55 protein-coding genes and 1 pseudogene (1 of these 56 running past the window's edge) are annotated in these 56149 nt (G+C 75.9%); 30 read left to right on the top strand and 26 right to left on the bottom strand.

Annotation, left to right across the window (positions count from 1 at the left end):
* The 4 genes from AB8M62_RS00540 to AB8M62_RS00525 all read left to right on the top strand — a co-directional run.
* On the top strand, window positions 1–802 hold the 3' portion of the coding sequence (locus AB8M62_RS00540; RefSeq protein ID WP_369053190.1) for an NAD-dependent protein deacetylase. 44 nt of this gene lie to the left of the window's left edge; 802 of the gene's 846 nt are visible here — the last part of the coding sequence; its start codon lies beyond the left edge, outside the window; the stop codon is at window positions 800–802.
* Between the two features lie 28 nt (window positions 803–830).
* Window positions 831–2357 carry an FGGY-family carbohydrate kinase gene (locus tag AB8M62_RS00535; protein WP_444881712.1) on the top strand — a complete coding sequence of 509 codons (1527 nt, stop codon included), beginning with the start codon at window positions 831–833 and terminating at the stop codon, window positions 2355–2357.
* On the top strand, window positions 2354–3424 hold the full coding sequence (locus AB8M62_RS00530; RefSeq protein WP_369053194.1) for a Gfo/Idh/MocA family protein: 1071 nt from the start codon (window positions 2354–2356) through the stop codon (window positions 3422–3424). The genes AB8M62_RS00535 and AB8M62_RS00530 overlap by 4 nt, the downstream gene beginning before the upstream one ends.
* Before the next feature lie 184 nt (window positions 3425–3608).
* Complete coding sequence (locus AB8M62_RS00525) at window positions 3609–3833, top strand: hypothetical protein (protein WP_369053196.1); 225 nt, start codon at window positions 3609–3611, stop codon at window positions 3831–3833.
* A gap of 22 nt (window positions 3834–3855) precedes the next feature.
* Here AB8M62_RS00525 and AB8M62_RS00520 read toward each other — a convergent pair whose 3' ends face one another.
* Window positions 3856–4164, bottom strand: coding sequence for a putative quinol monooxygenase (locus AB8M62_RS00520; RefSeq protein ID WP_369053198.1), 309 nt, complete (start codon window positions 4162–4164; stop codon window positions 3856–3858).
* A 157-nt stretch (window positions 4165–4321) separates the two neighbouring features.
* On the bottom strand, window positions 4322–5416 hold the full coding sequence (locus tag AB8M62_RS00515) for a LacI family DNA-binding transcriptional regulator (protein WP_369053200.1): 1095 nt from the start codon (window positions 5414–5416) through the stop codon (window positions 4322–4324).
* A 126-nt stretch (window positions 5417–5542) separates the two neighbouring features.
* On the opposite strand from AB8M62_RS00515, the gene AB8M62_RS00510 reads away from it, so the two are divergent.
* Window positions 5543–8221: a family 78 glycoside hydrolase catalytic domain gene (locus AB8M62_RS00510; protein ID WP_369068292.1), complete on the top strand. Its 2679-nt coding sequence runs from the start codon at window positions 5543–5545 to the stop codon at window positions 8219–8221.
* A gap of 37 nt (window positions 8222–8258) precedes the next feature.
* On the opposite strand, the gene AB8M62_RS00505 is transcribed toward AB8M62_RS00510, so the two are convergent.
* A complete protein-coding gene (locus AB8M62_RS00505; RefSeq protein ID WP_369068291.1) occupies window positions 8259–9023 on the bottom strand; it encodes an SDR family NAD(P)-dependent oxidoreductase in 765 nt (254 codons plus the stop codon).
* Window positions 9020–10042 (bottom strand): sugar-binding transcriptional regulator, encoded by a 1023-nt coding sequence (locus AB8M62_RS00500; protein WP_369068290.1) that lies wholly within the window; start codon window positions 10040–10042, stop codon window positions 9020–9022. The genes AB8M62_RS00505 and AB8M62_RS00500 overlap by 4 nt, the downstream gene beginning before the upstream one ends.
* Before the next feature lie 296 nt (window positions 10043–10338).
* On the opposite strand from AB8M62_RS00500, the gene AB8M62_RS00495 reads away from it, so the two are divergent.
* From AB8M62_RS00495 to AB8M62_RS00465, 7 genes are all read left to right on the top strand, one after another.
* On the top strand, window positions 10339–11421 hold the full coding sequence (locus tag AB8M62_RS00495; RefSeq protein ID WP_369068289.1) for an alcohol dehydrogenase catalytic domain-containing protein: 1083 nt from the start codon (window positions 10339–10341) through the stop codon (window positions 11419–11421).
* Window positions 11422–11577: 156 nt separating this feature from the next.
* Window positions 11578–12987 carry an ABC transporter substrate-binding protein gene (locus AB8M62_RS00490; RefSeq protein ID WP_369068288.1) on the top strand — a complete coding sequence of 470 codons (1410 nt, stop codon included), beginning with the start codon at window positions 11578–11580 and terminating at the stop codon, window positions 12985–12987.
* Between the two features lie 25 nt (window positions 12988–13012).
* Window positions 13013–13957 carry a carbohydrate ABC transporter permease gene (locus AB8M62_RS00485; protein ID WP_369068287.1) on the top strand — a complete coding sequence of 315 codons (945 nt, stop codon included), beginning with the start codon at window positions 13013–13015 and terminating at the stop codon, window positions 13955–13957.
* Window positions 13957–14826: a carbohydrate ABC transporter permease gene (locus AB8M62_RS00480; RefSeq protein ID WP_369068286.1), complete on the top strand. Its 870-nt coding sequence runs from the start codon at window positions 13957–13959 to the stop codon at window positions 14824–14826. Before AB8M62_RS00485 ends, AB8M62_RS00480 begins: the two co-directional genes overlap by 1 nt.
* A complete protein-coding gene (locus tag AB8M62_RS00475; protein WP_369068285.1) occupies window positions 14826–15980 on the top strand; it encodes an ABC transporter ATP-binding protein in 1155 nt (384 codons plus the stop codon). Before AB8M62_RS00480 ends, AB8M62_RS00475 begins: the two co-directional genes overlap by 1 nt.
* 1 nt (window position 15981) lies before the next feature.
* Window positions 15982–17088: an ABC transporter ATP-binding protein gene (locus tag AB8M62_RS00470; RefSeq protein ID WP_369053218.1), complete on the top strand. Its 1107-nt coding sequence runs from the start codon at window positions 15982–15984 to the stop codon at window positions 17086–17088.
* Between the two features lie 107 nt (window positions 17089–17195).
* Entirely contained in the window at window positions 17196–17753 is a 558-nt protein-coding gene (locus AB8M62_RS00465; protein ID WP_369068284.1) for a hypothetical protein, read from the top strand.
* A 21-nt stretch (window positions 17754–17774) separates the two neighbouring features.
* On the opposite strand, the gene AB8M62_RS00460 is transcribed toward AB8M62_RS00465, so the two are convergent.
* The gene (locus tag AB8M62_RS00460) at window positions 17775–18740 is read right to left on the bottom strand and encodes a helix-turn-helix transcriptional regulator (protein WP_369068283.1); all 966 of its coding nucleotides are present in this window, start codon (window positions 18738–18740) and stop codon (window positions 17775–17777) included.
* A 165-nt stretch (window positions 18741–18905) separates the two neighbouring features.
* On the opposite strand from AB8M62_RS00460, the gene AB8M62_RS00455 reads away from it, so the two are divergent.
* Together AB8M62_RS00455 and AB8M62_RS00450 are read left to right on the top strand one after the other, a co-directional pair.
* Window positions 18906–19259, top strand: coding sequence for a RidA family protein (locus AB8M62_RS00455; protein WP_369053270.1), 354 nt, complete (start codon window positions 18906–18908; stop codon window positions 19257–19259).
* 121 nt (window positions 19260–19380) lie between these two features.
* On the top strand, window positions 19381–20391 hold the full coding sequence (locus tag AB8M62_RS00450) for an aldo/keto reductase family protein (protein ID WP_369053224.1): 1011 nt from the start codon (window positions 19381–19383) through the stop codon (window positions 20389–20391).
* A gap of 22 nt (window positions 20392–20413) precedes the next feature.
* Here the strand turns inward: AB8M62_RS00450 and AB8M62_RS00445 are convergent, their stop codons facing one another.
* Window positions 20414–21094, bottom strand: coding sequence for an MOSC domain-containing protein (locus AB8M62_RS00445; protein WP_369068281.1), 681 nt, complete (start codon window positions 21092–21094; stop codon window positions 20414–20416).
* Between the two features lie 68 nt (window positions 21095–21162).
* Here AB8M62_RS00445 and AB8M62_RS00440 point away from each other — a divergent pair, with 68 nt between their 5' ends.
* Window positions 21163–21765 carry an NYN domain-containing protein gene (locus AB8M62_RS00440; RefSeq protein ID WP_369068280.1) on the top strand — a complete coding sequence of 201 codons (603 nt, stop codon included), beginning with the start codon at window positions 21163–21165 and terminating at the stop codon, window positions 21763–21765.
* 331 nt (window positions 21766–22096) lie between these two features.
* On the opposite strand, the gene AB8M62_RS00435 is transcribed toward AB8M62_RS00440, so the two are convergent.
* Together AB8M62_RS00435 and AB8M62_RS00430 are read right to left on the bottom strand one after the other, a co-directional pair.
* Window positions 22097–22453 carry a DUF3817 domain-containing protein gene (locus tag AB8M62_RS00435; protein ID WP_369068279.1) on the bottom strand — a complete coding sequence of 119 codons (357 nt, stop codon included), beginning with the start codon at window positions 22451–22453 and terminating at the stop codon, window positions 22097–22099.
* Window positions 22454–22547: 94 nt separating this feature from the next.
* Window positions 22548–24854 carry a putative bifunctional diguanylate cyclase/phosphodiesterase gene (locus AB8M62_RS00430; protein WP_369068278.1) on the bottom strand — a complete coding sequence of 769 codons (2307 nt, stop codon included), beginning with the start codon at window positions 24852–24854 and terminating at the stop codon, window positions 22548–22550.
* Between the two features lie 194 nt (window positions 24855–25048).
* Between AB8M62_RS00430 and AB8M62_RS00425 the strand changes: the two genes are divergently transcribed.
* On the top strand, window positions 25049–25963 hold the full coding sequence (locus tag AB8M62_RS00425; protein ID WP_369068277.1) for a TIGR03620 family F420-dependent LLM class oxidoreductase: 915 nt from the start codon (window positions 25049–25051) through the stop codon (window positions 25961–25963).
* Between the two features lie 86 nt (window positions 25964–26049).
* Here AB8M62_RS00425 and argG read toward each other — a convergent pair whose 3' ends face one another.
* Complete coding sequence (gene argG / locus AB8M62_RS00420; protein WP_369068403.1) at window positions 26050–27501, bottom strand: argininosuccinate synthase; 1452 nt, start codon at window positions 27499–27501, stop codon at window positions 26050–26052.
* Between the two features lie 106 nt (window positions 27502–27607).
* Here argG and AB8M62_RS00415 point away from each other — a divergent pair, with 106 nt between their 5' ends.
* Both AB8M62_RS00415 and AB8M62_RS00410 read left to right on the top strand, forming a co-directional pair.
* Window positions 27608–28021, top strand: coding sequence for a hypothetical protein (locus AB8M62_RS00415; RefSeq protein ID WP_369053233.1), 414 nt, complete (start codon window positions 27608–27610; stop codon window positions 28019–28021).
* A 9-nt stretch (window positions 28022–28030) separates the two neighbouring features.
* The gene (locus tag AB8M62_RS00410; protein WP_369068276.1) at window positions 28031–28252 is read left to right on the top strand and encodes a helix-turn-helix transcriptional regulator; all 222 of its coding nucleotides are present in this window, start codon (window positions 28031–28033) and stop codon (window positions 28250–28252) included.
* Between the two features lie 22 nt (window positions 28253–28274).
* Here AB8M62_RS00410 and AB8M62_RS00405 read toward each other — a convergent pair whose 3' ends face one another.
* The 3 genes from AB8M62_RS00405 to AB8M62_RS00395 all read right to left on the bottom strand — a co-directional run bounded on the left by AB8M62_RS00405 (window position 28275) and on the right by AB8M62_RS00395 (window position 31765).
* Window positions 28275–29234 (bottom strand): cation diffusion facilitator family transporter, encoded by a 960-nt coding sequence (locus tag AB8M62_RS00405; protein ID WP_369068275.1) that lies wholly within the window; start codon window positions 29232–29234, stop codon window positions 28275–28277.
* A complete protein-coding gene (locus tag AB8M62_RS00400; protein WP_369068274.1) occupies window positions 29231–29542 on the bottom strand; it encodes an ArsR/SmtB family transcription factor in 312 nt (103 codons plus the stop codon). The genes AB8M62_RS00405 and AB8M62_RS00400 overlap by 4 nt, the downstream gene beginning before the upstream one ends.
* Before the next feature lie 72 nt (window positions 29543–29614).
* Window positions 29615–31765 (bottom strand): RecQ family ATP-dependent DNA helicase, encoded by a 2151-nt coding sequence (locus tag AB8M62_RS00395; RefSeq protein WP_369068273.1) that lies wholly within the window; start codon window positions 31763–31765, stop codon window positions 29615–29617.
* Between the two features lie 116 nt (window positions 31766–31881).
* Here AB8M62_RS00395 and AB8M62_RS00390 point away from each other — a divergent pair, with 116 nt between their 5' ends.
* From AB8M62_RS00390 to AB8M62_RS00350, 9 genes are all read left to right on the top strand, one after another.
* The gene (locus tag AB8M62_RS00390; RefSeq protein WP_369068272.1) at window positions 31882–33324 is read left to right on the top strand and encodes a hypothetical protein; all 1443 of its coding nucleotides are present in this window, start codon (window positions 31882–31884) and stop codon (window positions 33322–33324) included.
* Window positions 33325–33391: 67 nt separating this feature from the next.
* Complete coding sequence (locus AB8M62_RS00385; protein WP_369068271.1) at window positions 33392–34417, top strand: ketopantoate reductase family protein; 1026 nt, start codon at window positions 33392–33394, stop codon at window positions 34415–34417.
* A gap of 13 nt (window positions 34418–34430) precedes the next feature.
* On the top strand, window positions 34431–35072 hold the full coding sequence (locus AB8M62_RS00380; protein WP_369053243.1) for a VOC family protein: 642 nt from the start codon (window positions 34431–34433) through the stop codon (window positions 35070–35072).
* Window positions 35073–35086: 14 nt separating this feature from the next.
* Window positions 35087–36565 (top strand): cardiolipin synthase, encoded by a 1479-nt coding sequence (gene cls, locus AB8M62_RS00375; RefSeq protein WP_369053244.1) that lies wholly within the window; start codon window positions 35087–35089, stop codon window positions 36563–36565.
* 137 nt (window positions 36566–36702) lie between these two features.
* Window positions 36703–37716, top strand: a complete 1014-nt coding sequence (locus AB8M62_RS00370; protein ID WP_369053245.1) for a LacI family DNA-binding transcriptional regulator — start codon at window positions 36703–36705, stop codon at window positions 37714–37716.
* 234 nt (window positions 37717–37950) lie between these two features.
* Window positions 37951–39231 (top strand): ABC transporter substrate-binding protein, encoded by a 1281-nt coding sequence (locus AB8M62_RS00365; protein ID WP_369053246.1) that lies wholly within the window; start codon window positions 37951–37953, stop codon window positions 39229–39231.
* A complete protein-coding gene (locus AB8M62_RS00360; protein ID WP_369053247.1) occupies window positions 39231–40178 on the top strand; it encodes a carbohydrate ABC transporter permease in 948 nt (315 codons plus the stop codon). The genes AB8M62_RS00365 and AB8M62_RS00360 overlap by 1 nt, the downstream gene beginning before the upstream one ends.
* Window positions 40178–41059, top strand: coding sequence for a carbohydrate ABC transporter permease (locus tag AB8M62_RS00355; RefSeq protein ID WP_369053248.1), 882 nt, complete (start codon window positions 40178–40180; stop codon window positions 41057–41059). Before AB8M62_RS00360 ends, AB8M62_RS00355 begins: the two co-directional genes overlap by 1 nt.
* Before the next feature lie 34 nt (window positions 41060–41093).
* Window positions 41094–43022 carry a glycoside hydrolase family 127 protein gene (locus AB8M62_RS00350; RefSeq protein ID WP_369053249.1) on the top strand — a complete coding sequence of 643 codons (1929 nt, stop codon included), beginning with the start codon at window positions 41094–41096 and terminating at the stop codon, window positions 43020–43022.
* 86 nt (window positions 43023–43108) lie between these two features.
* On the opposite strand, the pseudogene AB8M62_RS00345 reads toward AB8M62_RS00350, so the two are convergent.
* From AB8M62_RS00345 to AB8M62_RS00320, 6 genes and pseudogenes are all read right to left on the bottom strand, one after another.
* Window positions 43109–43796, bottom strand: a pseudogene (locus AB8M62_RS00345) (response regulator).
* Window positions 43793–45214: a sensor histidine kinase gene (locus AB8M62_RS00340; protein WP_369068270.1), complete on the bottom strand. Its 1422-nt coding sequence runs from the start codon at window positions 45212–45214 to the stop codon at window positions 43793–43795. Before AB8M62_RS00340 ends, AB8M62_RS00345 begins: the two are co-directional and overlap by 4 nt.
* A 46-nt stretch (window positions 45215–45260) precedes the next feature.
* Window positions 45261–46088, bottom strand: a complete 828-nt coding sequence (locus AB8M62_RS00335) for a hypothetical protein (protein WP_369068269.1) — start codon at window positions 46086–46088, stop codon at window positions 45261–45263.
* A complete protein-coding gene (locus AB8M62_RS00330; RefSeq protein ID WP_369068268.1) occupies window positions 46075–46938 on the bottom strand; it encodes an ABC transporter permease subunit in 864 nt (287 codons plus the stop codon). The genes AB8M62_RS00335 and AB8M62_RS00330 overlap by 14 nt, the downstream gene beginning before the upstream one ends.
* Window positions 46935–47846 (bottom strand): ATP-binding cassette domain-containing protein, encoded by a 912-nt coding sequence (locus AB8M62_RS00325; protein ID WP_369068267.1) that lies wholly within the window; start codon window positions 47844–47846, stop codon window positions 46935–46937. The genes AB8M62_RS00330 and AB8M62_RS00325 overlap by 4 nt, the downstream gene beginning before the upstream one ends.
* A 161-nt stretch (window positions 47847–48007) precedes the next feature.
* The gene (locus tag AB8M62_RS00320; RefSeq protein WP_369068266.1) at window positions 48008–48955 is read right to left on the bottom strand and encodes an EamA family transporter; all 948 of its coding nucleotides are present in this window, start codon (window positions 48953–48955) and stop codon (window positions 48008–48010) included.
* 68 nt (window positions 48956–49023) lie between these two features.
* Between AB8M62_RS00320 and AB8M62_RS00315 the strand changes: the two genes are divergently transcribed.
* Window positions 49024–49893 (top strand): LysR family transcriptional regulator, encoded by an 870-nt coding sequence (locus tag AB8M62_RS00315; RefSeq protein WP_369068265.1) that lies wholly within the window; start codon window positions 49024–49026, stop codon window positions 49891–49893.
* 15 nt (window positions 49894–49908) lie between these two features.
* Here the strand turns inward: AB8M62_RS00315 and AB8M62_RS00310 are convergent, their stop codons facing one another.
* From AB8M62_RS00310 to AB8M62_RS00300, 3 genes are all read right to left on the bottom strand, one after another.
* Window positions 49909–50955, bottom strand: coding sequence for an acyltransferase family protein (locus AB8M62_RS00310; protein WP_369068264.1), 1047 nt, complete (start codon window positions 50953–50955; stop codon window positions 49909–49911).
* Between the two features lie 121 nt (window positions 50956–51076).
* On the bottom strand, window positions 51077–51433 hold the full coding sequence (locus tag AB8M62_RS00305; protein ID WP_369068263.1) for a hypothetical protein: 357 nt from the start codon (window positions 51431–51433) through the stop codon (window positions 51077–51079).
* A 21-nt stretch (window positions 51434–51454) separates the two neighbouring features.
* Window positions 51455–52108 carry a DJ-1/PfpI family protein gene (locus AB8M62_RS00300; RefSeq protein ID WP_369055167.1) on the bottom strand — a complete coding sequence of 218 codons (654 nt, stop codon included), beginning with the start codon at window positions 52106–52108 and terminating at the stop codon, window positions 51455–51457.
* Window positions 52109–52201: 93 nt separating this feature from the next.
* Between AB8M62_RS00300 and AB8M62_RS00295 the strand changes: the two genes are divergently transcribed.
* On the top strand, window positions 52202–53149 hold the full coding sequence (locus AB8M62_RS00295; protein WP_369068262.1) for a GlxA family transcriptional regulator: 948 nt from the start codon (window positions 52202–52204) through the stop codon (window positions 53147–53149).
* Window positions 53150–53198: 49 nt separating this feature from the next.
* Here the strand turns inward: AB8M62_RS00295 and AB8M62_RS00290 are convergent, their stop codons facing one another.
* Complete coding sequence (locus AB8M62_RS00290; RefSeq protein WP_369068261.1) at window positions 53199–53795, bottom strand: thioredoxin domain-containing protein; 597 nt, start codon at window positions 53793–53795, stop codon at window positions 53199–53201.
* Window positions 53796–53867: 72 nt separating this feature from the next.
* Window positions 53868–54413 (bottom strand): carboxymuconolactone decarboxylase family protein, encoded by a 546-nt coding sequence (locus AB8M62_RS00285; protein ID WP_369068260.1) that lies wholly within the window; start codon window positions 54411–54413, stop codon window positions 53868–53870.
* 151 nt (window positions 54414–54564) lie between these two features.
* Between AB8M62_RS00285 and AB8M62_RS00280 the strand changes: the two genes are divergently transcribed.
* A complete protein-coding gene (locus AB8M62_RS00280; RefSeq protein WP_369068259.1) occupies window positions 54565–55239 on the top strand; it encodes a MarR family winged helix-turn-helix transcriptional regulator in 675 nt (224 codons plus the stop codon).
* 38 nt (window positions 55240–55277) lie between these two features.
* Here the strand turns inward: AB8M62_RS00280 and AB8M62_RS00275 are convergent, their stop codons facing one another.
* From AB8M62_RS00275 to AB8M62_RS00265, 3 genes are all read right to left on the bottom strand, one after another.
* A complete protein-coding gene (locus tag AB8M62_RS00275) occupies window positions 55278–55478 on the bottom strand; it encodes a hypothetical protein (protein WP_369068258.1) in 201 nt (66 codons plus the stop codon).
* Window positions 55479–55543: 65 nt separating this feature from the next.
* Window positions 55544–55738: a hypothetical protein gene (locus AB8M62_RS00270; protein ID WP_369055172.1), complete on the bottom strand. Its 195-nt coding sequence runs from the start codon at window positions 55736–55738 to the stop codon at window positions 55544–55546.
* A gap of 54 nt (window positions 55739–55792) precedes the next feature.
* Entirely contained in the window at window positions 55793–55957 is a 165-nt protein-coding gene (locus tag AB8M62_RS00265; RefSeq protein WP_369055174.1) for a hypothetical protein, read from the bottom strand.
* Window positions 55958–56149: the final 192 nt, after the last annotated feature.

Here is a 56149-nt window from a genome sequence, read left to right as displayed (position 1 = left end):
CGGGGGCGTGGCCGTCCTCGCCGGCGCGGGCCTGTCCACCGACTCCGGCATCCCCGACTACCGCGGCCCCAACGGCTCGCTGCAGCGGCACACCCCGATGACGTACCAGGAGTTCACCGGCTCCGCCGAGGCCCGCCGCCGGTACTGGGGCCGCAGCCACGTCGGCTGGGAGCACTTCCGCCGCGCCGAGCCCAACAGCGGCCACCGGGCCGTCGCCGCGCTCGGCGCCGCCGGGCTCGTCACCGGCACGATCACCCAGAACGTCGACGGGCTCGACCTGGCCGCCGGCTGCCGCGGCGTCGTGGAGCTGCACGGCAACCTCGACCGGGTCGTGTGCCTGTCGTGCGGCGAGGTGACCTCCCGCGCCGAGCTCGCCGTGCGGCTGACGGCCGCCAACCCCGGGTTCGGCGTCCGCGTCCAGGAGCTGCGCGCCCTGAACCCCGACGGCGACGCCGACCTCAGCGCCGAGCAGCTGGAGGGCTTCCGCACCGTCCCCTGCCGCCGCTGCGGCGCCGACGCCCTCAAGGCCGACGTCGTCTTCTTCGGCGAGACCGTCCCGAAGGACCGCGTCGAGGCGTCGTTCGCGCTCGTCGACGCCGCCGACGCCCTCCTCGTCGTCGGCTCCTCCCTGACCGTCATGTCCGGGTACCGGTTCGTCCTGCACGCCGCCAGGCGCGGCACCCCCGTCGCCGTCGTCAACGCCGGGCCCACCCGCGGCGACGCCAAGGCCGACGTCCGCGTCGACGCCCCCCTCGGCGAGGTCCTGCCGCGCCTGGCCGCGGCGCTAGCACCCGCCGGCTGATCCGGGCGCCCGGGCCAGCGGTGGCAGGATGCGCCGCACGAGCAGCGAGGAGGCGCGCGTGGACCTGGTCCTGGGTGTGGACGTCGGCACCGGCAGCAGCAAGGGGGTCCTCGCCACCCTCGACGGCCGCGTCGTGCACCGCGCGTCCGTGCCCCACCGCACCGAGTTCCCCCGCCCCGGCTGGGTCGAGCACGACGCCGACGGCGTCTGGTGGCACGACCTCGTCGTCCTCGCCCGCGAGCTGACCGGGCGGATCGTCGAGACGGGCGACCGCGTCGTGGCCGTGTGCGCCTCCGGCATCGGGCCCACCGTCCTGCTGGCCGACGCCGACGGCCGCCCCCTGCGCCCGGCCGTCCTGTACGGCGTCGACACCCGCGCGGTGGCCGAGGCCGCCGAGCTGGAGGAGCGCTACGGGCGCGAGGACCTGCTGGAGCGCTGCGGGTCCGTCATGTCCTCCCAGGCCGCCGGCGCCAAGCTGGAGTGGCTGCGCCGGCACGAGCCGGAGGTGTTCTCCCGCGCCCGGTACTTCTTCATGTCGAACTCCTACCTGGCGTTCCGGCTGACCGGCGAGTACGTCCTCGACCACCACTCCGCCAGCCAGACCACGCCCCTGTACGACCGGCACACGCGGACGTGGATCGAGGACCGCTGCGCGGAGGTCGCCCCCGGCCTGCCGGTGCCCCGGCTGGTGGACCCGTCCGGGCGGGTCGGCGCCGTCACCCGAGACGCCGCCCGCGAGACGGGGATCCCCGAGGGCACGCCCGTGGCCGCCGGCACCGTCGACGCGTGGGCGGAGGCCGAGAGCGTCGACGTCGGCGAACCCGGCGACCTCATGGTCATGTACGGCTCCACGACGTTCTTCGTCGCCGTCACCGACGGCCCGCGCACCCACCCGGCGCTGTGGGGCACGGCCGGGGTGCGGCCGGGGCAGTCGACGTTCGGGGCGGGCATGGCCAGCTCCGGCAGCGCCGCGGAGTGGTGGCGCACCACGATCGGCTCGCCCGACGTCGCCGAGCTCGTCGAGCGCGCCGCGCAGGTGCCCGCCGGGTCCCACGGGCTGCTCGCCCTGCCGTACTTCGCCGGCGAGCGCACCCCCTTCGCCGACCCCGACGCCCGCGGCGCCCTCCTCGGCCTGACGCTGCGCACCACGCCCGCCGAGGTGCACCGGGCGCTGCTGGAGGCCACCGCGTACGGCGTGCGGCACAACGTGGAGGCGCTCGCGGCCGCCGGCGCGGACGTGCGCCGCGTCGTCGCCGTCGGCGGCGGGACCGGCTCGGCGCTGTGGCCGCAGATCGTCAGCGACGTCACGGGGCTGGAGCAGGAGGTGCCGGCCGTGCGCATCGGCGCCTCGTTCGGGGACGCCAAGCTCGCGGCCGTGGCGATCGGCGCGGTCGACGTCGACGCGCGCTGGAACGCCGTGGAGTCGGTGACGCGGCCGCACCCGGACGAGGCGGAGGTGTACGCGCAGCTGTACCCGGCCTACCGGGAGCTGCACGAGCGCACCGCGGACCTGCAGCACCGGCTCACCGCGCTGGAGCGGGGGACGCGCCGGTGAGGCCCGTGCGCCTCGCGCTGGCCGGTGCCGGGTACCGCGCCGGCATGCACCTGCGGGTGGCCGCCCGGCTGCCGGAGCTCTTCGAGGTGAGCGGGGTGCTGGCCCGCGGACCGGCCGCGGTGCAGCGCGTCGCGCCGTTCGGGGTCCGCGTGCACGACGGCCTGGAGGACCTGCTGGCCGACCGCCCGGACGTGGTGGTGACCGCGCTGCCCGCGGGCGAGAACGAGCGCCTGGTCGCCGAGGCCGTCGCCGCGGGCGCCCACGTGCTGTCCGAGACGCCACCGGCCGCCGACCTGGACGGCCTGCGGCGGCTGTGGGACGCGGTCGGCGCGTCCGGGCGCGTGCACGTGGCCGAGCAGTACCCGTCGGTGCCCTTCAACGCCGCCCGCCGCGCGCTCGTCGAGCGCGGCCTGCTCGGCGAGGTGACCAGCGTGCAGGTCTCCTCCACCCAGCACCACCACGCGGCGGCCCTCGTGCGCGACCTGCTGGGCCGCCCGACGGGGCCGGTCGAGGTGCGGGCCGTGGAGCTGACCGCGCCGCTGGCCGACCCGGTCGGCCGGGCCGGCTGGTCCGGGGACGCCACCCCGCGGCCGCTGGCCACGACGATCGCCGTGCTCGACCTCGGCGACGGCCGCCACGGCCTGTACGACTTCACCGAGACCCAGACCCGCAACCCGCTGCGCGCCCGGCGCACCGTCGTGCGCGGGACGCTGGGTGAGGTCGTCGACGAGCGCGTGGTGCGGCTGGTCGACCCGCGCACCGTCGTGGAGTCGGCGCTGGTGCGCCGCCAGACCGGCTGGCACCAGGACGTCGAGGGCTTCGCGCTGCAGCACGTGTCCCTGGACGGCGAGGTGCTGTGGCGCAACCCGTTCGCGCCCGCCCGGCTCAACGACGAGGAGGTCGCCGTGGCGACGGTGCTGCGCAGCGCGGGCGAGCACGCCCGGGGTGGAGGACCGGGCCCGTACCCGCTGGCGCAGGGGGCGCAGGACCACCTGCTCGGCCTGGCGATCCGCGAGGCCGCGGCGACCGGGCGGCCCGTGCGCACCGCGCGCGAGGCCTGGAGCTGACAGCCGGCCTGCGCGACCGGCGCGACACGCCGGTGTCCACGGCGCGCGGGACGGCGTGTCGCCGTGCACGTGCAGGCCGGCTGTCAGCGGCGGCGGGGACCGGCGCGGCGGCGGTCCGGCCGCCGGAGGGTCCCGCCGGGTGACGGTGGTTCCCGCCGGGGCCCGCGTGGCGGACACTCGAGGCATGTCACCCCGTGCGAGCGTCCCCCGCCGTCACCTGCCGACCAGCCCGTTCCAGCCGGCGCCGCCCGCCCCGCGCAGCGAGGAGTTCGCCCCCGGTGACCGCGTGACCCACGACCGCCACGGCATGGGGACCGTCGTCTCCGTCGAGGTGGACGACTGGTGCACCGTGCGCTTCTCCTCCGGGGAGCTGCGCCGGGTCCCCGGGCTCTCGCTCGGCAAGCTCTGAGCCCGGGCCGCGCCGGGCCCGGTCAGCCCCGGCCGGCGACCGGGGTGCAGAACTCCGCGCGCACGCCGGTGACCAGCTCGCGGACGCGCTCGAGGAACGCCGCAGTGGCGGGGCGCGCCTCGTGGGCGCGGTGGGCGTCGCGGTCGCGGTAGACCTCGTGGAAGACCCGCGCCAGCGGCTCCTCGTCCACGGTCATCGGGGTGTACACGAGGGTGCCCTCCTCCTCGGCGAGGATCCCGGGCACGGTGGCGGCGACGAGCTGGTCGAACTCGGCCGCGGCGGCCTCGTCGCGCAGGTCGAACCGGACGACGATGACGAAGGTGCTGTCCACGGCTCCACCGTCCCACGCCCCCGCCGCGCCCGCCCCGCCACCTCGTCCCACCCCGCCGTGATCATGGACGGGTGAACGCTCACCCTTCCGTGATCACCGCGAGGGGACCGCTGTGATCGTGCTGGGAGTCCCCGCGAGGTCGCAGCAGGGGGTGGGGTCAGGGCAGGTGGGGGGTGGGCGGGGGCAGGTCGGGGACGGGGCCGTCGGCCGCGGGGGCGCGGTCGCCGGCGGAGCTGGCGCGCACGACGAGCTGCGGGGCGACGACCACGGTGCGGTGCACGTGGCCGGCCTCGTGGGCGGCCTCCTCCAGCAGCAGCCGGACGGCCTCCCGTCCCACCTCCTGCCCGGTCAGGTGCACGGACGTCAGCGGCACCGCACCGCCCCAGCCGCGGGTGTCGTAGTCGCAGCCCATCACGGCGACGTCGCCCGGCACGTCCAGGCCGGCGGCCAGCAGCTCCTGCACGACCGTCATGGCCAGCAGGTCGGTCACGGCGATGACCGCCCGGGGGCGCCGCCGCGCGGGCATCGAGGCGATCTCCCGGCCGGCGGTCCGCCCGCCGGCGGGCCGCACGTCACCGGTGGCCACCTCCAGCAGGCTCGCGCGTCCTCCCGCCTCGGCGACGGCGCGGCGCGCCCCGGCGAGCCGGTCGCGCACCGGTTGCAGGCGGACGTGGTTGGCGCCGACGAAGGCCAGGCGCCGGAACCCCAGCCCGAGCAGGTGCTGCGCGGCCAGGTACCCGACGCGGTCGTTGTCGACGAGGACCGTGCACAGGTCGTCGCGGCCGGTGTCGTAGTTGACGAGGACGACGGGCGTGCCGTGCCGGCGGGCGCGGTCGACGGTGGCGCCGGGGTCGGCCATGGGGGAGAGCAGGACCCCCGCGACGCGGGTGCGGTCCAGGAACTCCAGGTGGGTGGCCTGCAGGTCGTCGTCGTTGTCGCTGTCGGCGGTCAGCAGGGTCGTCCCGCGCGCGTACGCCTCGCGCTGGGCGCCGCGCGCGATCTCGACGAACAGCGTGTTGCCGAGGTCGGCGACGACGAGGCCGAGGGTGCTGCTGCGGCCGGCGACGAGGGTGCGGGCGTTGGCGTTGGGGGTGAACCCCAGCTCCTCGATGACGGCCTCGACCTTCTCGCGGGTCGCCGGCCGCACCCGCTCGGGGTGGTTGAGGACGTGGGAGACCGTGCCGACGGACACCCCGGCCCGGGCGGCCACGTCGGTCACGCTGGGCGTGCGCCGCCCGTCGCTGCTCGGCACCCGGCGAGGGTACCGACGGGTGCCGCCGGAGGCGTTGACACGCCCCGGGGTCACCCCTAGCGTCGTCGTTGAAGGGTTTCAGAGCCGTCGTTCCGACGGCCCGCGCTCGACGAGGAGACGACCCCGGTGACGACCGCCACCACCGCCCCCACCACCGCCCCCACCACCGACGCCCGCACCGACGTGGTCGTCACCGACCTGCGCGCCGAGCAGCTCGACCCGCCCCTGGGCCTGGGCACCGGGACGCCCCGGCTGTCGTGGGTCGCGCGCCCCGCCGGGCAGGTGCCCGCCGGCTGGCGGCAGGTCGCCCACGAGGTGCGCGTCGTGCCCGACCCGCCCGCCGGCCCGGGGCCCGCGCGGGAGAGCGGGCGCACCCCGTCGGCCGACGGCGTGCTCGTCGAGTGGCCGGTCGCGCCGCTGACCTCGCGCGAGCGGGTGCTCGTGCAGGTGCGCGTGTGGAGCGCCGACGACGAGCGGCCCACCGCCTGGAGCCCGCCGCTGGCCGTGGAGTCCGGGCTGCTGGAGCCGGCCGACTGGACGGCCGTGCCCGTCGGCCCGGACACCGAGGCCGACCCCGCGCAGGACCACCGCCCCGTCCTGCTGCGCCGGGGTTTCGCCGTCGACGGCGAGGTGGTCCGCGCGCGCCTGCACGTGACCGCGCACGGGCTGCTGGAGGCGGAGCTGAACGGCGTCCGCGTCGGCGACGAGGAGCTGGCGCCGGGCTGGACCAGCTACCACCACCGGCTGCGGTACCGCACCCACGACGTGACCGCCCTGGTGCGCGCGGGCGAGAACGTCCTGGGCGCGTGGCTGGCCGACGGCTGGTACCGCGGCAGGTTCGGCATCCGCGGCGCCAGCCGGAACCTGTACGGCGAGCGCACCGCGCTGCTGGCGCAGCTGGAGGTGGACCTGGCCGACGGCCGCCGCCTCGTCGTGGGCACCCACCCGGGGACGGGGGAGGACGGGCGCGCGTGGCGGGCCGCGGACAGCCCCGTGCTGGCGGCGAACCTGTACGACGGCGAGACGTACGACGCGCGCGAGGAACTGCCCGGCTGGAGCGCGCCCGGGTTCGACGACGCGGCGTGGGTCGGCGTGCGCCCCCACGAGCGCGACCCGGCGACCCTCGTGGCGGCGGACGGCCCGCCGGTGCGCTGCACGCGCGAGCTGCGGCCGGTGGCGGTGCTGACCAGCCCGAGCGGGCGCACCGTCCTGGACTTCGGGCAGAACCTCGCCGGGCGGGTGCGGATCCGCGTGCGCGGGACCGCGGGGCAGCGGGTGCGGCTGCGGCACGCGGAGGTGCTGCAGGACGGGGAGCTGTTCACCCGGGCGCTGCGCACGGCCGCCGCGACCGACGAGTACGTGCTGGCCGGTCGGGGGCAGGAGGTGTGGGAACCCCGGTTCACCGTCCACGGGTTCCGCTACGTGGAGGTGACGGGGTGGCCGGGCGCGCTCGGCGACGGCGACGTCGTGGCCCGCGTCCTGCACTCGGACACGCGGCGCACCGGGTGGTTCACGTGCTCGGACGCGCGGGTGGAGCGGCTGCACGAGAACGTCGTGTGGAGCACGCGCTCGAACTTCCTGGACGTGCCGACGGACTGCCCGCAGCGCGACGAGCGGCTGGGCTGGACCGGCGACATCCAGGTGTTCGCGCCGACGGCGGCGTTCCTGCACGACGTCGGGGGTTTCCTGTCCTCCTGGCTGGCGGACGTGGCCGCGGAGCAGTTCGAGGACGGCACCGTCCCCTGGTACGTGCCAGACGTCCCCGGCGGGGACGTGTGGACGCCGGCGCGGCCGGGAGCGGTGTGGGGCGACGTCGCGGTCCTGACGCCGTGGGTGCTCTACGAGCGCTACGGCGACACCGGTGTGCTGGCGCGCCAGTACGACAGCGCGAAGAAGTGGGTGGACCTGGTGGCCCGCCTCGCCGGTCCGGACCGGTTGTGGGACAGCGGCTTCCAGCTCGGCGACTGGCTGGACCCGGCCGCCCCGCCGCACGACCCGGCGGACGCGCGCACCGACCGGTACCTGGTGGCGACGGCGTACTTCGCGCGCTCGGCGCAGGTGCTGTCGCAGATGGCGGGCGTCCTGGGCCGCGAGGACGACGCGACGTCCTACGACGCGCTGGCGCGCGAGGTGCGCAGCGCGTTCGCGAAGGCGTACGTCCTGCCGGGCGGGCGGCTGACGAGCGACGCGCAGACGGCGTACGCGCTGGCGGTCGTGTTCGACCTGATGCCCGACGAGGCGTCGCGGCGGGCCGCGGGCGACCGGCTCGCGGAACTGGTCGCCGAGGCGGGCCACCGCATCGCCACGGGTTTCGCCGGCGTCAACCTCGTCACCGACGCGCTGTCGCTGACCGGCCACGACGACGCCGCCCTGGCGATGCTCACCGAGACCGGCTGCCCGTCCTGGCTGTACCAGGTGCTCATGGGGGCGACGACGACGTGGGAGCGCTGGGACGGCCTGCTGCCCGACGGCACCCCGAACCCGGGGCAGATGCTGTCGTTCAACCACTACGCGCTCGGTTCGGTGGCCGACTGGGTGCACCGCGCCGTCGGCGGCCTGGCGCCCGCCGCGCCCGGCTACCGGGAGCTCCTGGTGCGCCCGCGCCCCGGCGCCGGCATCACGTCGGCGTCGGTGCGGCACGAGACCCCGCACGGCACGGCGGCGGTGTCGTGGCGGGTGCGCGACGGCGTCCTCGCCGTGGACGTGCACGTCCCGCTGGGGGTCAGCGCGGTGCTGGACCTGCCGGGTGCCGGGCCCAGCCGCGTGGGCGCCGGCTCGCACCACCTGGAGGTGCCGGTCCCCTGAGGGCTGGCGGATGGACGCCGTGCCGGGGCCCACCCGCTCACGCCACCGAGAACCCGCCGTCGACCTTGAGGTCCTGCCCGTTGACCATCGCTGAGGCGTCGGAGGCCAGGAACACCACGGCGTTGCTGACGTCGCGTGGTTCGGCGAAGTGCCCCAGGGGGATGCGCGCGATCATCGGCGCGGCCTTGGCCTCCTCGCCCCAGACCCGCTGCCCCATCTCGGTCATGACGACCGTCGGGCTGACCGAGTTCGCCCGCACACCGGAGGGCCCGAGCTCCAGTGCGAGGACCTTCGTGAGCATGTTCAGCGCAGCCTTGCTCGTGGAGTAGGCGTAGTGCTCGGCCAGCGCGAGGGAGCCCGCCAGCGAGGAGACGGTGACGACGCTGCCGCCCCCCGCGGCGGCCATCGCCCGCCCGACCCGCGAGCCCAGCAGCGCGGGCGCGCGCACGTTCACCGCCATCGTCAGGTCCCAGGTGTCCGCGTCGACGTCGACGGCCATCTGCGGGAAGGAGATCCCCGCGTTGCTGACGAGGACGTCCAGGCCGCCGAACACCTCCAGGGACTCTGCCGCCAGGCGCTCCACGTCCGCGGCGAGCGCCAGGTCGGCGGTCACGACGGCGGTGCGCACCCCGCGCTCGCCCGCCAGTTCGTGCGCCAGCGGTTCCAGCGCGGCGGCCGAGCGCGCGGACAGGACGAGGTCGGCGCCGGCGGCGGCCAGGGCGCGCACCACGTCGGTGCCGATGCCCTGCGAGGCGCCGGTGACGAGGGCGCGCTTGCCGGTGAGGTCGAACGGGCTGCTCACGGGGTTCCTCCGGGACGGTCGGGTCGGACGCCGAGCTCGGCGGCGAGCTCGGCGGCGGTGGCGGGGTCGGTGACCAGGTGGGTGAAGTGCCGTCCGCGCGCGCCGGCGACGATGCTGGGCACCTTCACCGAGCCGTGGGCGACGGCGATGCGGACGGGCACGGCGTGCAGGACGTCGAGGGGCACCGCCATGAGGCGCTCGGCGCCGTCCCAGGCGACCTCGCGGCCCTCGGCGTCGTAGAAGCGGCTGACGACGTCGCCGACGGCGCGGCGCACCCCCTCCTCGCCGACGGGCACGAACCCGGGGATCGACGCGCGCCGCGCGGGCGGCGCGCCCACGCCCATGACGGCGCAGCGCGCCCGCGCCCACAGGTCGAGCACCCGCTGGGTCGAGGGGTCGGCCAGCAGGCCGGCGCGCAGCTCCGCGCTCGGCAGGGCGGGGGCGAACAGGAAGCGGGGGACCCCGCCGACGGTGGCCGCCACCCGCCGGGTGATCTCGTTGGTGGCGTACCACGCCTCCGGCTCGTCCTGCCCACCGACCATGGGCACCACGAGCACCCCGGGCATGGGGGGCAGGTCGCGCTGGGCGACCTCGTGGAGGGTGCGGCCGGAGCTGACGAGGAGCACGTCGTCGCGGCCGAGGCCGACACCGGCCAGCACCTGCGCCAGCGCGGGGGAGACGGCCTCGGCGACGTGGTCGGGCGCGGCCGCGGCGGACAGGACCACGCGCTCCAGGCCGAGGGCGTCCTCCAGGCGGGCGGCCAGGCCGGTGGGGTCGTGCTCGTCGAGGGGGGCGACCTCGATGCGGACGATGCCGCGCTCGCGGGCCTCGCGCAGCAGGCGGCTGACGGTGGCCCGGCTGGTGCCCAGGCGCGCGGCGATCTCCGCCTGGGTGGCGTCCTGCAGGTAGTAGAGCGTCGCCGCCGTGTGCATGAGGGCCGCCGGGAACCGGGCCCCGGTGGCCCCGGTGGCCCCGGCGGACCCGGGGCGCGCCGGGTCGCCGGTGGGGGTCGTCGCCACGTCGGCCTCCTCCTCGTGCGCGGTGGGCGCCTGCCGCGGCGACCGCCGTCCGTGCTCGTCCGACTCCGGTGTCCGGATCCCTGCACAGATGTGCTGGACAAGTGTGCCGCACCGGTCGTAGCGTGCGGAAGGCCGCGGCGCGGTGGACCCGACGGAGGGGCCGCGCTGCACGAGGACCGCACCAGGACCGGACCGCGGCCGTGCCGACCCGGCCGGACCGCGACGCCCACCGCACCGGTGGACACCGCCCCGCACTCCCCGACCCGCACCCCGCCGACTGCGAAGGAGCAGCGCAGATGAGCGACCTGCCGGACACCATGAGGGCCGTCGTCGTCCACGGCCCCCGCGACTACCGCCTCGAGCGCCTGCCCGTGCCGACCGCCGGGCCCGGTCAGGCCCTGCTGAAGGTCGAGGCCGTGGGCATCTGCGCCTCGGACCTGAAGTGCTACCACGGCGCGGCGAAGTTCTGGGGCGACGAGAACCGCCCCGCCTGGACCGAGACGCAGGTCGTGCCCGGCCACGAGTTCACCGGCCGGATCGTCGAGATCGACGAGGAGGCCTCGCGCCGCTGGGGCGTCGCCGCCGGTGACCGGGTCGTGGCCGAGCAGATCGTGCCGTGCTGGCACTGCCGGTACTGCGGTCGCGGCGACTACCACATGTGCCAGCCGCACGACATGTTCGGCTTCAAGCGCCGCACCCCCGGCGCGATGGCCGAGTACCTCGTCCTGCCGGCCGAGGCCCTCGTGCACAAGGCGCCCTCGGACCTGCCCCCGTGGCAGGTGGCCTACGCCGAGCCCCTGTCGTGCGCCCTGCACGCCGTCGAGCGCGCCGGCATCCGCTTCGACGACACCGTGGTCGTCGCCGGCTGCGGTCCCATCGGCCTCGGCATGATCGCCGGCGCGGCCGCGAAGTTCCCGCAGCGCATCATCGCCCTGGACGCGCTGCCGCAGAAGCTCGCGCTCGCCGAGAAGTGCGGCGCCGACGTCACGCTGAACATCACCGAGGTCGACGTCGTGCAGACCGTCAAGGACCTCACCGACGGCTACGGCGCGGACGTCTACATCGAGGGCACCGGCCACCCCTCGGCGGTGCCGCAGGGCCTGAACCTGCTGCGCAAGCTGGGCACCTTCGTGGAGTACAGCGTCTTCAAGGACCCCGTCACCGTCGACTGGTCGATCATCAGCGACGACAAGGAGCTGAACGTCCTCGGCGCCCACCTGGGCCAGAACACCTGGCCGGCGGCGCTGAAGCTCATCGCGTCCGGGCGCCTGCCGATGGACGAGATCTGCTCGCACCAGCTGCCGCTGGAGGACTTCCAGAAGGGTCTGGACCTCGTCGCGGACTCGGCGAACTCCGTCAAGGTGTCGCTCGTCCCCTGACGCCCCGCACCGGCCCTCCCGGCGCACCGCGCGCCGACCGCCGCCGGGGACCCGCCCGGGTCCCCGGCGCGACTCCCCGCGCCGTGCGGCGCCCTCACGCGCCCTGCTCCGCCCCCAGGCGCCCCCACCGCCCCCAACCACCCCGACCGAGCAGAAATGACCCCCACCCAGCGGCCCTCACCCCAGGACCTGCTGCGCACCCTCGGTGCGGGCGGGGCGGCCCTCGCCACCGGGACGGCGCTCACCTCCTGCGGGATCGGCAGCGCCGCCCCGCCGGGCAACGGCGCCGCCGAGGTCACCGGTCCCTTCGACTGGCGCGCCGCCGAGGGCGAGACCCTCACGATCCTGCAGACCCCGCACCCCTACCAGCAGAGCTTCCAGCCGCTGCTGCGCGAGTTCACCGAGCTGACCGGTGTCGAGGTTCGCGCCGACATCGTCGCCGAGTCCGGCTACTACACCAAGCTGAACACCGAGCTGGCCGGGCAGACCGGCGCGCACGACGTGTTCATGGTCGGTGCCTACTTCCTGTGGCAGTACGGCCCGCCGGGCTGGATGGAGGACCTCGGCCCCTGGATCGAGAACGAGTCCGCCACCAACCCGGAGTACGACTTCGAGGACTTCTTCGAGGGTCTGCGCACCTCCACCCGCTGGGACTTCCAGAAGGGCTCCCCGCTGGGCACCGGTGCGCAGCTGGCGATCCCGTGGGGCTTCGAGACGAACGTCGTCTGCTACAACAAGGCCTACTTCGACCGGCGCGGCATCACGCTGCCCGACACGTTCGACGACTTCGTCCAGCTCGCCGTCGACCTCACCGACCGCTCGGAGAACCGCTACGGCGTCGCCTTCCGCGGCTCCAAGTCCTGGGCGACCATCCACCCCGGGTTCATGAGCCAGTTCACCCGCGAGGGCGCCCGCGACTACGAGCTGCAGGGCACCGAGCTGGTCGCCACGATGGACTCCGACGTCGCCGTCGACTTCACGACCAAGTGGGTCGAGCTGGCCCGCCGCGCCGGGCCGACGTCGTGGACCACCTACGAGTACCCCGACGCCACCGGCGACCTCGGCGACGGCTACGCGATGATGTGCTACGACGCCGACTCGGCGACGTACCCGAAGAACCAGCCCGGTGCCAGCCGCGAGGCCGGCAACCTGGGCTGGTACCCGGGCCCGGCCGGTCCCGACGGCAGCTACGGCACGAACCTGTGGACGTGGGCGCTGGCCATGAACGCGGCCTCGCGCAAGAAGCAGGCCGCCTGGTTGTTCATCCAGTGGGCCACCGGCAAGGACGCCATGTCCAAGGCCGTCCAGCAGGGCTCCTTCGCCGACCCGCCGCGCCAGTCCGTCTTCGACGGCGCCTTCAAGCAGACGCTCGGCGGCTTCCCCGGGTACCTGGAGACCTTCGAGCGCGTCATCGACGAGACGAAGATCCAGTTCACCCCGCAGACGAAGTTCTTCGAGACCACCGAGAACTGGGCGGTGGCCCTGCAGGACGTCTACGCCGGTGAGGACGCCCGGCAGCGCCTGTCCGACCTGGCCTCGGCCAGCACCGCGAGCGTGAACACGTGAGCCCGCAGGAGCGGGGAGGAGAGCGATGAGCACCACGAGCGCGTCCCGGGACACCTCGCGCGGCACGCCGCCGCGCCGGGACCTCCCGGTCGTCCCGGCGCGGCGCCGCCGGCTGCGGCCCTACCTGCTGTCCGTGCCGGCGGTCGCCCTGGTCGTCGGCATCCTGTACCCCTTCGTCATCGGGGTCGTCTACACCGTCCTCAACTACGCGGCCACCAACCCGAACCCGACCTTCGTCGGGTTCGACAACTTCGCCGCCGTCCTCGGCGACTCCCTGTTCTGGCGCAGCGTGCGCACCACCCTGCTGTTCGCGGTGGCGGCGACGGCCGTCGAGACCGTCCTCGGGGTGGCGATCGCCCTGCTGCTCAACCGCTCCAGCCTCGTCGGACGGATCTTCGAGAAGGTCCTCATCCTGCCGCTGATGATCGCCCCCGTGATCGCGGGCACCATCTGGGGCGTCATGTTCAACCCCCAGTTCGGCATCCTCAACCACGTCCTGGGGCTGGGCTCGACCTTCGACTGGCTCAGCGCCGAGCGCGCCCTGTGGTCCTCCGTCCTCGTGGACGCCTGGATCTTCACGCCGTTCGTCGCGATCCTCGTGCTGGCCGGTATCCGGTCGCTGCCGAAGGAGCCGTTCGAGGCCTCCGACGTCGACGGCGCGAGCTGGTGGTACATGTTCCGCCGCCTCATGCTGCCGATGATGTGGCCGTACGTCCTGGTCGCCGTCATCTTCCGCTTCATGGACTGCCTGAAGGTGTTCGACGTCATCAACGTCCTCACCGCCGGCGGCCCCGGCGTGGCGACCACCACGCTGCAGGTCGCCGCCTTCCAGAGCTCGATCACCAACCTCAACTACTCCCGCGGCAGCGTCTACATGTTCCTGCTGTGGGTCATCGTGTTCATCACCGCGCGCTACCTCGTGAGCGTGCTCGGCAAGGCGCAGCGTCGCGCTGCGGGAGCGGAGGGCTGATGGCCGCCAGGGAGCTCATGCCGGGACAGCGGCGCTTCACCGTCGGCAGCGTCACCGCCGACCTGCTGCTGCTCCTGTGGTTCGTGTTCGCGCTGTTCCCCATCGCGTGGATGTTCCTGCTGTCGCTGAAGACGACCGCGGAGCAGACCACGACGTACTTCGCGTTCACCCCCACGCTGGAGAACTTCGCCACCGTCCTCACCCAGCGGGGGGAGGACCTGACGGGTGTCGACTTCCTCGCCGCGCTCGGCACGAGCGTCGTCAACTGCGCCGGCGCGGTGCTCGTCTCGCTCCTCATCGGCATCCCGGCCGCCTACGCGGCGGGGCGGTGGAAGTTCCGCGGGTCCGAGGACCTCATGTTCACGCTGCTGTCGTTCCGGTTCGCCCCGGAGCTGATGGTCATCGTGCCGCTGTTCGTCATCTACACCCAGGTCGGCCTGTTCGACACCAAGCTGGGCATGGTGTGGGTGCTGCAGCTGGTCACCATGCCGCTGGTCGTGTGGATCCTGCGCTCGTACTTCCAGGACCTGCCCGCCGACCTGGAGCAGGCCGCGCTCGTCGACGGCTACACCCGCGTGCGGGCCTTCCTGTCCGTGGCGCTGCCGCTGGTGCGGCCCGGCATCGCGGCCGCCGCGCTGCTGTCGTTCATCTTCGCGTGGAACAACTACATCTTCCCGCTCATCCTGTCCGACGCGAACGCCACGACCATGACGGTCGCCGTCACCCGCTACCTCGGCGGCGGCGGGCAGGCCTACTACAACCTGACGGCCGCCGCCGCGCTGCTGGGCGCGCTGCCGCCGCTCGTCCTCGCCCTGACCATCCAGCGCTACCTGGTCCGGGGCCTGTCGTTCGGGGCGGTGAAGGCCTGATGGCCACGGTGGAGCTGAAGGACCTGACCACGCGGTACGGCGACGTCACCGCCCTGGACTCGGTGTCGCTGTCGGTGGGGGAGGGGGAGTTCTTCGTCGTCCTCGGCCCCTCCGGCGCCGGCAAGACGACGATGCTCAAGAGCGTCGCCGGGCTCGTGGACACCGCCGCGGGGGACGTGCTCATCGGCGGCACCCCGATGACGGGCGTCGAGCCGTACCACCGCGACGTCGCCATGGCGTTCGAGAGCTACGCGCTGTACCCGCAGAGGACGGTGTTCGACAACCTCGCCTCCCCGCTGCGCTCGGGGCGCACCGGCACCTACAGCGCCGACGAGCAGCGGCAGCGGATCGAGGCCGTCACCACGACGCTGGGCATCGCCCACCTGCTGCGGCGCTTCCCCCGCGAGCTGTCCAACGGCCAGCGCCAGCGCGTCGCCCTGGGCCGCGTCCTCGTGCGTCCCGCCGACGTGTACCTGCTCGACGAGCCCCTGTCGCACCTGGACGCCAAGCTGCGCGCCGCGATGCGCGCGGAGCTCAAGCAGCTGGGGGAGGTGTCGAACACCACGTCCCTGTACGTCACGCACGACTACCAGGAGGCCCTGGCCCTCGGCGACCGCGTCGCGGTGCTGCGCGCCGGCCGCCTCGTGCAGGTCGGCACCCCCCAGGAGGTGTGGCACACGCCCGTGGACACCTTCGTCGCCCGGGCGCTGGGCCAGCCGGAGGTCAACCTCCTGGACGCCGAGGTGGCCGACGGCCGGCTCGTCGCGGCCGGCGGCGCGCTCAGCCTGCCCGCTCCCGCCCACCTCGACCTGCCCGGCGGGCGCGCCCGCCTGGGCGTGCGACCGCGCGACCTGCGGGCCGGGCCGCCGTCCGGCGCGGACGACCTCGCGGTGCGCGGACGCGTGACGCTCGCCGAGCGGCTGGGCCGCGTCACCGAGATCGCCGTGGACGTGGCCGGCACCGAGCTCATCGCCGTCACCGACTCCGACGTGCGCGCCCGCGAGGGCGACGTCGTCGACCTGCACCTGCCGCTGGGCGACGTGCACGTGTTCGCCGCCCCCGCGCACGGCGAGCCCGCCGACGCGGACACCCCGCGGCTGGGCTCGGCCCACCCGCGCGCCGCCGCCACCACCGACGCCCGGACCGGAGCCTGAGATGACCGCCACCACCGAGCGGACCGGCGCCCAGAGCCTGGTCCTGGAGGACCTGCACAAGAACTACACCGCCCGCGGCCGGGAGTCCTTCCACGCCGTCAAGGGCATCGACCTGGACATCCGCCCCGGGGAGCTGGTGGCCCTGCTCGGCCCCTCCGGCTGCGGCAAGACCACCACGCTGCGGATGATCGCCGGTCTGGAGACCGTGACCTCCGGCGACATCCGCGTCGGCGACCGCTCGGTGGCCGACCTGCCGCCCGGCCGGCGGGACATCGGGGTGGGATTCGAGAGCTACGCCCTCTACCCGCCGCTGACGGTCCGCGAGAACCTCGCGTACGGGCTGAAGGCGCGCGGCGCGAAGGACGCCGACGCCCGCGTGGAGGCCATCGCCGAGCGCCTGGAGATGACCGACCTGCTGCCGCTGCGGCCGGCGAACCTGTCCAGCGGGCAGAAGCAGCGCGTCGCCCTGGGCCGGGCCCTCGTCCGCAACCCGCCCGTCCTGCTGCTGGACGAGCCGCTGTCGCACCTGGACGCCGCCCAGCGCCAGCGGGTGCGCCGCGAGCTGAAGGTGCTCCAGCGCGAGGCCGGCTGCACGACCATCGTCATCACCCACGACCAGCTGGAGGCGCTCAGCCTGGCCGACCGGCTGGCCGTCATGGACGCCGGCGTCATCCAGCAGTTCGGCACCGCCGACGAGATCTTCGACGACCCGGCGAACCTGTTCGTCGCCGACTTCGTGGGCGAGCCGAAGATCAACGTGCTGGAGGGCGTCGTCGAGTCGCCCGGCCTGGTGCGCCTCGGGCGCGAGGGGCGCCTGGCCACCGCCGCCACGTCCCCGGCGGCCGGGAGCGCCGTCACCGTCGGGCTGCGCCCGCAGGACACCCGCGAGGCCCGCGGGGACGAGCCCGCCGTGCCCGCCGAGGTCGTCGTCTTCGAGGACCTCCTGGAGTTCGGCTCGGGCACCGTGCGCGTGGAGGGCCTGGACACCGACCTCGTCGTGCAGACCCCCGCCGGTGTGCGCTGGCGGCGCGGGGACGTCGTGCGCCTGGCCGCCGCCCCCCGGCGCGTGCACCTGTTCGACCCGGACGGCGGCGCGCGCCTGCGCTGAGGTCCCGCTCCGCCCGTCCGGCCGCCCCCGCCCCGGCGTGCTTGGGTGGACGGGTGGAGCGGGGGGTCGGCTGGTGGTCGCGCGTACCGGCGCGCAGGTCGCGGCAGGTGGTGGCGGACGCCGCGTGGCTGGTCCTGGTGGCGCTCGCCGTCGCCTGCGGGCGCGCCGTGCACCGGGCGGTGTCCGCGCTGGGCGACCCCGCCCGCGGGTTCGCCGCCGGCGCCGACGACCTGGCCGGGCGGCTGCGCGACGCGGGGGAGCGGGTGGCCGGCGCCCCCCTCGTCGGCGACGAGGTCGCCGCCCCGCTGACCGGCGCCGCGGACGCCGCCGCCTCCCTGGGCGCGGCCGGGGCCGAGCAGGCCGAGGCCGCCGCCCGGCTCGCCCTGACGCTGGGCCTGCTCACCGCGCTCGTGCCCGCGCTGGCCCTCACCGCCCTCTGGCTGGGCGCCCGGCTGCGCTGGCGGCGCCGCGCCGGCCGGGCGCTGCGGCTGGCGCGGGCCCCCGGTGGCGACGAGCTGCTGGCCCTGCGCGCGCTGGCCGTCCTGCCCGCCGAGCAGCTGCTGGGCGCCCACCCCGACCCGTCGGCGGCCTGGCGGCGCGGGGACCCGGCGGCCGTGCGGGCGCTGGCCGACCTGCACCTGCGCTCGGTGGGCGTGCGCCGCTGAGGCCCGCGCTCCGCGGGGCGGTCAGGAGCGGTACCGGTCCAGGAGGGACGCCGCGCGGTCGCGCACCGCCGCGCGCAGGGTGTCCGGCGCGACCGCCTCGGCGTCCGTCCCCAGCCGCCACACGGCCCACAGCGCGTGCCGGAGGTCCTCGAAGGACAGGTCCACGCGCACCCAGCCGTCGGCCTCGGGCTCCTCGGCGCGGACGGCCCGCGCGGTGTCGAGGAGCTCCTCCCGGCGCGCGCGCCTGACCCGGACCACCGCCGCGACGTGGCCCTCGGAGAGGAACCGCGCGCTGCGCTCGGCCCAGACCCGGTCCAGGTCCAGGTGCGCGGGCCGCTGCGCCGGTTCCGCCAGCCCCTGCGCCGCCACGACCCGCGACAGCCGGTACGTGCGGTCCTCGCCGTCCCTCGTCGCCAGCAGGTAGGTGCGGCCGCGCACCACCACCAGCCCGAGGGGGTCCACGGTGCGGGAGGTCGGCGCCGCACCCGCGGTCGCGTACTCGAGGCGGAGCCGGCGACCGGCGAGCACCGCGCGGCGCACCTCCCCCACCACCTCCTCGGCCAGGTCCTCGGTGACCGCCGGCCGCGACAGCAGGTCCGTCGCGGGCTCGACGAGGAACCGCTGCGCCGCCCCGTCCAGGCGCCCGCGGTGCCCCTGCGGCAGCGCGTCGACGACCTTGCGCACCGCCGAGGCCAGCGCGGCGCCGAGCCCGAGGACGTCCCCGCCACGGCGCACCCCCGCGGTCAGCAGCGCGAGGGCCTCCTCGTGGTTCAGCCCGGCGAGCTCGGTGCGGAAACCGGGCAGCAGGGAGAACCCGCCGTGCCGACCGCGCTCCGCGTAGACGGGGACCCCCGCGGTCGAGAGCGCCTCGACGTCGCGCAGCACGGTGCGCTCGGACACCTCCAGCTCCGCGGCCAGCGCGCCCGCGGTCATCCGGCCGCGCTGGCGCAGGAGCAGGACCAGGGAGACGAGGCGGTCCGCGCGCACCGCTCCAGTCCTAGCAGGAAGCCTGACAGGAGGTGTCGTGATTCGTCGTCAGGCTGGGCGAGCGGACGTCGGGACGGTGGCCGCCCGGCCGCCGGGCGTCCGCGAGCGCAGATCGGAGCAGCCGTGGAACGGACCGCAGTGAACCCGGTGACGTGGTCGCGGGAGATGGGTTTCAACCAGGGGGAGCTCGTCTCCGGGGTCACCCGGACCCTCCACGTCTCCGGGCAGACCGCGATGAGCGCGGAGGGCCGCCCGCAGCACGAGGGCGACGTCGCCGCCCAGCTGGCCCTCGCCCTGGACAACCTCGAGGCCGTGCTGGCCGGGGCGGGCATGACGCTCGCGCACCTCGTGCGCCTCGGTGTCTTCACGACCGACGTGGACGCCCTGGTGCCCCACTACGGCGTGCTCGCCGGGAGGCTGGCCGCCGCGGGCGTCGCACCCGCGACCACGCTGCTCGGCGTCACCCGCCTCGCGGTCCCCGGCCAGGTGGTCGAGCTGGAGGGCACGGCGGTCGCGTAGGCCCGGCCACCCCGGCCACCCCGGCCGGGGCGGCCGGCGGCACGCACCGCCGGCCGCCCCGGCGCGCGGTCGTCCCGCCCCGGCGCGCGCGGGGGCCGCCCGGGGAGGAGCATCGCCCGCTGTGGAACACCGACACCTCGGCCGCTCCGGCCTGAAGATCTCCGAGATCACCTACGGCAACTGGCTGACCCACGGGTCCCAGGTCGAGAACGACGCCGCCAAGGCCTGCGTGCACGCCGCGCTGGACGCGGGCATCTCCACCTTCGACACCGCCGACGTCTACGCCAACACCGCCGCCGAGACCGTCCTGGGGGAGGCCCTGAAGGGCCAGCGGCGGGAGTCGCTGGAGATCCTCACCAAGGTCTTCGGCCCGATCGGGCCCAAGGGGCCCAACGACACCGGCCTGTCCCGCAAGCACGTCCTGGAGGCCTGCGAGGGGTCGCTGCGCCGGCTGGGCACCGACCACATCGACCTGTACCAGGCGCACCGCTACGACTACGCGACGCCGCTCGAGGAGACGATGCAGGCGTTCGCCGACCTCGTCCGCCAGGGCAAGGTGCTGTACGTCGGCGTCAGCGAGTGGACGGCCGAGCAGTTGCGCGCCGGTCACGCGCTCGCGCAGCAGCTGGGCTTCCAGCTCGTCTCGAACCAGCCGCAGTACTCGATGCTGTGGCGCGTCATCGAGGGCGAGGTCGTGCCCACCTCGAAGGAGCTGGGCGTCTCGCAGGTGGTGTGGTCGCCCATCGCCCAGGGCGTCCTGACCGGCAAGTACCGTCCCGGCGCGCAGGCGCCGGAGGGTTCGCGCGCCACCGACACCAAGGGCGGCGCGGACATGATCGCGCGGTGGATGCGCGACGACGTCCTGGAGCGCGTGCAGCTGCTGCAGCCCGTCGCCGGCGACCTCGGCCTGTCGATGGCCCAGCTGGCGGTGGCGTGGGTGCTCCAGAACGAGAACGTCGCCACGGCCATCATCGGCGCCTCGCGGCCCGAGCAGGTCGCGGACAACGCCGGCGCCGCCGGGGTGCGGATCCCCGCCGACGCGATGGCCCGCGTCGACGAGGTCCTCGGCGACGTCGTCGAGCGCGACCCGGCCCGCACGCTGGAGAGCTCCCCGAAGCAGCGCGAGGTCTGAGCCCGCGGCGCGCGGGCGGCCCTCAGCGCCAGGTGCCGCCCGCGCGCCGCTCGATCTCCGCGCGCTCGCCCAGCGGCCACGTCGGCACGTCCAGCAGCCGCGGCAGCAGGTCCGGGGCCGTGGTGATCGCCGCGAACGCCGTCCCCACCGTCACCCCGTGCGCGGGCACGTCGCGCACCTCGACGACCGCTCCGGCGCGCACCGTCCCCGGCTCCAGCACCCGCAGGTAGGCGCCGGGCACCCGCGCGGCCGTGAACCGCGGCACCCAGCGCTCCTCGCCCAGGTGCAGGGAGAACGTGCGGCAGGGGATCCGCGGGCAGCTGACCTCCAGCACCGGCCCGCCGTCGCCGACGTGCCAGCGCTCACCGAGCACGGCGCCCGTCACGTCGATCCCCGCGGTCGTCAGGTTCTCCCCGAAGCACCCGTCGGCCAGCGCCCGGCCCAGCTCGTCCTCCCAGGCGTCCAGGTCCTCGCGCGCGTACGCGTACACGGCCTGGTCGTCGCCGCCGTGGTGGCGGCGGTCGCCGACGTGGTCGCCGACCAGGCCGCTGCCGCCGGTGCCCTTGAGGCCGGGGGCGCGCACCGGCACGGGGTGGTCCACGGGCCGCTTGGCGATGCCGGTGGTCACCGTCCCCGCCGCGCCGCCGCTCTTGGCCGGGTTGGGGCGGGCCGCCCCCAGGTTCACGCTCCGGACGGTGCTCACGCCGGGCACGCTAGCCGGGCGGGCGCGGCGGCCTCCAGCGACTTCCGGGCGGGCGCTAGCCTCGCCGGGTGGCGAGCGCAGCGAGCACCGCGTACGGCGATCCCGGCAGCGGCGGGCAGGGGACGACGTACGTCCTCATCGACGGGGAGAACATCGACGCGACCCTGGGCGCGTCCATCCTCGACGGCCGTCCCGCTCCCGAGCAGCGCCCGCGCTGGGAGCGCCTGCTCGACTTCGCCCGCACCACGTTCCAGCAGCCCGCCAAGGGCCTGTTCTTCCTCAACGCCACCAGCGGGCACCTGCCGATGTCGTTCGTGCAGGCCCTGCTGGCCATCGGCTACCAGCCGATCCCGCTGGCCGGCACCGGCGGCGAGAAGGTCGTCGACATCGGCATCCAGCGCACGCTGGAGGCGATCGTCCCCCGCGACGGCGACGTCCTGCTCGCCACCCACGACGCCGACTTCGTGCCGCAGGTCGACGCCCTGCTGACCGGCGACCGGCTCGTCGGCCTGTTCGCGTTCCGCGAGTTCGTCAGCTCCCAGTACACGCCGCTGGTCGAGCGGGGCCTGAAGGTCTTCGACCTCGAGGACGACGTGCGCGCCTTCAACGTGGTCCTGCCGCGCGTGCGCATCATCCCGCTGGGCGACTTCGACCCCGTCCGCTACCTCTGAGGGCGGGGCCGGCGGCGGCCCACCGCTCAGTCCGGGCGGCCGGCGCGGTCCACCCGGTGTGCCTCCCGCCTTCGAGCGCCTCGTCCTGGCCCCGGGCGGGTGCGCCGCCGCCCAGCGGCGCTGGCGCGGCTGCCTCGCGCTCGTCACCGCCGGCCGCGTCGACCTCGTCGGCGTGCTCGCCCTGGTCGCCGGGGAGGAGGGCGGTCCGGCCGGCGCGTCGGTGCGCCTGGAGCGGGGCGCGTTCGTCCCGCTGGGCGACCTGGGCCCGGTGACGGTGCGCAACCCCGGCCCGGAGGAGGCGGTGGTGGTCCTGCTGCTCCTGCCCGCCCGCTCAGCGGACGGCGACGGGCTCCTCGCGGGCGGTGCGGGCGGTGGTGTCCAGGCGGCCGGTGCGGGTGGCCCAGCGCTCGAACCAGATGGTGAACAGCGGCGGGACGGCGGCGCCCAGGGCCAGCAGCGCCACCCACCAGCGCCAGCGCAGCACGACCGCGGCGACGACGGCGGAGACGACGGCGGAGACGCAGTAGACGACGAACGCGGCGCCGTGGACGGCGCCGACCACGGGGACACCGCCCTCGTGCGGGGCTTCGACGACGTGCTTCAGGAACATCGCGACCAGCAGCGCCGACCAGGACAGCGCCTCCACGACGGCGACGACGCGGAACCAGCGGGCTACGGCGGTGGTCACGGGACCTCCTTCGTCGGGGAGCGGTCCTCCGAGTCTGACGCGTCGTAGGAGACGCCCGCGACGCGGGAGCTGTGGGATCGCTCACCCGGCGAGCTCACCCGAGCAGCAGGTCGCCCTCCGCGGCCCGGTCCGGCGGGCAGCCCGCCCCGCCGGTGCGGCGCACCCAGCCGGGCACGTCCTCGGCGGGCATCGGCGCGCCCAGGTGGTTGCCCTGCGCCAGCCGCACCCCCAGCGCCCGCAGCGGGGCCAGCTGCCCCTCGTGCTCCACGCCCTCGGCGAGCACCTGCAGGTCCAGCGCCCGGCACAGCGCCGTGATGCCCGTCAGCAGCGGCACGTCCCCGCCCGCCGACACCAGCGACGTCAGCGACCGGTCCAGCTTCACGGTGGAGACGGGGAAGCGGCGCAGGTACGACAGCGACGTGTAGCCGATGCCGAAGTCGTCCAGGTCCAGGTGGAAGCCGGCCGCGACGACCTCGCGCAGCGACTCGGCGATCCACGGGTCGTCCGGCAGCTCCTCGTGCTCGGTGATCTCCAGGTGCAGGCGGTCGGGGTCGACGCCGTGCCGGGCCGCCAGCGCGGAGACCCACCGCACGGTCCCGCGGCGCAGCAGGCTGCCCACCCCGAGGTTGACGTGAAGGTGCAGCGGCGGCAGGCCCTGCGCGTCCCAGCCGGCCAGGTGGCCCAGGGCCCGCTCGGTGACGTGCTCGTCCAGGCGCGCGCCCAGCCCGGCGGCCTCGGCCTGCGGCAGGAACTCGTCCGGGCGCAGCAGACCGGCGCGCGGGTGCCGCCAGCGCACCAGCGCCTCCGTGGCCACCACCCGCACCGGGTCCAGCGTCACGACGGGCTGGTGGACGACGACCAGCTCGCCGACCTCCTCCGCCGGCGCCCCCTCCAGCAGCAGCCGGCGCAGCTCCTGCTGCAGGGCCAGCGCGCCCAGCACCTTCTCGCGCAGCTGCGGGCGGTAGGCCAGCGCGCGGCCCTTGCCGGCCTGCTTGGCCGCGTACATCGCCACGTCCGCGTCGACCAGCGCCTGCTCCAGCTCCACGCCCTCCGGCAGCGGGGCGGTGCCGACGCTCGCGGTGACCCGCCACGGCACGCCGGTGGCGTCGAAGGGGGCCTCCAGCGCCTCCAGCAGCAGGTCGCCCGGTCCCTCCCCGAGGGGCTCGGTGCTCACGACGGCGATGAACTCGTCCCCGCCCGTGCGGCAGACCACCCCGTGCGGGCCGACCGCCCGGCGCAGCCGGCCGGCCACGTCCAGCAGCAGCGCGTCGCCGACCGCGTGCCCGCGGGTGTCGTTGAGCTGCTTGAAGTCGTCCAGGTCCACCAGGCACACGTCCAGCGCCGCCCCGGGCACCCGCGCGCGCAGGCCGGCCACGGCCCGCGGCAGGCCGCGCCGGTTCACCAGGTCCGTCAGCGGGTCGTGGTCGGCGGCCCGCTCGGAGCGGCGCAGCGACAGCGCCGCCAGCAGCACGCCCGTGCAGGCCAGCACGTACCCGGCGGGGGCGACCACGGCCACGGCCACGTCGGGCAGCACGCCGAGGCGGCCCAGCAGCCACAGCGTCGGCACGGCGCAGAAGACCGGCACGACCGTCAGCAGGCGCTGGGCGCCGCCGCGCAGCTGACCGCCGCCCGCGGGCGTCGCGAACCGCCGCATCGAGGGGTGCTGGGCGGCCGCCGCCAGCAGCAGCGCCGCCAGCGCCCCCGGCAGCCGCAGCAGCGGGCCGTGGTCGGCGACGACGTCGGACAGCGCGGTCAGCAGGGTGCTCGTCACCAGGGACAGCGCCAGCGCCAGGACGACGAGGACGGTGGCCGGGGCGGTGCCGGTGCGGGTCGTCAGCAGCCGCAGCACCACGACGGCCAGCACCACGTCGGCGACCACCCCGGTGAGCACGGCCGGGTCGTCGACCCCGACGGCGCGCACCACGGCCAGCAGCTGCACCGCCAGCAGGGCGGTCCCGGCGGTGGTCAGCAGCACGTCCGGCCACGTCCTCTGCCCGGTGCCCGGGTCCGCGGCGCGCAGGGTGCGCACGGTGAACGGCACGGCGGTCAGCGCGACGAGCTGGACGGCGGCCAGGCCCAGCCGCAGCGTGCCGGGGTCGCCGTCGGTGGCGGCCACGGCCACCTCGGCCGCCGCCGTCGTCACCAGCAGCGCCGCCGGCGCGGCCCAGGCGCGCCGCACCTGCGGGCGGTGCCGCCGCACGCCGTGCAGCAGCACCAGCAGGGCGCCGGCGTGCACGACGACGGCGCCGGCCGCGGCCGTGGCCGGGGTGACCGGTGCGAGCGCCGCGAGGACGGCGAGCGCGGCCAGCAGCGCCAGCGCCGCGAGCGCGCCCGCGCCCAGGCCGGTGCGCGCCAGGGCGCGCGCCAGGGGGGCCGGGCCGCTGGGCGTGGTCTCGCGCATCCCGCTCCTCACCCGGTCCGGCTCCGTCCCCCGGTGCTCCCGGTCCGCGCCGCCCGGCCCACCGGTTCGGCTGTCCCCCCTACGTTCGGTCGCGGGAGCGGGGGACTGGCTCGCCCGATCGGGTGCCGCGGACGTCGCGGTGCTCGCGCGCGGTCCCGGTGGCGGGCGCACCGGCGGTGCGTAGCGTGCCGGGCGTGAACAGCGACGACCCGGTGCCCGGCGTCCCCTCCCCACCGCCCCGCGAGCGCGGACCCGTGATCAGCCTGTGGGGCGGCGGGCCCTGGGCGGACCCCGCCCGGCGCGCCGAGGCCCGCGAGGCGGCCGCGGAGGTGGAGGAGCTCGGCTACGCGCGGCTGTGGCTCTCGGGCGGCTTCGACCCCGGCCTGCACCCCGTGTTCGGCGACCTGCTGGACGCCACGCGGGAGCTGGGCGTGGCCAGCGGCATCGTCAGCGTGTGGGCGGCGACGCCGCAGGAGCTCGCCGAGGGGTGGGCCGACCTGGAACGCCGGCACCCCGGCCGCTTCCTGCTGGGGCTGGGCAACTCCCACGCGACGATCGTCGAGGGCGGCGGCGGGCGCTACGAGAAGCCGTACACGAGGACGGTCGAGCACCTCGACGCCCTCGGCGACGCCGTGCCGCCCCAGCGGCTGGTGCTGGCCGCGCTGGGCCCGCGGATGCTGCGGCTGGCGCGCGAGCGCACCCGCGGCGCGCACCCGTACTTCGTCCCGCCCGCGCACACGAGCTTCGCGCGCGAGGTGCTGGGCGGCTCGTCGTGGCTGGCGCCGGAGGTGGCGGTGGTGCTGGAGAGCGACCCCGGCCGGGCCCGCGCGGTGGCCCGCGAGCACACCCGCGGCTACCTGGCGCTGCCCAACTACGCGGACAACCTGCGGCGCCTGGGCTACGGCGACGACGACCTGCGCGACGGCGGCAGCGACCGGCTCGTCGACGAGCTGGTCTGCTGGGGCGAGCCGGCCACCGTGGCCGCGGGCGTCGCCCGGCACGTGGACGCCGGCGCCGACGAGGTCGCCGTGCAGGTCCTCACCGCCGACCCCGGCCGCTTCCCGCGCGCGGAGTGGGCGCAGCTGGCCGCGGCGCTGCTGCCCGCCTGAGGACCCGCCCGGACGAGCCCCCGCGCGCGCGGCGGGTCCCGGCCCCCGGGAGGGCGGGACCCGCCGCGCGGGCGGGGGAGCGGGGCTCAGTCGGTGCCGGCCTCCATGGCGGCCCGGTCCAGCAGCTCCTCGTCGGGCGAGACGGTCCCGCGCGAGGCGATCGCCTCGGCACCGCCCTCGTCCATCGCGCCGATGAGCCCGGTGGCGGCGGCCTGCGCGGCGCCGACCAGCACGGGCCGCTGCGACTCGCCGACCAGGCCGATGCGCGCGTACTGCTCCAGGCGGGCCCGCGAGTCGGCGATGTCGAGGTTGCGCATCGTCAGCTGCCCGATGCGGTCCACGGGGCCGAACGCCGAGTCCTCGGTGCGCTCCATCGACAGCTTGTCGGGGTGGTAGCTGAACGAGGGGCCGGTGGTGTCGAGGATCGAGTAGTCCTCCCCGCGGCGCAGCCGCAGCGTCACCTCGCCGGTGACGGCCATGCCGACCCAGCGCTGCAGCGACTCGCGCAGCATGAGCGCCTGCGGGTCCAGCCAGCGCCCCTCGTACATGAGGCGGCCCAGGCGCCGGCCCTCGTTGTGGTAGCTGGCGACGGTGTCCTCGTTGTGGACGGCGTTGACGAGGCGCTCGTAGGCGGCGTGCAGCAGCGCCATGCCCGGCGCCTCGTAGATGCCGCGGCTCTTGGCCTCGATGATGCGGTTCTCGATCTGGTCGGACATGCCCAGCCCGTGCCGGCCGCCGATCGCGTTGGCCTCCAGCACCAGGTCCACGGCCGAGTCGAACTCGCGCCCGTTGATCGTGACGGGGCGGCCCTGCTCGAAGCCGACGGTGACGTCCTCGGGGGCGATCTCGACCTCGGGGTCCCAGAACCGCACGCCCATGATCGGCTCGACGAGCTCGATGCCGACGTCGAGGTGCTCCAGCCGCTTGGCCTCGTGGGTGGCGCCCCAGATGTTGGCGTCGGTGGAGTACGCCTTCTCGGTGCTGGCGCGGTAGGGCAGGTCGCGCGCCTGCAGCCACTGCGACATCTCGGTGCGCCCGCCGAGCTCGGTGACGAAGTCGGCGTCCAGCCACGGCTTGTAGATGCGCAGGGACGGGTTGGCCAGCAGGCCGTAGCGGTAGAACCGCTCGATGTCGTTGCCCTTGTAGGTGGAGCCGTCGCCCCAGATCTGCACGTCGTCGGCGAGCATCGCGCGCACCAGCAGGGTGCCGGTGACGGCGCGGCCGAGCGGGGTGGTGTTGAAGTAGGCGCGCCCGCCGGAGCGGATGTGGAAGGCGCCGCACGTCAGGGCGGCCAGGCCCTCCTCCACGAGGGCGGCGCGGCCGTCGACGAGGCGGGCGACCTCGGCGCCGTAGTCGGTCGCGCGGCCGGGCACCGAGGCGATGTCGGTCTCGTCGTACTGGCCGATGTCGGCGGTGTAGGTGCACGGCACGGCGCCCTTCTCCCGCATCCAGGCGACCGCCACGGAGGTGTCCAGGCCGCCGGAGAAGGCGATCCCGACGCGCTCGCCGGTGGGCAGGGAGGTGAGGACCTTCGACATGCGGAAGATCATGCACGGAAGTGGATGAACATGCAAAGCGCCGCCGTGTCGGAGCGGTGTGACAAGCGTCCTTGACACCGGACGAGCGGCCGGGCAGGCTCGTCGCATGACAAGCACGCTTGACACCACGGGTCGCAGCCGCGGAGACCGCGCCCGGACCCGCGCCTACGCCCGGGACTTCGTGCCCGCCATGGCCGGCTACGTGGTGGCGATCGCCGCCGTGACCGTCTGGGGCGGCCTGGACGGCGACAGCCCGTGGCGCTTCGCCTGGGCCCTGCTGCCCGTCCTGCCGGTCCTCGCCGTCGTGCGCGCCGTCGTGCGGGCGCTGCGCCGGTCCGACGAGTACGCCCAGCTCGTGCAGCTGCGCGGCCTGGCCGTCGGCTTCGCCGTCGCGGTGGTCGCCTGCGTCGTCCTCGGGATGCTGCAGCTGGCCGGCCTGGTGGTCCCCGTCGCGCCCTGGCTGGTGGTCGGCGCGGCGATGACCTCCTGGGCCGTCGCCGCGGCCGTCGCCTCGCGCTGAGGCGGCGCCGTGGACAACCGCATCCGCGAGCTGCGCACCGCCCGCGGCTGGACCCAGGCGGGCCTGGCCGACCTGCTCGACGTCTCCCGGCAGACCGTCAACGCCCTGGAGACCGGCCGCTACGACCCCAGCCTGCCGCTGGCCTTCCGCCTGGCGCGGGTGCTCGGCGAGCCGCTGGAGGCGATCTTCGACCCGGGGGAGGAGCTCAGCGAGCGGACGGCCGCGCGCTGAGCCGGACCGGACGGCCGGCGCCTCAGTCGTGGGTGACGGGCTCGTGCCCGGCGTGCGAGGCCGGCTCCAGCTGGAACGTCGCGTGGTGCACGGCGACGGGGAAGTGCTCGGCCACGCACGCCTGCAGGTCGTCCAGGACCCGCGGGGCGTGCCCGTCGCCGAAGCACGAGTCGTCCAGGACCACGTGCGCCGACAGCACCGGCAGGCCGGTGGTGATCTGGCTGGCGTGCAGGTCGTGGACCGCCAGCACGTGCGGCAGCTCGAGCAGGTGCCGGCGCACGTCCTCCAGGTCCAGGCCCGGCGGGACGGCCTCCAGCAGCACGCCGGTCGTCTCCCGCAGCAGGCGCACCGTGCGCGGCAGGATGAGGCAGCCGATGAGGACGGACACCAGCGCGTCGGCGCGCGCCCACCCGGTCAGCGCGATGACGACGGCCGCGACGATCACGGCGACGGAGCCCAGGCCGTCGTTGGCGACCTCCAGCACCGCCGCGCGCAGGTTGACGTTGCGCGGCGCGCCCGACCGCCCGCCCCGGCCGCGCAGCAGGACGACGAGGCAGGCGACGTTGGCCACGAGGCCGACGACGCCGAAGACGAGCATGAGGCCGGAGGCCACCTCCGGCGGCTCCAGCAGCCGCCGCACCCCCTCGACGAGCACGAACACGCCCACGGCCAGCAGCACCGAGGCCTGCAGGGTGGCCGCCAGCACCTCGGCGCGCCGGTAGCCCCACGTGCGCCGCGGGGAGGCCGGGCGCAGCGCGAGCGTGGCGGCGACGAGGGCGATGACCAGCCCCGCGACGTCGGTGAGCACGTGCCCGGCGTCGGCCAGCAGCGCCAGGCTGCCCGACCAGGCGGCGCCCACGACCCCCGTGACCAGGGCGGCGCCGGTGATGGCCACGACGACCGCCAGCCGCCGCCGGTCGTCGCGCGGGTCGCCGCCCAGCGCGTGGCCGTGGCCGTGCCCGTGCCCGTGACCGGCGCTCACGAGGGCACCGCGCAGGTGGCCGGGTCGACCGCGAGGACGACGCCGAGCAGGTCGCCCAGGGCGTGGGCGATGCTCGCGTCGGCCAGCTCGTAGCGCGCGCGGCGCCCCTCGGGCACCGAGACCACCAGCCCGCACCCGCGCAGGCACGACAGGTGGTTGGACAGGTTCTGCCGGCTCACCCCGAGCAGGTCGGCCAGCTCCGCCGGGTAGCCGGGCGCCTCGCGCAGCGCCAGCAGCAGGCGCGCGCGCGTCGGGTCCGACAGGGCGTGCCCGAAGCGCGCGAGGACCTCGGCGCGGGTGGCGATCACCCCACCACTGTACAGCGATCGATGTATCCAGTCGAGCGTGAACCCAGCCGGGTACCCGCGGGCCGCCCCGGGTCAGTCGCCCTCGGCCAGGACGAACGGGTGCACGCCGTCCGCCCCCGCCCGGCGCAGCTGGCGCGCCGCCACCGCCAGCGTCCAGCCCGAGCGCACGCGGTCGTCGACCAGCAGCACCCGCCGCCCCTCCAGGGCCGCGTCCGCCGGCAGCCGGAAGCGGTCGTGCACCTGCGCCAGGCGGTGCGCGGAGTTCACGTCGCTGCGGGTGGGGCCCGCGCCCGGGCGCAGCTCGAACGTCGCCAGCAGCGGCAGGTCCGCCCACCGGGCCAGCCCGGCCGCCAGGTGCGCCACCAGCCGCGGGCGCGAGGCCGAGCACATCGCCACCACCCCGTCCAGGCCCAGGTCGCGGCCCCAGTCGCCCAGCACCTGCACCGCGGCGTGCCGCAGCGCCACCGGCACCTCGCCGTCCTCGGCGCCCGGCGCGAACAGCTCGCGCACCGCGCCGCCCCAGCCCAGGTCGGTCATCCGGGCCACGACGCGGCCCTCGGCCGGCTGCTCGGCCGGCGCGATCCGCCCGCGCAGCTCCACGCCCAGCGCCGCCAGCCCGCTGGGCCACGTCCGCTTCGGCGGCAGCGGCACCCCCGGGCGGTCCAGGTCGGCGCCCGCGCGCGCCACCGCCGCCTCGTCCACCTGCGCCGTCAGCGCGAAGGCGCCGCACGTGTCGCAGCGCCCGCACGGCGCCGCCTCCTCGTCGTCCAGCGCGCGGCGCAGGAACTCCAGGCGGCAGCCCGTCGTGGCCTCGTAGTCGAGCATCGCCCGCTGCTCGACCTCGCGGGCGCGCGCCACCCGCTCGTAGCGCTCGGCGTCGTACTCCCACGGCCGGCCCGTCGCCTCCCAGCCGCCGCGCACCCGGCGCACCGCGCCGTCCACGTCCAGCACCTTCAGCATCAGCTCCAGCCGGCTGCGCCGCAGCGCCACCCGCGTCTCCAGCGCCTGCGTCGACAGCGGCTCGCCGGCCGCCGTCAGCGCCTCCAGCGCCGCGCGCACGTCCGCCTCCGCCGGGAAGCCCACCGAGGCGAACCAGCGCCACACGTCCTGGTCCTCCGCGCCCGGCAGCAGGACCACCGCCGCGTCGTCGATGCCGCGCCCGGCGCGCCCGACCTGCTGGTAGTAGGCGATGGGGGACGACGGCGCGCCCAGGTGCACGACGAAGCCCAGGTCGGGCTTGTCGAAGCCCATGCCCAGCGCGCTGGTGGCCACCAGCGCCTTGACCCGGTCGCCCAGCAGGTCCTCCTCGGCCTGCAGGCGCTCGGCGGGGTCCGTCTGCCCCGTGTAGGCGGCCGCCTCGATCCCGTGCGCGCGCAGGTGCGCGGCCACGTCCGCGGCCGCCGCCACCGTCAGCACGTAGACGATGCCCGAGCCCTCGAAGCGGGGCAGGTTCTCCACCAGCCACGCCAGCCGGTGCGCGTGCGAGGGCAGCCGCAGCACCCCCAGCCGCAGCGACTCGCGGTCCAGCGACCCGCGCAGCACCAGGACGTCCTCCAGGGTGCGGGTGCCCGTGACCGACAGCTGCTCGGCGACGTCGGCGGTGACGCGCGCGTTGGCCGTCGCCGTGGTCGCCAGGACCGGGATGCCGTCGGGCAGGTCGGCCAGCAGCGTGCGGATGCGCCGGTAGTCGGGCCGGAAGTCGTGGCCCCAGTCCGAGACGCAGTGCGCCTCGTCGACCACGAGCAGCCCCGTGGTGGCCGCCAGCTGCGGCAGCACCTCGTCGCGGAAGCCGGGGTTGTTCAGGCGCTCGGGGGAGACCAGCAGCACGTCCACCCGCCCGGCGCGCACGTCGTCGTAGACCGCGCCCCACTCCTCGGCGTTCGTGGAGTTCACCGTCACCGCGCGCACCCCCGCGCGCTCGGCCGCGGCGACCTGGTTGCGCATGAGCGCCAGCAGCGGGGACACGATGACCGTCGGGCCCGCGCCCCGCGCCCGCAGCAGCGCCGTCGCCACGAAGTACACCGCCGACTTGCCCCAGCCCGTGCGCTGCACCACCAGCGCGCGCCGGCGGTCCGCCACCAGCGCCTCGACGGCCGTCCACTGGTCCTCGCGCAGGGCCGCGGACGGGTCCTGGACCAGCCGGCGCAGGACCTCCTCGGCCTCCTCGCGCAGGCCGGCGCCGCGGGTGACGTCGAGGGTCGCGGTCGGGGCGGGGGTCTCCATGGCCGCGATGCTGCCACCGCGCCACGACACGACCGCGCCGCGCGCCCGCCCCGTCCACCGCCCGGCGCGCGCGCCCTCCCGCTCAAGCCCTGTGGACCCCGTGACGACAACCCCCCATGGCCACCACGGTGCCCGTCGCGCCCGCCCCCGCGCGCCCCGCCGACCCGCCCGCCGGGCCGCCGGGCGGCGCGCCGGCGGACCCGCTCGCCGGGGCGCCCGCGACCGCCGCGCCCGCGCTGACGGCCCGCGACGTCGCCGCCTCGTGGGGGGAGTGGGCCACCGCCGCCGACCTCGCCGACGAGGTGGCGCTCGCCCTGCGCCTGCTGGCCACCCGCCCCGGGCCCGCGCCCGCCGACGACCGCGCCGCCGACCAGGCCGCGCAGGAGGCCGCCCGCCTGCACCTGCTGGCGCACGAGCCGGCCACGGGTCTCGCCGTCCTCGACGCGCTGGCCCGCGCCCGACCCGCCGTCCCGTCCCCCGCCGCGCCCACCGCCCCCGCCGAGGGGCCCCGCGCGGCCCTCGTGGCGGCCCTGCGCGCCGCCGCCGACCCCGGTCCCGTCGGCGAGCAGGCCTACCGCTGGCTGCTGGCGGGCCTGCGCAACGGCGACTGGTCCGCGTCCTGGCACTCCACCTACCTCGTCGGCGCGGCCGCCGACCAGCGCGGCGACCTGCCGACGGCCGACGAGATGTGGACCCGCGCGGCCTCCGTGCACGGCATCCGCACCCGCCCCGTCGTCCAGCGCGCGGCGGTGGCCCGCCTGGCGCGCCGCGACCGCACCGACGCCGCCGACAGCGCCGCGGCCGCCGCCGAGGCCGCCGCCCTGCTGACCGGGCTGCCCGGCGGCGCCGCCGCCGACGTGCCCGCGGTCGCGGCGACCGCCGCCGCGCTCGCGGCCCGCGGCGACGGGCACGGCGCGGCCCTGCTGCTGGCCGCCCTGCACCCCGAGGTGCCGCCGGGCACCGCCGCCGGCGCGCTGCCGGCCGGGGCGCGCGCCACCCGCGCCGAGCTGGCCGCCCTGGACCGCCTCGACGCCGAGGCGACCGGCGCGCCCGTGCCGGCCGCGGCCGCCGCCGCCGGGCTGGGCGCGCTGCTGCCGCTGGCCGCGGGCGCCGAGGGACTGCCGGTCCTGCTGGCCGCCGCCCTCGCCGCCGCCGCCGGGGCCGCCGGGTCGCTGCGCCTGGCCCGCCAGCGCCGCCGCAACGCCCGCGCCGCCGCCCGCCGCGGCGCGCTGCGCGACCAGCGCCGCCAGCTGGACCGCTGCGTCTGCTACGAGGCGCCCGTGGTCACCGGCGCGCACGTGCGCACGGTCCTGGAGCACCACCTCCTGCCCGTCGACGTGCCCGCCGACGTCGCCGCGGACCTGCCCGCCGACCTGCCCGTGGACCCGCCCGCAGCCGGCGGTCGCCTGGCCTGGTGCCCGCGCACGGGATTCCTGTGGCTGCACCGCGCGCAGGGCACGGCCGGGCAGGCGCTGCTGCTGCGCGGGCGCCCCGTCGCGGCCCGCGACGGCGAGGGCGCCCGCACGCCCTCGAGCGTCCCCACCGGCTTCTACCTCTGACCCGCCCGCCGCGCCCCGCCCGCGACCCCGTTCGGCGGACGTCGTGGGCGCGGTGTTGACTGCCGTCGTGCGCTACGTCGTGGTCGGGGCCGGAGCCGTCGGCGGGACGATCGGGGGCCGGCTGGCGCAGCACGGCCACGACGTCGTCCTCGTCGCCCGCGGCGCCCACGCCGAGCGGCTGGCCGCCGACGGGCTGCGGATGCTCACCCCCGACGGCCCCGTGCACGTGCGCCCGGCCGTGGCCACCGGCCCCGACGACGTCCGCCTCACCCCCGCCGACGTGCTCGTGCTCGCCGTGAAGGTGCAGGACACCGCGAGCGTGCTGCCCGAGTGGGCCGCCGCGCCCCTGGCCGGCGGCCCGGCCGGGCTCACCGCCGGCGCGCGGCTGCCCGTCGTCTGCGCGCAGAACGGCCTGGAGGGCGACCGGCTGGCGCAGCGGTGGTTCCGCCACGTCGTCGGCGCCTGCGTCTACCTGCCCGCCACCCACCTGGAGCCGGGCACGGTCGTCGCCGAGGGCGCCCCCGTCTCCGGGGCCCTCCTGCTGGGCCGCACCACCGCGGGCCCGCGCGAGCACGCCGAGCGGGTCGCGGCGGACCTGTCCGGCGCCGGGTTCGCGGCCCGCGCGGTCGACGACGTCGGCCCCGCCCAGCGCGGCAAGCTGCTGTCCAACACCGCCAACGCCGTGGACGCCGTCGTGCGCGAGCAGGAGCTGGACGGGGAGGCCGCCGACGCCCTGCGCGAGGACGCCCGCGCCGAGGGGGCCGCCGTGTTCGCCGCCGCCGGCCTGCCGGTGGCCGACCAGCTGGAGGCCCTGCCGGAGCTGCGCGGTCTGGGCTTCGGCGCCGCCCCCGTCGCCGGCGCCGAGCGCGGCGGGTCGTCCTCCTGGCAGAGCCTGCGCCGCGGCGGCACGGTGGAGACCGACTGGCTCAACGGCGAGGTCGTGCGCCGCGGTCGCGTCCTCGGCGTGCCCACCCCGGTCAACGAGGCGCTGCAGGTCCTCGCCGACGCCGCCGCCCGCAGCGGCGCCGGCCCGCGCACCCTCGCGGTGGCCGACGTGCGCCGCCTCGTGGACGAGCTGACCCGGGTCTCCTGAGACGATGCCGTCCATGCGCGTCGACCACGTCGGCTACGCCGCCGGCCCCGAGGGCCTGCAGGCCACGGCCCGCCGCCTGGCCGCGCAGCTGGGCGTGCGCACCGTCGACGGGGGCCCGCACCCCCGCTCCGGCACCCGCAACGTCGTGCTGCCGCTGTCCGACGGCTCCTACGTCGAGGTCGCCGAGGTCCTGGACCACCCGGTCGCCGACAAGGCCCTGTTCGGGCGCGCGGTGCGCGCCCGCTCCGAGGCCGGCGGCGGCTGGTTCGTGTGGGCGCTGACCGTCGACGACCTCGACGCCCACGCCGTGCGGCTGGGCGAGAGCGCCGAGCCGGGGGTGCGCCGGCGCCCCGACGGCGTGGAGCTGCGCTGGCGCCAGATCGGCGCCCCGGGCCTGCGCGAGGACCCGCAGCTGCCGCTGCTCATCGAGTGGTCCGGGCCCGCCACCCAGCACCCGTCGGCGATCGCGCTGGCCGGGGGCACCCGCCTGGCGGGGCTCACCATCGCCGGGCGCCCCGAGCGGGTGCGCAGCTGGCTGGGCCTGCCGCCGGAGTTCGCCGTCGAGCGCCTCGACTTCACCTTCGTCGACGAGGCCGGTGACCCCGGCCTGCGCGCGGTGACGTTCCAGACGCCCCGCGGCCCCGTCACGGTCTGACCCGGGGCGACGCCGTGCTCGACCAGCTCCCGGAGTGGTTCCCGTCGCTGACCGCGTCGGCGATCGCCCTGCTGGCGGTCGACCTCGTCATCCGCCTGACCGCGATCGCGGTCGTCCCCGTCAACCGCCGGCCCAGCTCCGCGCTGGCGTGGCTGCTGACGATCTTCTTCATCCCCTACGTCGGGGTCGTGGCGTTCCTGCTCATCGGCAACCCGAAGCTGCCGCGCGCCCGCCGCCGCAAGCAGCGCGAGATCAACCAGCTCATCCTGGACTCCACCCGCGGGATGGACCTGGTGAGCACCGACCACCCGTGGCCGCCGTGGCTGGAGGGCGTCGTCACCCTCAACCGCACCCTGGGCTCGATGCCGCTGGTCGGCGGGAACCGCGTGGAGGTCTCCGACGACTACGACGCGACGATCCGCGCGATGGCCGAGACGATCCGCGGCGCGAACCGCTACGTCCACGTCGAGTTCTACATCATGTCCCTGGACGACACGTCCCGTCCGATGTTCGAGGCGATGGCCGACGCGGTGCGCCGCGGGGTGACGGTGCGGGTGCTCATCGACCACCTCGGGACGTGGCGCTACCCGTACTACCGGCGCACCACCCGGTTCTTCGAGCAGCACGGCATCGAGTGGCACCCGATGCTGCCGGTGCAGCTGCACCGGCTGAAGTACCAGCGCCCGGACCTGCGCAACCACCGCAAGCTGCTCGTCGCCGACGGCGACGTGGCGTGGATCGGCTCGCAGAACGTCCTCGACCGCAGCTACAACCGCCGCGGCAACAAGCGCCGCGGGCTGCGGTGGCAGGACCTCATGGTGCGCCTGGAGGGTCCCGTCGTCACCGGGGTCGACGCCCTGTTCGTCACCGACTGGTACTCCGAGACCGACGAGCTGCTGAAGACGGAGACGCCCGAGGCGACCGTCCCCGACCCGCCCGGGGCGCTGGACTGCCAGGTGGTGCCCAGCGGCCCGGGGTTCGAGGGGCAGAACAACCTCAAGCTGTTCAACGCCCTGCTGTACGCGGCGCAGCGGCGCATCTCGATCACCAGCCCGTACTTCGTGCCCGACGAGTCGATGCTGGCGGCCATCACGACGGCCGCCGAGCGGGGCGTCGACGTGGAGCTGTTCACCTCCGAGGAGGGCGACCAGGCGCTGGTGTTCTACGCCGAGTGCTCCTACTACGAGGACCTCCTGCGCGCCGGGGTGCGCATCCACCGCTACCCGCCGCCGTACGTGCTGCACGCCAAGCACATGACGATCGACGAGGAGGTCAGCGTCGTCGGGTCCTCGAACATGGACATGCGCTCGTTCGAGCTGGACCTGGAGCTGACGCTCATGGTGTGCGGGCGCTCCTTCGCCGACGACCTGCGCCGGGTGGAGGACGGCTACCGCGCGGTGTGCAAGGAGCTGACGCTGGAGGAGTGGCTGGCGCGGCCGCGCTCGCACGTGCTGAAGGAGAACGTGTCGCGGCTGACGTCCGCGCTCCAGTGAGACGGCACGGACCGTTGAGGCGTTCCTCCCCTGCACAGCCGCTGCGCTGCTCCCCTCGGTGCGGTGGTTCCGCTCCGTCGTGAGGACGTGCTCGGAAATTTCCGGGGATGGCACACTGAGCGGGCAGAGGAGGCGATGTGTCCACAGACCAGCCGCGGGTGACCATCCACGACGTGGCACGCCGGGCCGGGGTGTCGGTGGCGACCGTGTCGCGCGCCCTCAACGACCGGACCGAGGTGGCCGAAGCCACCCGGCGGAAGGTGCGCGCAGCCGCCGACGACCTGGACTTCCGCTCCAACCGCCTGCCCAAGCGTCGCGGGACGGGCGCGCTCACGGTGGGCATCCTCACCAGCGACACGGTCGGCCGGATCAGCATGCCGGTGCTGCTGGGAGCGGAGAACGCACTGGGCGCCGGTCGGGTGGCCGTGCTGCTGTGCGACGCCCGAGGAGACTCCATCCGGGAGGCGCACTACCTGCAGATCCTGCTGGAGCGACGGGTGGACGGCATCGTCGTGGTCGGTGAGCACCCCGAGCCGCGGACTCGGCTGGCGCAGGACCTGCCGGTGCCGGTGGTCTACGCCTACGCCCCCTCGACCTGTGCCGACGACTTGTCGCTGGTGGCCGACAACGAGGCGGCGGCGAGGACGGCGACGGAGCACCTGCTGGCGCTGGGACGCCGGCGCATCGCGCACATCACCGGTCCCAGGGGCAGCGCCGCGGCGGACGAGCGCGAGCGCGGCATGCAGCGCGCGCTCGCGCACGCGGACCTGCAGGTGCTGGGGCAGGTGCTGCACGGCGACTGGTCGCAGCGCTGGGGGCGGCAGGCGGCGGCGGTGGTGCTGGCGGCCAGCCCGCAGGTCGACGCCGTCTTCTGCGGCAGCGACCGCATCGCGGCCGGAGTCCTGGACACGCTGCGCGAGCACGGGCGCCAGGTCCCCGAAGACGTGTCCGTGGTCGGCTTCGACAACTGGGACGTCGTGGCCGCCGAGACGCGGCCACCGCTGTCCACCGTCGACATGCAGTTGGAGCAGCTGGGCGCCGAAGCCGCCCGCAGCCTGGTGCAGGCCATCAACGGGGCGCCTGAGCACGGGCTGCGCCGGCTGCCGTGCCGCCTGGTGCTGCGGGAGTCGACCGCCCTGTTCCGTAAATAACCGAAAATTGCACGGAAGTATTGACGCCCTTCCGATGGGTGGGTCAAGCTCGGTCCACCGCCTCTCGGCGTGAGCCGAGAGGCGGTGACGGCACACCGGGTGCGCGCGCCGACGCGCGCGCCCGGCCGTGAAGGGACCTGTGCACGAACCCGAGCGTGGACGCCACGAGGCGCCGGGTCGCAGGTGTGACCGTCGGCGCTGCGATGACGCACCTCCACCCCGGAAGGACTCCCGATGCCCCGAACCGCCCGACGTCCCCTCCTCCTCGCGGCCCTGACCGGAACGCTCGTGCTGAGCGCCTGCGGCGGCGGCACCGGTGGAGGCGGTGACAGCGCCGCTGAAGACGCCGGCACGGTGACGATGTGGGCGCGCGCGGCCACCTCGGGGCAGAGCCAGGCGCTGGTCGACGCGTACAACGCCTCGCACGAGACCCAGGTGCAGCTGACCGTCGTGCCCACCGACAACTACCTGCAGAAGGTGGGGGTGGCCGCCGGCTCCCAGGACTTGCCGTGCCTGCTGGCCGCGGACGTGGTGTACGTGCCGGACTTCACCGCCAAGAACCTCTTCCAGGACATCACCGAGCGCGTCGACTCCCTGCCCTTCGCCGAGCAGCTGGCCCCGGCGCACATGGCGCAGGGCACCCGCGACGGTGCCCGGTACGTCGTCCCGCACACCATCGGCATGTCGGCGATCTTTCAGAACGACGTCCTGCTGCAGCGCGCCGGCATCGACCCGGCCGCGCCGATCACCAGCCTGCGTCAGCTGGCCGAGAACGCGACCAGAGTCGCCGAGCTGGGTCCGGACATCAACGGGCTGTACTTCACCGGCAACAGCGGAGGCAGCATCGCCTTCACGCACTTCCCGTCGGTCTGGGCTTCGGGGGGCACCGTCCTGTCCGAGGACGGCACCTCCGCCACCCTGGACGACACCGGCACGGCGGCGGCCTTCCAGGTCTACAACGACCTCTTCCAGGCCGGTGTGGTGCCCGACAGCGCCCGCAACGAGACCGGCGCGACGCGCAACGAGGTCTTCGCCGGCGGTCGGGTCGGTTACATGCTGGCCAGCAACTCCGTGCTGGAGACCGTCACCGAGACCGATGAGGTCAAGATCGGTGTGCAGGGCATCCCCGGGGTCGACGGCGGGGTGAGCACCTTCGTCGGCGGCGACGCCATCGGCATCTCCTCCTCCTGCGAGCAGCCCGACGCCGCGTGGGACTTCCTGCAGTGGTCGGTGGGGGAGGAGGCCCAGGTGCAGGTCTACGCCCAGTCGCGCCAGCTGACCGTGCGCACCGACTTGACCAGCAACGAGTACTCGGCGCAGGACCCGCGCGTGCAGACCCTCAACGAGCTCGTCGTCGAGGGGCAGACGCCGTACTCGGAGAAGTTCGGGCAGACCTTCAACGACCCGCAGGGGCCGTGGCTGGCGGTGGCCCGCGAAGCCCTGTTCGGTGAGCGTCCGGCCGCCGAGGCGCTGAGCGCAGGTCAGGACGCCGTCACCAGCTCGCTGGCGCCGTGATGAGCGCGCTGCTGCCCGGGGCGCCCGCCGCTTCCGGCTCCGCACCCAGCCGGCGGCGCGCCGACCCCTCCGCCCGCCTGCGCCGGCGCCGGTCCCTGGTCGGACTCGCCTACGCCGCACCCGCCGCGCTGGTCGTCGTGCTCCTGTTCGCCGTGCCGCTGCTGCTGTCGGTGTGGATGTCGCTCAACGACTGGCCGCTGATCGGTGAGCCGTCCTTCAACGCTCCTGCCAACTACCAGGCGATCGCCGGCAACGACCTGTTCCTGTCCTCGATCGCCTTCACGCTGAAGTACACGGTCGTGGTGACCATCCTCTACTTCGTGACCGCGCTGGGCTTGGCCCTGCTGGTGCAGCAGTCACGACCGGGTGTCGGTCTCCTCCGCACCGCCTTCTTCCTCCCCGCGGTCGTCGGGCTCGCATCGGCGTCGTTGCTGTTCTACGCCCTGTACAACAATGAGTTCGGCCCCGTTGACGACGTGCTGCGCGCTCTCGGACTGGTCGAGGGCGACGTCGACTTCCTGGGGCAACCGGACAACGCCTTCGCCTCCACCGTCGTGATGGTCACCTGGCGCTTCGCCGGGTTCAACATGCTGATCCTGCTCACCGGACTGCAAGCCATCTCCCCCGATGTGTACGAGGCGGCGCGCATGGACGGCGCCTCCTGGTGGCAGACGCTGCGGTCGATCACCCTGCCGCTGCTGCGGCCCACCATCGCCCTCATGCTCATCCTCAGCGTGACCGGGTCGCTGCTGGCGTTCGAGCCGTTCTACGTCCTGACCGCGGGTGGACCCAGCAACAGCACCGTCACCATGGTCATGGCGATGTTCCGCGAGGCGTTCACCCTCTTCGACCTCGGCACGGCCGCCGCGCTGGCGCTGGTGCTGCTGGTCGTGCTCGTCGTGCTCAACGTCCTGCAGTTCTGGCTCGTGAAGAGGGGCGACGACTGATGACCGTCCTCAGCGCCGGCCGGGCGCGGGGCGCGGAGGCTCCGCATCCCGCTCGTCCCGGCCGCGGCGCCCGGATCCGCTCCGCGACCTACTACGGCACCACCTCGGCGCTGGCCGTGCTCTTCCTCAGCCCGCTGGTGTGGTCGCTGTTCAGCTCCGTGCACGGTCCCCGCGCCAGTGGCGGCGCCGGCGGTTACGGCGTCGACAACTACCGCCGGCTGATCGAGTACGGCGAGGGCCTGGCCGTCTACGCGGTGAACAGCACCGTCATCTCGGTGCTCACCGTCGCCGGCACCCTGGTCGTCACCGTCCTCGGTGGCTACGCGTTCGCCCGCTTCCAGTTCCCCGGCAAGGACCTGCTCTTCCTGGGTGCGCTGGCCATCCTCATGATCCCCCACCCCACCATCCTCATCCCGCTGTACGAGATCCTGCGGACCGTCGGGCTGCAGAACTCCCTCGTAGGCGTGGCTCTGGTGATGGTCATGTTCCAACTGCCGTTCTCGCTGTTCATGATGCGCAACGCCTTCGAGTCCGTCCCGCGTGAGCTGGAGGAGGCCGCGCTGCTGGACGGGTGCACCTCGCTGACCGCGCTGCTGCGCATCCTGCTGCGCGCGGTCACCCCAGCCATGATCACCGTCGGGCTCTTCGCGTTCCTGGCGTCGTGGAACGAGTTCATCGCACCACTGATCTTCCTCAGCGAAGGTTCCAAGTTCACCCTGCCCGTCGCCCTGGTCAGCCTGCGCAGCGGCGAGCTGGGCGCCATCGACCTGGGCGCGCTGCAAGCCGGCATCGTCGTGACCGCCATCCCGTGCCTGCTGCTGTTCCTGCTGCTGCAGCGCTACTACGTCCGCGGCTTCACCGCCGGCGCCGTCCGCGGCTGACCCCTCCACGACCACCCCCTCCAGGAGCACCGCCATGTCCGTCCAGCCGCTCGACGACGCCCCCCGCACCGCTGGTGCCGCCCTCCCGGTTCGGCCTACGACCGGGTGCCTGGACCCGCTGCCCCTGGCGCAGGCGGCGATCACCGGAGGGTTCTGGGCCCGCATGCAGCAGTTGAACCGCGACGCCGTCATCCCGCACTGCGACGAGTCGTTGGAGAAGGTCGGCTGGATCGGCAACGTGCGCGCCGCCGTGGACGGCACCCTGGCCACCGAGCGCGTCGGGCGCCTGTTCACCGACTCGGAGATCTACAAGGTCATGGAGGCCATGGCCTGGGAGCAGGCGCGCAACGACTCGCCCCGCCTGCGAGGCCGGCTGGGTGAGCTGACCGCGCTCCTGGCGGCCGCTCAACACGGTGACGGGTACCTGAACACCTTCTACGGCTACCCGGGAGGGCCAGGACGCTACAGCGACCTGGAGTGGGGGCACGAGCTGTACTGCGCAGGGCACCTGATGCAGGCAGCCGTGGCGATGATCCGTTGCGGTGTGGACGAGGGCATCTCCTCCATCGCCCGGGCGGCGGCGGACCACGTCTGCGCGGAGTTCGCCGACGGCGCCCGCGAGGGCGTCTGCGGCCACCCGGAGATCGAGACGGCCCTGGTCGAGCTGTACCGCCTCACCGGCCAGGACCGCTACCTGGCGCAGGCTCGATCGTTCATCCAGCGCCGCGGGCGACGGACCCTCGGGGACACGATGTACGGCGGGCGCGACTATTACCAGGACTCCGTTCCGGTTCACGACGCAGACGTCCTGGTCGGGCACGCCGTGCGCGCCTTGTACCTGACCGCGGGCGCCGTCGACGTCGCCGTCGAGAGCGGCGACGAGGACCTGCTGCACGCCGCCCAGCGCCAGTACGACCGCACCCTGGAGCGGCGCACCTACCTGCACGGCGGGATGGGCGCGCACCACCACGGCGAAGCCTTCGGGGCGGACTTCGAGCTGCCGGCTGACCGCGCCTACGCCGAGACCTGCGCCGGCATCGCCTCCATCATGGTGGCGTGGCGGCTGCTGCTGGCCACCGGCCAGGAGCGCTACGCCGATGTGATCGAGCGCACCCTGTACAACGTCGTTGCCGCCTGCCCCGGCGAGGACGGCCGCGCCTTCTTCTACGTCAACACCCTCCACCGGCGCAGCCCCGGCACCGATCCGGAACCGGGTGTGCCCAGCTTGCGCCGCACCGACGGGCGCCGCGCTTCCTGGTTCACCACCTCGTGCTGCCCGACCAACGTCGCCCGCACCCTGGCCAGCCTCGACTGCTACCTGGCCACCAGCGACGCCGACGGACTGCAGGTGCACCAGTACGCCCCGGCGAACATCAGCGCCAGACTGCCAGGGCGGGGCACGGTCGCCGTGCGCGTGGAGACCGACTACCCCCACGACGGGCTGGTCCGCCTGCGCATCACGGACACGGTTTCCGGTCCGTGGACGCTGTCGCTGCGGATCCCGGGTTGGACCGCGGGTGGTGCACGCATCACCGGTGCTGCCGGCGACGTGCACGCCGACGGGGGACGGACCGACCTCACGCGCTCGTGGAGCGTGGGGGAGGAGGTGCTGCTGCACCTGGACTGCGGCCCGCGCGTGGTCCACGCCGACCCCCGGGTGGACGCGGTGCGCGGGTGCGTGGCTCTCGAGCGCGGTCCGCTCGTCTACTGCCTCGAGTCCGTCGACCAGCCGGACCTCGACTTGGACCTGGTCAGCGTCGACATCGACGATCGTCCCTCGGAGACCGCGACCGAGGTGGTCGTCACGGGCCATGTGCTGCCCGACCCCGCACAGTCCTGGCCGGACGCTGGTGCGGGTGCCGCGCGCGCCGACGGGAGTCCCGTGAAGCTGCGCTTCACGCCCTACTACCGCTGGGCCAACCGCGGCACTTCCACGATGCGCGTCTGGGTCCCCACCACCTGAGCCGATCATCGTCGTGCAGTTGCGCAGGAGCACTGCTGCAGTCCTGGACTGCCAGCACCTCACGTGCGAGCGCCGTCGCGGTGCGCTCAGCGCGGCCCGTCCCCGCCGCGCCCGACGAGCCCGGTCTCGTAGGCCGCGATCACCGCCTGGACGCGGTCGCGCAGCCCGAGCTTGGCCAGGACGTTGCCCACGTGGGTCTTCACCGTGGTCGCGGACAGCACGAGCCGCTGCGCGACCTCGGCGTTCGACAGCCCCTCCGCCACGCACCGCAGCACCTCCAGCTCGCGCGGCGTCAGCGACCGCAGCCGCGGGTCGAGCGCGCCGTCGCGCTGGTCCCCGGCCCCCGGTGGGGAAGTGCGGGGCGAACAGGTCGAGCATGCGCCGCACCACGCGCGGGGCCACCACCGAGCTGCCCGAGGCGACCGTCCTGATCGCGTCGGTGAGCTCGGCGGGCCGCGCGTTCTTCGCCAGGAAACCGCTGGCCCCCGCGCGCAGCGCCGCGAACGCGTGCTCGTCGAGGTCGAACGTCGTCAGGACCAGCACCCGCGAGGACGGGTGCTCCGCGACGATCCGCCGGGTGGCCTCGATGCCGTCCACACCGGGCATGCGGACGTCCATCAGCACGACCTCGGGGGCCAGCGCGGCGACCTGATCCAGGGCGACGGCGCCGTCGGAGGCCTCGCCGACCACCACCAGGTCGGGTTCGGACTCGATGACCAGCCGCAGGCCCGTGCGCAGCAGCGGCTGGTCGTCCACGAGCAGGACGGTCGTCACGGGGTCGCCTCCCCGGCGGAACCCCCGGCGGGTTCCTCGACGGGGATGACGACGTGGACGCGCCACCCGCCGCCGTCCACGGGCCCGGCCTCGGCGCGCCCGCCCAGGAGCGCGGCGCGCTCGCGCACGCCGGCGATGCCGCGCCGCGTCCCGGCGCCCGTCCCCGGCCGGGTGCCGCCGGCGTCGACGACCTCCACCTCGACGGCCGAGCCGGTGCGCCGCAGCGCGACCGCGGCGCCGGGAGTGCCGGGCGCGTGCCGCAGCACGTTGGTCAGGGCCTCGGTGACGATGCGCACGACGGCCAGGCGCACGGCCGCGTCGGGCGGCAGCGGGACGTCGAGCCCGCTGGCCGACAGGGACAGGCCGGTGGTGCGGAACCGCTCGACGACGGCGACGAGGTCCGTCCCCGCCGGCGCCGCCGGCCCGCCGTCCCCGGCCTCCGCGCCGTCGGCCCCCTCGTCCGGGTGCAGCGGCCCCAGCACGCTGCGCATGTCCGCCAGCGCGCCGCGGCCGGTCCGCGACAGCTCGGCCAGCGCCGAGCGCGACGCCTCCGGAGCGCGGTCCAGGGCCGAGAGCGCGCCGTCGGACAGCGCCACCATCACCGAGACGCTGTGCGCGACGACGTCGTGGACCTCGCGCGCGATCCGGGCGCGCTCGGCGGCGCGCGCCAGGGCCGCGCTGGCGTCGCGCTCGCGGGCCATCGCCGCGTACCGCTCGGCCACGTCGCGCGCGTGCAGGCGGCGGGCCCGCGAGCCGGCGCCGCTCACCCCGCCCAGCACCAGCAGCGCGAGCAGCAGCAGCACCGTCCACGTCCGGCGCCCGGCGGAGAACCCGGGTTCGGTCAGCCGCTGGAACACCGGCCCGTCGCCGGGCGGCAGCTCGTCGCTCCACAGCAGGACCTCGGCGAGGCCGACGACCTGCCACCGGAACACGGCGAGCGACACGACGACCAGCACCGCGGTGCCGGCGACCCACGCGGTGCGGGCGCTGCACCGCGCGGCCACCGCGTGCAGCGCCCACGCCAGGCAGAACCCCAGCACGCCGAGGACCTGCCCCAGCGCGAGCGAGAGCACCGCGAGCACCGTCAGCACCGCGGTGACGGCCAGCGGCCACCGGTTGCGGGCGAGGAGCGCGAGCGCCCCGGCCGCCGTCCCGGCCAGCCACGCCGTCGTGAACCGCGCGTCCGCGGGGGAGCCCGGCGCGAACAGCCCGAGGCTCGTGGCTCCCCGCACCGTCTCCGACGCGGCGGCCGCGGTGACCGACCCGAGCAGCAGGACCAGCGCGGCGAGCGCGACGTGCGCCGTCCACGGGTGGGCCAGGACGAGCCGGCCGGAGGTGCTGCGGTGGTGGACCTGCGCCGCGGTGAGGGCCGGCTGCCCGCCGGGCGCCCCGGGGTGCGCGGCGGGCGGTGTCGTCACCCCTGCACTGTGCCACCGGGCGGCGGCGGTCCCGGCCGCCGGCCGCTCAGGCGACGTCACGGCGCACCAGCCGGTGCCCGGCGAGCAGGAGCAGCGCGAGGCACCAGGCTCCTAGGACGAGCCCGCCGCCCCGCGCGCCGAGGTCGGGCCCGCCGCCCGCGGCGAGGGCGGCGAGCTGCGCGTCGTCGGCGAACAGCCGCGTCCCGCCGCCCGGCAGCAGCGCGCGGACGGTGCCGGTGACGCGGCCGGGGTTCGCGGCCAGCACCTGGTCGGCGAGCACGAACAGGGCCACCGCGGTCGTCAGCGCGGCCAGCGGCCGGCGCAGCAGCGCCCCGAGCAGGACCCCGCACACCGCCGCCCCGGTGAGGAACAGCACGTACCCGGCGGCGGCGCGCAGGTCCTGCGGGTCGGACAGCGCCCACGGCGCTCCCGCCGCGCGCCCGGTCCCCGCGGTCCCCGCGGTCGCCGCGACCGAGACCGCGAACGCGGCCAGCCCGGTGAGGGCCGCGAGGGCGCCGGTCACGACGACCTGCGCCCCCAGCACCGGCAGGCGCCGCGGCACGGCCGCGTACGTCGTCAGGCACGTGCCGGTGGCGGAGTCCGCGCTGCCGATCAGCACCCCGAGGACGAGCGCGCCGAGCTGGGCCAGCGGGTACCCGGAGGTCGCGAGCGAGGTGCCCGACACGGCGCTCCCGGGGCCGGCGAACGACCCCAGGACGAACGCCAGCGAACCCGCGGCGCCGACCGTGCCGGCGACCGTCCAGGCCGTCGAGGTGACGCCCGCGGCCTTCGTCCACTCCGCGGCGAGCACGCGCGGCGCGGTCACCGCCCGCCGCTGCGTCCGGTCGCGCCGCAGCGCCTCAGCCGAGGTCACGGCGGCGCAACCGGATCGCCGCGGCGGTCAGCGGGACCACCACCCAGCCCGCCAGGACCAGCGCGGAACCGCCCGCCCCGAGGTCGGGGGCACCGTCCAGCCCGCCGCCGCCGGGGTTCGTCAGCGCCGACCCGGCGCCGACGGGGGTGAACGTCTCCACGGTGTTCACCAGCACCGTCGCGGGCGGCGGGTGCTCGGGGTCGTACTCGGCCAGCGGGTCGGTGCCCGCCTCGGCCGCGAACGCGAGCACCACGGGCGCGACCAGCAGCACGACGACCGCGGCGACCAGCGCCGGCACCGCGCGGCGCAGCAGCGCCCCGGCCGCCAGGCCGAGCAGCCCGGCACCCACGAGGAAACCCACCGTCCCGAGCAGGAGCTGCGGGACCCCGGCGTTGCCCAGGTCGGGGGTCGTGCCCCGCGACGCGGCCGCGGGCAGGATCCCCAGCACCGCCGCGCCGACGCTCAGCACCCCGACCACGAGCACCACCGCGGCCGTGACGACGGCCTGCGCGAGCAGGACGGGGACCCGGCGCGGCACGGCGGCGAACGTGGAGCGGAAGGTCCCCGTGCTGAACTCCCCGGTGCCCACGAGCACCCCGAGGACGAGCGGCCCGAGGAACGCCAGCGGCAGCGCGTCCCCGAGGTTCCGCGTCGCGACGAAACCCGGGTCGCCCGAGGAGGCGCTGGCGGACAGGTGGGTGAGCAGCCCGGTCACCGCGACCGTGACGGCGGCGACGACGTGCGTGGAGCGCAGGCCGAGCAGCTTCGTCCACTCGGCGCGGACGACCCGCGCGAAGGACGGGCCGGAACGCGCCGCGGGGCGCGCGGGCAGTTCCGCGGTCGCGCTCACCGGGCACCCGCCCGGTGCTCGGCGGAACCGCTGGTCAGCTCCAGGTAGGCGGCCTCCAGCGACCCGGCCTCGGCGGCCAGTTCCAGGACGGTCGACCCGACCCGGCCCGCGGCCGCGCCGACCTCCTCGGCGGACGCGCCGCGCACGTGCAGGGAACCGTCCGGCTGGGCGGCGACCTCGGCGCCCGCGCGCGCCAGGGCCTCGGCAAGGACGGCGGGGTCGGTGGTGCGCACGCGCACGAGGCCCGCGCCCCGCGAGCGCTCCAGGAGTTCCGCCACCGTCGCGTCGGCCAGCAGCCGTCCGCGGCCGACGACCACGACCCGGTCCGCGCACAGCGCCAGCTCGTGCATCAGGTGCGAGGACAGGAACACCGTCCGGCCCTCCGCGGCCAGGTCCCGCACGAGCTGCCGCACCCACAGCACGCCGTCCGGGTCGAGGCCGTTGACGGGTTCGTCGAGCACGAGCGTCCCCGGGTCGCCCAGCAGCGCGGCGGCGATCCCGAGCCGCTGCCCCGTGCCGAGGGAGAAGGTCCCGGCCCGCTTCCCGGCGACCGTCTCCAGCCCCGTCAGCCCCAGGACCTCGTCCACGCGCGAGCGCGGGATCCCGTGGGTGCGGGCCAGCGCCAGGAGGTGGCAGGACGCCGTGCGGCCGGGGTGGACGGAGCGGGCGTCGAGCAGCGCCCCGACGGTGCGCAGCGGCGCCGGCAGGTCGGCGTAGCGCCGCCCGTCGACCGTGACGCTCCCGGACGTCGGGCGCTCCAGCCCGAGGACCATCCGCATCGTCGTGGACTTCCCCGCGCCGTTCGGGCCCAGGAAACCCGTCACCGTCCCGGGCGGCGCGGTGAACGACAGCCCGTCCACGGCCGTCGTCGCCCCGTAGCGCTTCGTCAGCGCCTCTGCCGTGATCACACGTCCTCCTCGTCCCGGGCGGCGCCCGCCGCGCCCGACGTCCCCGATGCTGGCGACGCGCGCGCGGCGCGGGCACCTGCCTCGGGACGACATCGGCGGGCGGCCGGCCTCCTCCCGCAGGAGGAGGCCGGCCACCCGCGGGGACGACGCGGGCGCGCCGCTCAGCGCTCCGGTGCGCGCCGTCCCGCCCGGCCGGCGGTGAGGGCGGCGACGTTGGCGAGGCTGACGACGGCGATGCCCACCCCCTCGTGCAGCGCCAGGTCCTCGCCGAGCAGGAGGAGGCCGACCACCGCCGCCAGCGCCGGCTGGGTGCTGGACAGCACGCCGAACAGGCGCGGCGGCACGGTGCGCAGCGCGGTGAGGTCGGCGGCGTACGGCAGGACGGAGGACAGCAGCCCGGCGGCCAGCGCGCGGGCCAGCGTGGGCCCGTCCCAGTGCCCGCCCGCGGTGAGGACCACGAGGACCGGCAGGTACCCCAGCGCGCACAGGCCGCTGGCCACGGCGGGGGCCTGCAACCCCGGCAGGCGCGCCCCGGCCGTGCGGTTGAGGACGATGTACGCCGCCCAGCAGGCACCGGCGACCAGGCCGATCGCGATGCCGACCAGGTCGCTGCTGGGGCCGGGCAGCACCAGCACGTACACCCCGGCGGCGGCGACGGCCGCGGTGAGCAGGTGCGCCCGGGTGCGGGAGGCCGCCAGCGCCACGGCCAGGGGCCCCAGGAACTCCAGCGTGACGGCCAGCGCCAGGCCGACGCGCGCGACGGCGGTGTAGAGGGCGAGGTTCATGGCGGCGAACACCAGCGCCAGCAGGAGCACCGGCCACCACTGCGACCACGTCATCCGCCGCAGCGGCGGGCGCGCCACGGGCAGCAGCACGGCGGCGGCGACGAGCTGGCGCACGGCGACCACCCCGGCCGGGCCGATCGCGCTGAAGGCCTGGGCGCCGACCCCGGCGCCCACCTGGTTGCCGGTCGCCCCCGCGAGGGCGATCGCGACACCGCGCCAGGGGCCGCGCTCTCCGGCGGGGGGCGAGGACGCGGGCGAGGACGGCGACGCGGGCGGCGAGGGCTGGGACGTGGACTGCGACGAGGGCGCGACGGGGACGTCCATGCTCCGAGGCTGGCCGCGCGCGCCGCCGCCGCGAAATGCGTGCGGGGACGTCCCCATACGCTGAGCGCATGGCGGTGGAGGTGCGTCACCTGCGGGCGCTGGTCAGCGTCCTGGAGGAGGGCACGTTCACCGACGCGGCGGTCGCGCTGGGCACCACGCAGGCCTCGGTCTCGCGGCTGGTGGCCGCGCTGGAGCGCGAGCTCGGCGCGCGGGTGCTGCAGCGCACCCCGCGCGGGGCGGTGGCCACCGCGGCCGGTGCGCGCGTGGCCGCCCACGCGCGCCGCGTGCTGCAGGAGGTGGAGGCGATCACCCGGCTGGCCGCGGAGGACGGCGACGTGCCCGCGGAGGTGCGGGTCGGGTACGCGTGGGCGGCGCTGGGCCGGCACACCACCGTCCTGCAGCGGTCCTGGCGGGAGCGGTACCCGGCCTCCGCGCTGGTGTTCACCCAGGCCGGCACCAGCACCGCGGGCCTGCTGGAGGGCCTGGCCGACGTCGCCGTCACGCGCCGCCGCCTCGACGAGCACCGGTTCGCCACCGCCGTCATCGGCACCGAGGCGCGCTTCGCCGCCCTGCCCCGCGACCACCCGCTGGCCCGCCGGCGCCGGGTGCGCCTGCACGACTTCCACGGCGCCGTCGTCGCCACCGACCCGCGCACCGGCACCACCACCGAGGACCTGTGGCCGCCGGGCACGGTGCCCGCCGCGACCCGCGACACCCACGGCGTGGACGAGTGGCTGACCCTGATCGCCGCGGGGCAGGCGATCGGCACCAGCACCGCGGCGACGACCTGGCAGCACCGGCGCCCGGGCGTGGTCTACCGCCCGGTCGCCGACGCCGACCCGGTGCCGGTCCGGCTGGTGTGGTGGCGCGACGCCGAACCGTCGTGGGCCGCCGCGCTGGTGCGGATGGCCGCCGAGCTGTACGCCGCGGACGGGTGAGGCCCACGTCCCCGGTCACGACGGGGTGGGCGCCCCGCCGGTGGTCAGGCGCTGCTCGAGCCAGGCCCGGAAGGGGCGCTGGAACGGCCGCTCGACCAGCCGGTGCAGCGCCCAGGCCAGGACGAGGCAGACGCCGGTGGCCAGGGCGAGGGTCGCCCAGCGCCCGGTGAGCGGGTGCAGGGCGCCGATGAGGGCCCACCCGACGTACTCGTGGGTCAGGTACAGCGGGTACGTCAGCGTGCCCAGCCACGTCAGGACGCGCAGGTCCACGTCGCGGACCGCGGGCACCAGCGCGGTCGCCGCCACCGCCAGGACGCACCCGAGGACGACCACGGCCAGCACGGGGCGCGAGACGTGGTGCCCGGTGGCGATGCGGTCGATCGCCGGGGCCTGGTGGACCCAGGCCAGGAGGACCGCCTGCGCGGTCGTCAGCGCCAGCAGCAGCCAGCGCCGGGCGCTGGGGCCGTCGCGGTGGACGACGTGCAGCACGACGCCGGCGGCGAACAGGGGCGCGTAGCCGAGGAGGGTCACCACGCCCGCCGACGCCGGCACCAGCAGGACGAGGGCCGTGCACACCAGCGGCACCCACAACGCCGCGGCCAGCACCCGGCGCCGGGTCAGGCCGACCACGATCCCCACGACCAGCAGCAGGTAGAACTGCCACTCCACCCACAGCGTCCAGTACACGCCGTCGACCCGGGGGACCCCGACGAGGTCCTGGAACATGGTGAGGTTCACCAGCACGTGCCACGGTTCGCGCTCGCCCAGGCCCGGCACGGCCCAGCGCAGCGCGGCGGTCAGCAGCACCGCCGCCCAGTAGGCGGGGTACAGGCGGCTGATCCGCGAGGCCAGGAAGTGCCCGACGCTCCGCCCGCGGGCGGACAGGGCCACCACGAAACCGCTGACGACGAAGAACAGGTGCACCCCCGCGTAGCCGTAGGCGGTGAGCACCGACAGGTGCGGGAAGGCGGTGTGCGTCGCCTCGCCCCAGCGGCTGTGGTCGCGGGCGGTGAAGTGGAACAGCAGGACGGCCAGGGCGGCCACCAGGCGCAGCGCGTCCATCGTGCGCAGGCGCGGCGGGGGGCCGCCGCGCCGCGCGGAGGGGGGGGGTGGCGGTGCCGTCACGGGGTCGAGGATGGCCGAGGGCGGGGTGGGGCGCGTGCGGGCGCTCGCCCCGGCGGACCTACCCCGGACGGGCGTAGGGGGGGTCACCGCCGTCCCCGGCCGGGGGCCGCCCGGTGAAGCGGGTGGGGGGCAGGGGCCCGGGCCGGGAGGTCCCCTCGAGGACGTCACCGGTCACGACGACGTCGAACTCCAGGTCCAGGCGCAGCGGCCGGGTGATCGACTGGCGCCACCGCACGCGCGAGCTCCCGGTCGCGTCCGGTTCGGCGCGGACGTCCCGCAGCGGGACCGTCTCCCAGCGCCCCGCGGCCTCGCCGGTCAGGGCGCCGGCGGTGCCGGTGATCGTCACCCGCGCCTCGATCCTGCCGACGGGTGTGCGCACGAGCAGGTCCCAGCTGCCCGGCACGGTGGTGGTCATCGTCTCCTCCTGGAGTTCCGGTCAGACGGGTCGGGGGTCGGCGCCGACGGCCCGCCAGACGGTGCCGCGGCGCTCGTGCTCGAAGAGGCGTTCGACGGCGTGCGCGACGCGGGGGCCGTGCAGCCTGTCGAGCAGGTGCAGCGCGAGGTCCAGCCCGGAGGTGACCCCGCCGGAGCTGACGAGGTCCCCGTCGTCGACGACGCGCGCCTCGACCACGTGGACACCGGTGGCCTCCAGCACCGCGTTGCCCAGGTGGTGGGTCACCGCGGTCCGTCCCTCCAGCAGCCCGGCCATCGCCAGCGCCAGCGAACCCCCGCACACGGTGGCGACCAGCGTGCCGGGCGCCGCGAAGCTGCGGCGCAGGAGGTCGGGCAGCGCGGTGCCGCCCAGCCGGGCCAGCAGGACGGGGACGGTGTCGACCTCGTCGGGGTCTCCGGCGACGGGGCCGGAGGCGCCGGGCACCAGCACGACCCCGGGTTCCTCCGGCGCCAGCGCGGCCGTCGCCCGCAGCTGGAGTCCCCGCGTGCCGCTGCGGACCGGGCCGGGACCGTCGATCCCGACGAGGCGGACGTCGAAGGCCCCGCCGAGCGCGTCCGAGCCGGCGCTGAGGACCTCGAAGGGGGCGATGACGTCGAGCGGGTCGAACCCGTCGAACAGCACGATCTGGACCGTCACGCGGACGACGCTAGGAGCCCGGCCCGCCGCCGACGAGTGGCGGACGAGCCGTCGACCGCAACGATCCCGCCACAGCGCGGGTACCCTCCCGCTGTGCACCGGGTGGCGGTCCTGGCCCTCGACGGGGTCATCGCGTTCGACCTGGCGACCCCGGTCGAGGTGTTCGGGCACACGCGTGTCGCGGGCGCACCGGCCTACGAGGTCGTGGTGTGCGGGCCCGCCCGCGAGGTCGCCTCCGGGCCGGTCGGCCTCACCGTCCCGCACGGCCTGGACCGCCTGGTCGCGGCGGACACCGTCGTGGTCCCGGGACGGGCCGACCCGGCCGCACCGGTGGACCCCCGGGCGCTGGAGGCGCTGCGCGCCGCGGCCGGGCGGGGTGCCCGGCTGGCGTCCGTGTGCGTGGGCGCGTTCGACCTGGCCGCGGCCGGCCTGCTGGACGGCCTGCGCGCCACGACCCACTGGCGGGCCGCGGCGGAGCTGGCCTCGCGCCACCCCCGCGTCGAGGTGGACCCGGCGGCCCTGTTCGTCGACAACGGGCAGGTGGCGACCTCCGCCGGGGCGGCCGCCGGGATCGACCTGTGCCTGCACCTCGTCGCCCGCGACCACGGGGGTGCCGTGGCGGCCGGCACCGCGCGCACCACGGTGGTCCCGCTGACCCGCGAGGCCGGCCAGGCGCAGTTCATCGTCGACGACGCGCTGGGCGCGACGGGGCTGGCGGCCGCCCTGCAGTGGGTCGAGGACCACGCCCACGAGGCGATCACCGTGGCCGACGTCGCCCGGGCCGCGGCCGTCAGCACCCGGACGCTGAACCGCCGCTTCGCCGCGGAGCTCGGCACGACGCCCAGCGGGTGGCTCACCCGCGCCCGGGTGCGCCGCGCCCAGCGGCTGCTGGAGACGACCGGCTGGCCCGTCGAGCGGGTCGCCCGCGCCGCCGGTCTGGGCACCGCGGCCAACCTGCGGGCGCGGTTCGCCGCCGTCGTCGGGACCAGCCCCACCCGCTACCGCGCGGCCATGCGGACGGTCACCGTCCCCGGCCCGTGAGCGGGGCGCCGTCGACCGGGGCGGGGACCGCGCCGGGCGGCGGTCGGGGTCACAGCGCGCAGGCGTCGGCGGTGCACCGCGGCCCGCCCCCGCCCGCGACGGGGGCGGTCGCGCTGACGGGTTCCGGCACGGCGGGGTCCGGTGCGCCCGGACCGCTCCCGGCGACCAGCGCCGCGACCTCCGCCCCCAGCCGCAGGTCCGGCAGGTGGCCGAACACGTGGCGCCGCAACCGCCCGGCGCGGTCGAGGAGCAGGAGCGTGGGGGTTCCCCGCATCCCGTAGCGCCGCATCGTCACCGGCAGGGGGTCCCCGTCGTCGCCGGGCGCGTCGACGCCCACGGGGAAGGTGATGCCGTACTCGTGGACGAAGGCCGCCAGGGTCTGCGCGCCCATCGCGCGGTGGTGCTCGAAGACCGTGTGCAGCCCGACGACGGCGACGTCCTCCTCGGGGAAGACGGCGCGGGCGAGCTTCAGCTGGGGGACCGTCCGCTCCACGCAGGCCGGGCAGAGCACCTGGAAGGCGGCCGCCACGACCACCCGCCCGGCGAGGTCCGGCACGTCGAGGGGGTGGTCGGTGTTCAGCCAGTGCGTCGTGCTCCAGAGCGGGGCCGGTGGCGGTCCGGGTTCTCGTGCGGGTGCGTGCTCCATCGTTCCTCCGTCGTCGTGGGGTGCCGCCGGGCGCGGCCCGCGGCGCGCCGCGGACCGCGCCCCGGGAGCGGTTCAGCGGGTGGTCAGCAGGCGGACCCCCGGGAAGTCCAGCGGCACCGCGAGGGCGACGTTGACGTAGTTGGTGAACAGGTTCAGCGCGACGTGGGCGATGAGCTCGACGATCTCCTCGTCGTCGAAGCCGTTCTCGCGCAGGGCGGTCAGGTCCTCCTCGTCCACCTGACCGCGCTGCTCGACGAGCGCGTGGGCGAAGGCGAGGGCGGCGGCCGTGCGCGGGTCGTCGGAGTGCCCGGCCTGCGCCCGGCTCATCTCGTCCCTGGTCGCGCCGGCCTTCCGGCCCAGGGCGGTGTGCGCGGCCAGGCAGTACTCGCAGCCGTTGCGGTCGGCGACCAGGACGGCGATCTTCTCGCCCAGCTCGGCCGGGAACCGGCCGGAGCCCAGCGCGCCGAACGCGCCCCACATCGTCTTCAGGGCCGCGGGGGAGTTGGCCACCGCGCGGAACATCGCCGGGGTGACGCCGAAGGTGGCGGTGATGTCGTCGAGCAGTTCCCTGGTCTCGCCGGTGGCGTCCTGGGGGGAGATCGAGGCTACGCGCGACACGGGGTCGCTCCTTCCGTCGGGGTCCACGCGGTGCTGGGCGCGGGGTTCCGCGCGGTGCGTACGTGGGGGTTCCGGGAACCGGTCGACCGGTAACCGTTAGGAGTACTATCTGTCTCGGTCGACGACGTGTCAAGAGTGTTAGGGTTCCGAAGTGAACGAGCCGGCCATCTTCGAGGCGCTGAGCGAACCGGTCGCCCGGCGCATCACCAGCGGCCTGTCGAGGATCGCCCTGGTCCTGCGCACCCAGGCCTGGCGCGGCGCGGAACCCGAGGGCGTCACCCCCACGCAGGCGCAGGCCCTGACGGCCCTGCGCGAGAGCGGTGGGGGCGTGCGGCTGGCCGAGCTCGCGGCCCAGCTCGGGGTGTCGGCGCCCACGATGAGCGTGCGGGTGAACGCGATGATCGCCAAGGGGCTGGTGGTGCGCGAGGCCGGGGCGGACAAGCGCTCGGTGCGGTTGCGGCTGAGCCCCGCCGGGGCCGACCTGCTCGAACGCGCGGCCCGGTGGTCCGACCCCCTCGACCGCGCCGTCGGCGTCCTCGACGACCGCGAGCAGGAGGACTTCCTGCGCTCGCTGGTCAAGGTCGTCCGGACCCTGCAGGTGCAGGGCGACATCGCCCCTCAGCGCACCTGCGTCACCTGCCGCCACTTCCGCCCGCTCGCCCACCCCGACGGCCCGCTGCCGCACCACTGCGCCTACGTCGACGCGCCGTTCGGCGACCGGCACCTGCGCCTGGCCTGCCCCGAGCACGAGGACGCGCCGCCGCCGCAGCAGGAGGCCGCGTGGGAGCGCTTCACCGGCCGGGCGCGGGGCTCCTCGCCGACCTGAGCGGACAGGGCTGAGCGGACGGGGGCGCGCGGCGGCGGTCAGGAGGTGGAGCCGAAGCCGCCGCCGCCCCGGTCGAAGAACTGGCTCCTCGCGTCCCGCTGCGACAGCGGGACGCGGACGTCGTCGGGCAGGTCCCCCTCGTCCGCGCGGCACCTGGTGCACGTGCGGAAGACCTGACCGTCCTCCGTGCGCCCGGTGGACCACGCGTGCAGGCCCACCAGGCACCGCAGCGGTCTCACGTGCTCCTCCTCCCGGACCGGTCCGGAACTCCTGCGACGCCCTCGTCAGCGAGGCCGGACCCCGGTCACATCCCCGTGCCGAAACCGGTCGGGCCGCCCTGGCCCCACCGGAACGCCTCCCCGGAACCCCTCACCGAGCTCACGTCCCACGCTCCCGGCCCGTCCCGGTGGCAGCGCGAGCACACGAGGCAGGTCTCGCCGTCCTCGGTGCGCTCCTCGGTCCACCGGTGGCGTCCCAGCCGGCACAGCACGTTCCTCACGCCGTCCACCTCCACGGTCCTGGTGCGGTCCCCGTCCCCGTCGGCGGGGAGGTGTCACAGGCGCAGCCCGGGGAACGTCCCGGACAGGCGCTGGACGTCCTCGGTCTCCTGCGTGTCCCTGCCGCAGCGGACGCACAGCAGGCACACGTGCCGGCCGCGCTCGTCCCACACGTCGCGCCACCGGTGCACCCCCAGCCGGCAGCGGATGTCCTTCCTCATCGCTCGCTCCTCCTCCCGGGACCCCGGCCGTCCGGCGCGGCCCGCGCCCGCCGCCGTGCCGTGGGACACAGGGTGCGCGCGGAGCCGGTCCCGTTCCATGCGTGAAACCACGTACACGCGCGACTAGCCTGCGCAGGGGGTGAGGCAGTGCAGCCGGCCCGTGCAGCGGGCCGGCCGGTCGTGCGGGGTGAG

The sequence above is a fragment of the Kineococcus terrestris genome (genome assembly GCF_041020755.1).
Lineage (GTDB): Bacteria > Actinomycetota > Actinomycetes > Actinomycetales > Kineococcaceae > Kineococcus > Kineococcus terrestris.
Note: the sequence above shows the minus strand (reverse complement) of the source record. Positions and strands in the feature narration are given on the sequence as shown.

Coding starts and splice junctions, on each gene's coding strand:
- AB8M62_RS00480 (WP_369068286.1), top strand. CDS start 13,957: ATGGCCGCCAGGGAGCTCATGCCGGGACAGCGGCGCTTCACCGTCGGC.
- AB8M62_RS00265 (WP_369055174.1), bottom strand. CDS start 55,957: ATGAGGAAGGACATCCGCTGCCGGCTGGGGGTGCACCGGTGGCGCGAC.
- AB8M62_RS00315 (WP_369068265.1), top strand. CDS start 49,024: ATGGCGGTGGAGGTGCGTCACCTGCGGGCGCTGGTCAGCGTCCTGGAG.
- AB8M62_RS00470 (WP_369053218.1), top strand. CDS start 15,982: ATGACCGCCACCACCGAGCGGACCGGCGCCCAGAGCCTGGTCCTGGAG.
- AB8M62_RS00350 (WP_369053249.1), top strand. CDS start 41,094: ATGTCCGTCCAGCCGCTCGACGACGCCCCCCGCACCGCTGGTGCCGCC.
- AB8M62_RS00390 (WP_369068272.1), top strand. CDS start 31,882: ATGGCCACCACGGTGCCCGTCGCGCCCGCCCCCGCGCGCCCCGCCGAC.
- AB8M62_RS00430 (WP_369068278.1), bottom strand. CDS start 24,854: ATGCGCGAGACCACGCCCAGCGGCCCGGCCCCCCTGGCGCGCGCCCTG.
- AB8M62_RS00360 (WP_369053247.1), top strand. CDS start 39,231: ATGAGCGCGCTGCTGCCCGGGGCGCCCGCCGCTTCCGGCTCCGCACCC.
- AB8M62_RS00365 (WP_369053246.1), top strand. CDS start 37,951: ATGCCCCGAACCGCCCGACGTCCCCTCCTCCTCGCGGCCCTGACCGGA.
- AB8M62_RS00490 (WP_369068288.1), top strand. CDS start 11,578: ATGACCCCCACCCAGCGGCCCTCACCCCAGGACCTGCTGCGCACCCTC.
- AB8M62_RS00290 (WP_369068261.1), bottom strand. CDS start 53,795: ATGGAGCACGCACCCGCACGAGAACCCGGACCGCCACCGGCCCCGCTC.
- AB8M62_RS00525 (WP_369053196.1), top strand. CDS start 3,609: ATGTCACCCCGTGCGAGCGTCCCCCGCCGTCACCTGCCGACCAGCCCG.
- argG (WP_369068403.1), bottom strand. CDS start 27,501: ATGTCGAAGGTCCTCACCTCCCTGCCCACCGGCGAGCGCGTCGGGATC.
- AB8M62_RS00475 (WP_369068285.1), top strand. CDS start 14,826: ATGGCCACGGTGGAGCTGAAGGACCTGACCACGCGGTACGGCGACGTC.
- AB8M62_RS00495 (WP_369068289.1), top strand. CDS start 10,339: ATGAGCGACCTGCCGGACACCATGAGGGCCGTCGTCGTCCACGGCCCC.
- AB8M62_RS00320 (WP_369068266.1), bottom strand. CDS start 48,955: ATGGACGTCCCCGTCGCGCCCTCGTCGCAGTCCACGTCCCAGCCCTCG.
- AB8M62_RS00355 (WP_369053248.1), top strand. CDS start 40,178: ATGACCGTCCTCAGCGCCGGCCGGGCGCGGGGCGCGGAGGCTCCGCAT.
- AB8M62_RS00305 (WP_369068263.1), bottom strand. CDS start 51,433: ATGACCACCACCGTGCCGGGCAGCTGGGACCTGCTCGTGCGCACACCC.
- AB8M62_RS00395 (WP_369068273.1), bottom strand. CDS start 31,765: ATGGAGACCCCCGCCCCGACCGCGACCCTCGACGTCACCCGCGGCGCC.
- AB8M62_RS00380 (WP_369053243.1), top strand. CDS start 34,431: ATGCGCGTCGACCACGTCGGCTACGCCGCCGGCCCCGAGGGCCTGCAG.
- AB8M62_RS00310 (WP_369068264.1), bottom strand. CDS start 50,955: ATGGACGCGCTGCGCCTGGTGGCCGCCCTGGCCGTCCTGCTGTTCCAC.
- AB8M62_RS00415 (WP_369053233.1), top strand. CDS start 27,608: ATGACAAGCACGCTTGACACCACGGGTCGCAGCCGCGGAGACCGCGCC.
- AB8M62_RS00535 (WP_444881712.1), top strand. CDS start 831: ATGCGCCGCACGAGCAGCGAGGAGGCGCGCGTGGACCTGGTCCTGGGT.
- AB8M62_RS00455 (WP_369053270.1), top strand. CDS start 18,906: ATGGGTTTCAACCAGGGGGAGCTCGTCTCCGGGGTCACCCGGACCCTC.
- AB8M62_RS00485 (WP_369068287.1), top strand. CDS start 13,013: ATGAGCACCACGAGCGCGTCCCGGGACACCTCGCGCGGCACGCCGCCG.